The following is a 47,460-nucleotide window of genomic DNA, read 5'->3' on the forward strand; positions in this document are numbered from 1 at the left end:
TCTGTCTGGCTTTTTTCAGCCAAGCCTCCCATTGGTTTGGCGTTTCCAGCGTGATTCTGCCGATTTTGCCTTCGCGGAAATCAGTCAGGATATTTTCAGCGGCCTTTTGGTAGTTGACCCGTCCGCCACTCAAAACCGCACCGCGTTTTTTGGCAATCCACTCCAGCCAAGAAGTATCGTCCCAATGGCTGCTTGGATCTTTGTCGGCTTGATAGCGCTCTTGCAACAGAGCCAGATAATGGCGGCGGAGGTAATCCAAAAGCTCAAGTGCCACTTCTTCTTCATCCAGCGCGTTGCGTCCGACTGCACCGCCGGCCGCAAGGTTATAGCCGCCTTCTTCGACGATAATTTTTGGCCACAACATACCCGGGGTATCGTAAAGCCAGAAATCGTCTGCAAGGAAAAGGCGCTGTTCGGCTTTGGTAATACCGGGTTCATTACCGGTTTTGGCAGATTTTTTGCCGATCATGCCGTTAATCAAGGTGGATTTGCCGACGTTGGGGATACCGCAAATCAGGACACGCAGCGGCTTCTCGATACCTTGGCGATGCGGAATCATGGCGCGGCAGGCTTGGGTAATTTTGCTATGCGCGCCAGTTTCGGAAGAATCAAGCGCAATGGCGCGGGTATCTTGGCGGCTGTTGTAGTGTTCGAGCCAAACTCTGGTACGCTCGGGATCGGCAAGGTCTTGCTTGTTTAAGATTTTGAGTTTTGGCTTGCCTTTGGACAACTGGGCAAGCAAGGGGTTTTCGCTGGAAGCAGGCATACGCGCGTCCAACATCTCAATCACCATATCAACGCTTTTAATGCGTTCGGCAATGGCTTTTTTTGCCTTATTCATGTGGCCGGGAAACCATTGGATAGCCATGTCTTTTTATTCTTTCTATTCGTATCTGAGGCCGTCTGAACAATTATTTTTTCAGACGGCCTCGGCATTTGGATAATCGGTCAATCGGGATTTAGAGGTTGCCATGCTCGTAGCTGTAATAACCTGCTTCATCCATACATTGCTCAAACGTCTTGGATGTATTTCCATTTTGAACTTGCGATTTGCAGGTATTGATTTGGCGGGAAACTTCAGCTTCGCTCGCGCCGGTGCGGTGCCAACGGTAAGCAGTGACAGGTTCTGTTGCACAGGCGGTCAAGATAAGCAGGGATAATGCGGTCAGACTGATTTTTTTCATGGTTTCTTCCTTTGAGGCCGTCTGAAACGGCAAGTTAGCGTCCTGCCAAGCTTTGTGCCTGACGATGGCGGACAAGGAGTTCGTAACGGCCTTTGAGGCGTTCGGCCAGTTTTTCCACAACATAAACGGAGCGGTGCTGACCGCCGGTACAACCGATGGCAATCGTCACATAACTACGGCTCTCTTGCTGCAGGCGCGGTAACCAGCGGCTAATAAAATGGTCGATGTCATCAACCATTTCTTGAGCCAACGGCTGCTGACCCAAATAATCTTGAATAGGCTTATCCATGCCGGTAAAGGGGCGTAATTCCGGATCGTAATACGGATTGGGTAGGCTGCGCATATCAAACATAAAGTCGGCATTGTTGGGGACGCCGTATTTGAAACCAAAGGATTCAAGAATGACCAGCAAACCGACACGTTCAATATTGAGCCATTGTTGCACAGCATAACGCAGCTGCTGTGCGTTCATTTTGGACGTATCGATGCAATATGCGATGTCTCTAAGCGGGAAGAGCCATTCGCGTTCTTTTTGCAGGCTTTCCAACAAAGTCAGATTATGGCCGGACAAAGGGTGTCCGCGGCGGGTTTCTGAGAAGCGGCGAACCAACACACCCTCTTCCGCTTCAATAAAGAGGACTTCGACTTGATGCCCTTCATGACGCAAATATTGGATTTGCTCTTGCGCTTCCTGAATATTGATACCGGAACGGATATCAACGCTGACACCAAGCTGGGTTTCTTCGCCGCGTTCAATATGGTACAACACCAGCGAAGGCAACATTTCCAAAGGCAGATTATCAACGCAATAAAAGCCTGAATCTTCGAGTTGTTTGAGGGCTACGGATTTTCCTGAGCCGGATAAGCCGCTAATCAGGACGATTTTCATGGTTTTGTTCGTTTTCTTTGAGTTGTGTTTGATGGCGTTCGAGGAATTCTTTGGTGCTGTCTTTACCGCGCAATTGAAGGATGTAATTGCGCACTGCAGCTTCAACCAATACTGCTAAGTTTCGACCGATTGCAACAGGCAGGGTAACGGAACGGATGCTGACGTTGAGGATAGACTCTGTTTCGGTACGGATGCTCAATCGATCGAGTTGTTTCATGTATCCGTCGTCGGCCGGAACCAAATTAATAATCAGCTGGAGGATTTTTTTCGGACGGATGGAGGTTTCGCCAAAAATATGGCGGATATTGAGTATGCCCAAGCCGCGTACTTCGAGGAAATCACGCAGCATAGGCGGGCAACGGCCTTCCAGCATTTCTGGACCGGTACGGAAAAGTTCGACTGCATCATCGGCAATCAGGCTGTGGCCGCGCGAAATCAGCTCCAATGCCAATTCGCTCTTACCCAAGCCGGATTGTCCAGTAATGAGTACGCCCACTTCAAATACATCCAAAAATACGCCATGCTTGATGGTGGAAGTTGCCAATGTCCGTTGCAGATAAATCCGCAAAACGTCCATCAGGTGCGGGCTTTCCTGTTTGGAAGTCAGCAAGGGGATACTGTTGGTATGGCAATAATCGCGTAATTTGGGCGAAACCGGCAAACCGTTGGCGACGATGACCAAAGACATGGGAATGTCGAAAAGCTCGCCGAAATCATAGTTGAGTTCGCCCGATTCCAGACGGCGTAAATATTCGGCTTCGGCTACGCCGACAACTTGAATTTGGTTGGGATGGATAAAGTTTAAATGGCCGACCAAGGCCAAGACGGGTTTATCGGCTTCGACACCGATACGGTTGTCCGCGCCGGAATTGCCGGCAGCCCAAGCAAGTTCGAGTTTGTGCTGATTGTCGGAAAACAGGCGGCGGACAGATATGCTGGGCATGAATTACTCTTCGGTCAGGAGTGTGCGTACTTCTTCGGCAGAAGTCGCGGCCATCAATGCTTCACGGATGGCTTTTTGAGAGAATCTGCCGGCCAGTTTGGACAAGACTTCCAAATGTTCGCCGGTAGCGTTTTCAGGCACAAGCAGGATAAAAATCAGGGAAACGGGTTTGCCGTCGGGCGCATCAAAGGCGACCGGCTCTTTGGTACGGATAAACGCACCGGTGGCTTTTTTCACGCATGCGTGACGGCCGTGAGGAATCGCCACCCCCTGCCCCAAACCGGTCGAACCAAGTTTTTCACGGGCAAACAGGCAGTCGAACACGTTGGTATTCGGTAATTCTGCTTCATTCTCCAGCAGCTGTGCAGCCTCTTCAAACAGACGCTTTTTGCTGCTGACTTCCAAATCCAAAACGATATGGGACAAAGGTAAAATTTCGCCGATCAGGCTCATGTGTATCTCTTTTAAATGTCGCAAAACAATGGGATTGTACCGATTGTCGGTGCAAATCTCAATCCTGAAGGCGTAATTTACACTCGCCCTGCTAACATTTTCCATGTTGTTTTTGATATTTTTTAACGAACTGGAAATAATCCAACCATTTGATTATAATTAATTTAAAGTAAAAATTCCATCATTGGCTAAATCATGGTTTAAATAAAAAGGGGTATGTCCGGCATACCCCTTTTCCCTTCTTTTCAGACGGCCTCAACCTAGTTTTTTAAAACAATTTGGAAACCAAAAACAACCAGAAATAATGGCAGACCAATCCGCAAAACCACGCCAAGCCGATGCGGTTGTTGGCCAAAAATGTTTGGAAGCACAACTGGCGGTCGCGCGTACGGATAGCGGCATACTGCTGATACTGCCAATAAACGGTTATCGGCAATACCAGCCAATAAGGCCAAGTTGCGCCGATTTTAATACCCAGCACCACCATCAATACGGTAAACCAAAAATGGCAAAGCATAGAGGCGGTAATATCGTGATGACCAAATGTGATTGCCGAAGTTTTAATACCGATTTTCAAATCATCTTCTTTGTCCGCCATGGCATAAATCGTGTCGTAAGCCAGCGTCCATAAGGCATTAGCGGTAAACATCAGCCATGCTTCGGGAGGCACTCGGCCTTGCACGGCGGCAAAGGCCATGGGAATACCGAACGAAAATGCCAGCCCCAAATAAAACTGCGGCAATGGAAAAAAGCGTTTGGTGAAAGGATATGTGATGGCCAAAAATAAGGCCGGAAGGCTCATCAGCCAAGTAAAACGGTTGAGCGGCACCAAGCATAAAGCCGCCATCAGACACAGCATGACGGTCAAAAGCAGCGCTTCGGTTTTAGAAACCAAACCTTTGGCAAACGGGCGGTTTTTGGTGCGCTCTACTGCACCGTCAAAATTGCGGTCGGCAAAGTCATTCACGACGCAACCTGCGCTGCGCATTAGAAATGTGCCTGCGGTAAAGGCAATAAAAATATCCGCGTTGGGAACGCCTTTAGACGCAATCCACAATGCCCAATAAGTCGGCCACAGCAAAAGCAGTGTACCAATGGGTTTGTCGACGCGCATCAGCTTGGCGTATATCACCATCCGTCCGACAGCGTAACGCGGTAGAATTTGTAGGAAAAATCGCCTTATGTTCATTGATGTAATGTGTCGTTGTTTATATATCGATTCGGAAGGAAAGGTTTTTTAGAGCCTTAGCTCTTATTATAATTTATTGCCGTCTAAAATTAAACAGATCTTAACAATTTAATTTATTGTATTATAACAGAATTATGACAAACATCGGTAATTGGTTTTATTTTCAGACAGCCTTAGCGGTATAAATCTATTAATTTCAATAAGAAATATTCTGTTAATTCCAATGTTTCGCCGTTCCAATCAAAATAGGAACGGCGCGCGGTAACAGGCCGTCTGAAAGATGGATGGTCGGAATCTTCAAAACGAAGAAACTCAAAATCCGAACGTTTCAACGGCAATGTACCGTCAAACAGGCGCTCGCCCAAAGGCTGCGTTCCGCAATCCAATAATTCTGTCCATAGACGGCTGTCCGGTCGGCACGCGCTTCTGGCTTGTATCACTGTTTCGCCGTCCAGTTTGAGCAAAACATCGCGTACAAAGATTTCGTCTCCGTTTTCCGCACCCTTCGTCAAACCCAAATACACCGGCTCGACTGAAAACTCCTTGCCGGAAGCGCGCAGAGCGGCAGTTAACGAAGAAACGGTCAGCAGATGTTCAGCATCAGACGACAAAAGACTTGAAGCTTCGGCATGTGAACAAAGCGTGCCACGCGGTATATCAAGCTCCATCTGACACCTCTGTTTTGGCCAACTCCTGCCATTTGGCTTCGGGAAACTCATCTTTCAGACGGCCTTTAAGATATTCCAAGGTATCGCCGGCAACGGTTTCATCTTTACTGTCGTGAATATGGTTGAAAATCAGACTATGCAATTGGATGCCGTATTGTTTGAGCGCGGAGAAGCTGAGCAGGGTGTGGTTGATGCTACCGAGCCGTCCGCTGGTAACGAGGATGACGGGATAAGCCTGTTGCTGAATATAATCAATGGTCAACAAATCTTCCGTCAGCGGAACCATCAATCCGCCCGCGCCTTCGACCAAAACGATTTCGTATTGCGTCGCCAACTCTTGAGTGGTGGTACGGATTTTATCCAAATCCAAAGCCCTGCCGTCAAGACGGGCGGCGAGATGGGGCGAGGCTGGATAGCTGAAGATTTCGGGCATGGTCAGCCCTTGTTTGTCGGCTTCCTGCATGGGTATGCCCATGATTTTGCGGTGGACGACGATGTCTTCGGCAATGTCTTGGCAACCGGTTTGCACGGGCTTTTGCGTAATCACGCTTTTACCCTGCTGCAACAATTGTTTTGCCAACACGCCGGTGACGACGGTTTTGCCGATGTCCGTGTCTATGCCACTAACGAAGTAAACGCCTTTCATTTGCTGTGTTCCTTCAAGATTTGTACGGTTTTGTCGGCAAGTTCGGTCAAGAGGTCGTCTGGAATAATGTAAGGCGGCATGAGATACACCAGCCTGCCGAAGGGGCGCACCCAAATTCCTTGCGCCACGCAATCCGCTTGAAAACGCGCCATATCCACGCCTTTTTCCAACTCGATCACCCCGATGGCACCCAAAACGCGTACGTCCTTCACGCCGCGAATGTCCCATGCAGCTTTCAGACGGCCTTTTAAGATGCTTTCGATGCGGCGGATATTTGCCTGCCAGTCTTGAGACAAAAGCAGCTTGACCGAGGCGCAGGCAACGGCACACGCCAGCGGGTTCGCCATAAATGTCGGCCCGTGCATAAATACGCCCGCTTCGCCGCGCGAAATCGTTTCGGTGACTTTTTGCGAAGTGATCGCCGTCGCCAACGTCATATAGCCGCCGCTCAAGCCCTTGCCGATACACATAATATCCGGCACGACATTCGCGTGTTCGCAGGCAAACATCTTGCCCGTGCGTCCGAATCCGGTAGCGATTTCATCAAAAATCAACACGATATCAAATTTGTCGCACAAATCGCGCAATCCGCGAAGATACTGCGGATGATAGAAATACATGCCGCCCGCGCCCTGCACGACCGGCTCTAAAATAAAGGCGGCGATATCCGCATGATGCGCTTCAAACAAGGCGCGGACAGGCTGCAAATCCGCCTCGTCCCATTCATCATCGAAACGGCTTTTCGGATTATCGACAAAATAACGCTGCGGCAACGCGCTGCCGAAAATATGGTGCATCCCCGTTTCCGGATCGCAGACGGACATCGCGTTCCAAGTATCGCCGTGATAACCGCGCCGCACCGTCGCAATATTCTGCTTCGCGGTCAAACCCCGCGCCTGCTGGTATTGCACCGCCATCTTCAGCGCGACTTCCACCGAAACCGAACCTGAATCCGCATAAAAAATACGGTCCAACCCCTGCGGCAAAATCCCGACCAACAACTTGCCCAGCTCTACCGCAGGCTCATGCGTCAAACCGCCAAACATCACATGCGACATTTGCTTAATCTGCGCCTCAACCGCCTGATTCAAAACAGGATGATTGTAGCCGTGTATCGCACACCACCAAGACGACATCCCATCAATCAGCCGCGTACCATCCGCCAATTCGATGTGCACGCCCTCCGCACGGCGCACCGGATAAACAGGCAACGGGTCGGTCATGGACGTATAGGGATGGAGCAGGTGGGTGCGGTCGAAATCGAGCAGGGGGGAATGTTCAGACATGTTGAAAACAATGGTTTGATCAGTTTCATTATTATATAACATATTTTCTATTTCAGACGGCACGTCTTCCGTACTGCATCAACACCAATCCGCCCACCGCTGCCAAACAGCCAGCAACCAAAGAAACATGCAATGCCTCGCCCAAAAACCAAGCGGAACACAAAATACCGAATACCGGCACCAAAGTGATGTACGCCGCCGCGCTGCCTGCGCCCAAAGTCTTCACGCCTTCAAAATACCACGCATAGCTCAAGACCGTTGCGCCGACAGACAGGCCAATTAAAGCAAACCAGCCCCTGCCGTCCATTTCGGCAAGCATGCCAAACGGCAGGCCGTCTGAAATCAACGCAGGCGGCAACAACATCATTGCACCCAGCCAAGCAGTAGCCACGGTGACCGTCAGCGCATCAATCCCCTGCAACACCGCCCTGCCCATCATCGTATAAGTAACCAAGCAGCAAAGGCTGCAAAACACCAGCACTTCGCCCCACCCTATGCCGCCGCCCGACAAAAATGCCGCAATCTCGCCATGCGTGACCGCCCATACCGAGCCTGCCACTGCCAACAACATACCCGACACAATCTTGCCGTTGAGCTTCTCGCCAAATAGCAAAGCCGCAAAAAACATCGTCAATACAGGATTGAACGTGACCAACACCGTCGCCCTTGAAGCAGGAAGCCGCTGCAAACCCAGCATAGACAACACAGTAAAACCAAATACGCCGAATGCCGCCGCCAGTGCCAACCCAAGCCATTGTTTGCGCGACAAAACCGCCAAAGTACGCAACCGATACCGTGCAAACAGCCAGCCCAAAAGCAAGATTGCCGCCGTCAAAAAGCGTAGCATACCGCCCGTTAAAGGCGGCAGCGCCTGTCCCAGCATCCGCCCCATCGGCCAAGATGCGCCCCAAAACGCCGCCATGCCCAATAGTTTTAGATGGATTGCTAAATGTTTCATGGTGATGGATAACTTGAATAATCAGTTTAGAAAGCGTACAAGCGCAGTTTGAAAGGATAAATTTCCTTAACCGCCGAGACTTGATAGAGTTTACGCGGATAAAATACTACGCTGATCATTATGGAAACAAAGGCCGTCTGAAAGACTGAAATCCAGCTTTTTCAGACGGCCTTTGCTGCTCAATCAATAAGACTTACAACTCAATGCCTTTGAGTTTCGCCACGGTATTAATGTCTTTATCGCCACGACCGGAGAGGTTGACCAAAATCACTTGGTCTTTGCTCATTTTCGGCGCGTTTTTCACCGCCCAAGCAACGGCATGGCTGGATTCCAGCGCAGGAATAATACCCTCAAAACGGCAAAGCAAATCAAAGGCTTCGAGTGCTTCGTCGTCTTTGGCAACAGTGTATTCCACGCGGTTGATGTCGTTCAAATGGCTGTGTTCCGGGCCGATGCCTGGGTAGTCCAAGCCTGCGGAAACGGAATGCGTACCCAAAACTTGACCGTTTTCGTCCTGCATCAAATAGCTGCGGAAACCGTGCAATACGCCGATAGGGGCTTTGCTGGTAATCGGTGCGGCGTGGTCGGGGGTATCCACGCCCAAACCGCCTGCTTCTACGCCGACCAAACGTACGTTTTCTTCTTCGATATAGGGATGGAACAAACCGATGGCGTTCGAGCCGCCGCCCACGCAGGCAACGGCAACATCAGGTTGGCGGCCGATGGCTTCCAACATTTGTTCTTTGGCTTCATTGCCGATCACGCATTGGAAATCGCGTACCATTTCCGGATACGGCGTAGGACCTGCGGCAGTACCGATGATGTAGAACGTATCGTCCACGCGCGCCACCCATTCGCGCATGGCTTCGTTCATCGCGTCCTTCAAAGTACGGCTGCCGCTGTCGACGCTGACGACATTCGCGCCAAGCAGCTTCATACGGAACACGTTGGGCATTTGACGTTGGATATCGTCCGCCCCCATGTACACGTCGCAAGTCATGCCGAAACGTGCGGCGACGGTGGCAGAAGCCACACCGTGCTGACCCGCGCCGGTTTCGGCAATCACGCGTTTTTTGCCCATGCGGCGGGCAAGCAATGCCTGACCGATGGTGTTGTTGACTTTGTGCGCGCCGGTGTGGTTCAAATCTTCACGCTTCAGCCAGATTTGTGCGCCGCCCAAATGCTCGGATAATCGCGCGGCATGGTAAACAGGGCTGGGACGGCCGACATAGTGTTTCAAATCATGGCGGAACTCTTCCCAAAATGAAGGATCTTCTTTCGCTGCTTTATAGGCTTCTGCCAATTCTTGCAAAGCAGGAATCAGGGTTTCGGAAACGTACAGGCCGCCGTGTTCGCCGAAAAAGCCGTTCTCGTCGGGAGCGTAATAATTTTTCATGGGATTTTTCCTTATTCGTTTTATGGTTTCAGACGGCCTGATTCAGTACAAGGCCGTATGAAAGTAAAATTGTCAGCAATTATAGCCGTTTTCCATTCATCTTGTCGGCAACTAATTGAATAATAATATCAGCAGACAAAATAGGAACAACAGCGTACAGCTCGATGTTGCAATCAATGCCGTACCCAACGGCGGCGCGATATATTTTTCTTCGTTTTTGTTTCTCAGGCATATTTTTAATGCCAACATCCCCAGCCACAGTGCCAGCAACCAACAACCCAAAAAGTTAAGCACAAGCAAAGCAATAATCAACTCATTGGTATTTATAGTGCTTACGTTCAAAAATATCCAATTAAGGCCGTTAACAGACATAACGACTGCAGATATTTGTATCACATACAAAAGCGTTCCGCCCAACAATACCTTGATATGCCATTGTTTGGCCTTCAGCCACACTGAGACGACATTAAAAAGCCACCACAAAGCCATAAACGTCATTAAAGAGATTTCATAACGGTCCATCGCTCTACTCCTGAAAAACAGTCAATCCAGCCATTTCAAAAAAAGCCCGATACGCCGCTGCTTTTTTCGCCAAACTCAAAGGATAGGCACGCGAAGTCGAAGGCAGGCGCGTCAGGGTCAACTCACGTCCAGCATAGGGGAACGGCACTGTTTCGCCGATCTTCGGCATTTTCATACCGTTGCCTTGAATCTCCAACAAAACTTCGGTTGCCTTGCCGCCGGTGGTACAAAGATGGCGGCACTCGGGCATTTGCGCCAATACTGCCGCCAAATCGACAGTTTCTATTACTTTTAAAAACTTATCCGAAGCATTGCCATGTTCGCGTATGGCCTTCAACACGGTCGGACAGGATGCAATGCCCTTCTCACTTAAAAACGCTTTGATTTTATCGGCATCAAACGCCTTTTCGCCCTGCCTTTGAAAATGCGCCACATCGCCAAAAAACACCAGCCCATACACGCGCCACATATCGTTTTGGAAATTCGGATAATGAAACTGCATCGCGTGTTTTTCTTCTTTAGGCGGAAACGTCCCCATCATCATGATCGTTGCCTGCGGCGGCAACAAGGCTGCGAAGGGGTGGGATTCAACGATTGGCTCTTGCATATATGTATTCCGGTTTCTTTGAATTCAAACAAAATTTCAGACGGCCTTTACTGCTTGAATAAACGCCGCCATTTTCTCCCTGCTCTTAACCCCGCCGGAGATTTCCACGCCACCGGACACATCTACCGCCGCAGCGCCGCTGATTTTTACCGCTTCGGCAACGTTTTCCGCAGTCAATCCGCCGGCAAGTATCCACGGTTTGCCGATATTGCCATGCAACATGGTCCAGTCGAAACTTTGTCCCGTACCGCCGTATTCAGTCGGATGATAGGCATCAAACAGCAAGGCGCGTGCATTCGGAAATTTGGCACAGGCCGTCTGAATATCGGCAGCGGACTGTACGCGCACGGCCTTCAAATACGGGCGGTCAAACCGACGGCAAAAATCATCGTCTTCATCGCCGTGAAACTGAATCACATCTATCGGCACCTGACGCAAAATCTCGCGGATGGTTTGCTCGTTTTCATTCACAAACAAGGCCACCACCGATACAAACGGCGGCAGGTTTTTCACAACCGCCTGCGCCTGCTCAATACTCACTGCCCGTTTACTCTTGGCATAAAACACCAGCCCGATGGCATCCGCGCCCAATTCGGCCGCGGCCAGCGCGTCTTCAGGTCGGGTAATACCACAAATTTTGGTGCGTATGGTGTTCATGGCGATAGCCTTTTTAAACAGTTGGGTCGGATATTATATAAGTTTAAGGCCGTCTGAACATGAAATATCAGGTTCAGACGGCCTTAAACTTTAAAACAACCATCAGCCGATAATATTGGCGGCTGTCAGTTGCGCAGCATCTTCATTATAGAAACGTGCGAACTCTGTGCTGCTTTAGGCTCTGCTTGATATACAGAACATCATACCGATTATTACTAATAACTTTGTAATTATTTTCCTCTTTTCTATTTGCCTATTATTTAATCAAATTTATTTTATCCTTTATTATCAATGAGTAAAATAAACTATCCACAATTGGATTCACACAAAATTTGGATAATGCCCGTCAATAAAAAATATTAAGGCTGTCTGAAAAGTCTTTCAGACGGCCTTTTAGCCTTTTTACTCAAACGGTTTCTTCTGCCAATAAAACTTATCCTTTTTCAGACGGCCTTGAAATATATCGTCCTGTCCCAAAGCAAACACCAACGCGCCAGACAAATCCGTTCTCAATAAAGTAATACCATGCGCGCGGACACGATTTTGTACGGCAACGGTCGGATGTTTGTAGGCATTGGCATAGCCGCTAGATGCCACGGCATATTGTGGCGAAACCGTATGCAAAAAGCTGCCTGACGAAGCCGTGCTGCTGCCGTGATGTCCCAACACCAACACTTGGCTATACAGCGCATTGCCGTATTTCTCAATCAAACCGGCCTCGCCTTTCACGCCCAAATCGCCGGTTATTAACAAGGCTTTTCCGTTTGCCACGACACGCAATACGCAGCTTTGGTCGTTATCTTCCTTGCCTGCATTTTCAGACGGCCTGAGCAACTCGAAATCTACGCCGTCCCATTGCCATTTGTCTTCTTGGCAAAACTCTGCATTCGGATAAAATTCAGGTTGTCCGGCAAGCAATTTATCGGTACCGACAGCCGCCACACTTTGAAAACCGCCGTCATGGTCAATATCATGGTGCGACAAAATCAGGCTGTCCAAACGGCGCACACCCATCGCGTTCAAACTCGGCACTATACCTGTTTGCGCCACTTGCTCCGTTCCCGTATCAAACAAAAGATTGCGGTTACGCGTTTGTATCAACACCGACAAACCTTGTCCTGCATCCATCACCGTAACTCTTGCCACCCCCTCCTCCAGCTTGGCAGGACGGTAAAACACAAAGCCCAATAAAACCAGACATGCCCAAGGTTTTAAGCCCATTCCTTTAGGCAGCAATAACAGTAAAGCCGCCATCATCGCCAACACAAGCAAAGGCACGGGCGCCGCTGCGACGGCAAATTCAGGCGATACCATAGCCAGCCATAGCAAACCGCGTAAAGTATATTCCGCCAAAAATGCCGCTACCAACTGGACAAGTTCAAACGGAAAAACCGAACCCAGCAAAGCCAACGGCGTCAACACCCAAGAAAACCAAGGAATAGCCAGCGCATTAACCAACGGACTGAGCAAAGGTAACGAAGCAAACAAATAGCCCAGCAATACCACCGACAATACAGTCGCTGCCCATTGTCCCCGTACAGCCAACCGCCAGCCCGACTCTTTCAGACGGCCTGATGAAGCCCAAATCAAAGCAGCAACCAAACCGAAAGACAACCAAGTTCCCACGCCCAATACAGCCAACGGATCCAACAACAAAACAACGGCCAAAGCCTGCCACCACGCCGTCCAGCCCGAGCCGCCACTGCCGCGCCACCATGCCCACGCAAACGCAGCCAACATCAACACACTGCGTTGCGTCGGTACGGAAAAACCGGCCAAAAGCGCATAAAACAAAGCACCGGCAACACCGCCTGCCAATATCCACACACGCGGTTTTGCCGGAATCCACGGCAAATAACGGAAAATTCGCTTAATCAGCCAGGCAAACAATACCGCCACCATCGTCACATGCAGGCCCGAAATACTGACCAAGTGTGTCAGCCCCAAAGGGCGGAATGCCTGCCACAAAGGCGGCCTCAACGCCGATTGCTCGCCAATACTCAAAGCACGCATCAGCCCTATGCCGTCTGAAAACTCAGGATATTTGTCCCCTGTTCTCTGCCAACTCCGGCTTACCGCATCACGCATATTAGCCAAACCGAAACCGCCACCTTGCCGCACGAGTTTCCTGTCGCGCCCCAAAGTACCCATGCCATCGATACCATTGGCCAAAGCCCATATTTCACGGTTCAAACCGCGCACATTCACTTCACCGATCACCGGCCTTACCCGCGCCGATACAGACCACCTGCTGCCCACCGCCCAATCGCGCCGCTGATAATCCGACAACATCAAATCAAAAGCCTGCCCCTGTTCATCCCAAGCCCTTGCCGCAAACTGCACGCGCCGACCATCATCACGCGGCATATCCGCCACTTCAACCGTCAAAACTTTAGCCGCCACCTCCCCTGCAGGCCATTGACCGGCCAACACCAGCCCGGTCGGCCACACTCCAAACGCCATACCCACGCAAACAGCCAGCACCAACCAAGCCACAGCAAATTTTCGACACAACGCAAGCGCGCCAATGATTACAGACAACCAAGCCCACCATGGCGGCACAAACGGCAACGCAAACGAAAGCACTACACCCACCACCCAAGCAGGCAACACAAACCGCCACGCCATGAACATTTTCCCTTAAATTATGATTATTAGATATGTAATAATAAATGCTTTTAGTAGATTATGACAAATATTTGATTGCAGTATTTATGACCTGAATCCGTCCGATTTTGTCGTAGATGTAATTGAGTACGCCGCTTCTTTGGTCGGCACTTTGAATCAGGTTGCCGGCTTTGTCATAGGCGTAGGTATGACCCAACGCGTTGGTGCGTTTGAGCGGCAGTCCGTCCACTGCGAGCTCGTAAGCGGTTTTGGCACCAAGTCCGTCGATGTGGGCGGTCAGCCGGTTGAGGCGGTCGTATTCGAAGGTTTCGTGACTGCCGTCGGGATAGTCGGTACGGACGGGGTTGCCTGCTGCGTCGTAGTGGTGGCGGGTGGTATGGCCCAGCGCATCGGTAACGGTTTCGAGATCGCCGTATTCGGTGTAACCGAAACGGGTGGTTTCGCCGGTACAGTCGGTAAAGCAGACGAGTTGGTCGAGGGTGTCGTAGTGTAGGCGTCGGGTTTTACCTAAGGCGTCGGTAATGGTTTCGGGCAGCCATTGGGCGTTGTAGCCGTAGCTTGTGGTGTAACCGGCGGGGTCGGTGATGCTGATGAGGTTGCCGCGCTTGTCGTAATCGTAGGCGGTAATCCTGCCTGCAGGATCGTTGACGGTAATCGGCAGGTTGAGGGTTTCGTGGTAGTCGATTTGAGTGCTGCTGCCGTCCGGGGCGGTGATGGCGATGACATTGCCTTCGGTATCGTAGAGATAGCGGGTTTCGCGTCCGAGGGGGTCGCGTTCTACGGTAATGCGGCCATAGTCGTCGCGTTCGCTGTCGCTGCGTTGTCCGTCGGCGTCGATGCGGTAGACGAGTTCGCGGTTTTCGTCGAAACCGTACACTTCCGTCCGTCCCAATGCGTCGGTAACGACGGTATGGTCTTTGCGGTAGGCGAACGTCCATTCTTCACCGAGGTTGTTGCTGCTCTTGAGCACTTTGCCGTCGGTGTCGTAACGGTCGTATTCGTAGCGGGACACCAGTCCGTCGGGCTGGTTGTGTTCGACCATGATGTGGTTGCGATAGGCGAAACCGCGCAGTTTTTTGCCGTCACGTCCGTAAACGGCGGTCAAATCGCCGTAGCCGGAATCGACTTCGGCAAACAGCAGCCTTGCACCGCCGTCGGGCGAGGCAATTTGGCAGAGGTCGTCTGAAAGTCGGTTTTCAGACGACCTCTATGTTAACTACTAATGAGATTGTTAAAGAACAAATGTTTCAGACGACCTCAAAGAAGATAGTGAGGTCGTCTGAAAAACAGAAACCGCGTGCGTGCGTACCGCACACACTCCACGTCAGGACTTAAGGTTTTGTCCGGGCTATGGCTTGCTTATCCGTAAGGAAACAAACGAAGGTCATCTGAAAGTTATGTTTCAAACTACCCTATGGTTTGGTTTTGTCTTGACTCAACCAACTTACTGGGTTTGCTTTAATATTTTTCCCAGGATAAATCTAAATCGTTTTGTGGAATACATCCCATAGTCAAACATTTTACAGCACATTTGAATGCTATTTCTTTAGATAAAATATATTTAGACTCAAATAAGCCAATTTGCCCTCCCGTATTTAATTCTATTTTTAAGGTACTTCCTTCGTTAGGGTTTATTAAATTAAAAATGATGCCATTTTCTTCACCTGTTACAACATATTTCCCTCCCCCTCCACCAATCATTAAATAGTTTTCTTCTGATAAAACTAAATTTACAAGAGTATGTTGCTTAGCATCTAATTTTTCTAAAATTTCTAAAAGTCTTTCCGAGGAATTAATATGATAAACCTCTTCCTTACAATGAGATCCATTCCAGTTATCCAAAGTAATTTCCATAATAACTTCCTCTAATGAGATTGTTAAAGAACAAATGGTTCAGACGACCTCAAAGAAAGTATTGAAGTCGTCTGAAAAACAGAAACCGCGTGCGTGCGTTCCGTTCGCACTCTACATCGGAATTGTAGGTTTCATTGGCTACAGCTTGCTCATTTATAGAGACTGTATTAATTCTATATATCTGTCTGTTTTTTTATCCCAAAAAATGTACAAATAAGTAGTATCATGCTTCAACTTCGATATATCTAACTGCCCTAGAAACATTGCGGGAATATTATCAATGATAGGCCAACCAGGCTCCTGTAACCATTTGGGATGTTTATCCATGCAAATAAAATGTTCCTTAATAATCTTTTTAAAAGTGGTCACCGTCTTAGGTTTGTACTTATCATACAAGAAATTTAAATAACCCATATCAGCTGGTATCCAGTTAGGAATAGCCTCCAAAATCAAATCGAATTTTTTTTCTGTCGTTGAATTTGAAGAGTACGGTATATGTTTGTAATCTAAAATTTCCCTGAAAATATCCATCAAGTTTAACTTTGCATCAAGAGATGTCAAATCCTGACTAATTAAATATTCATAAGTGGAATTACTATTCATATAAGGTTTAGCTTTAGTATTTTCCAACAGGGAAATTAATTCTTGATTGGAAGACAACGCCATTTCCAATTCTTCAGTTGATAATTTTTCTTCCACAAAATTCTTTAAAATTTCTATTGCTTTCATAGCTAATTTCCTAGATTCCTATAAGGGTCAAGCGCTGCATGTTGTTCTCTAGTTACTTCTCTCAAATTAAAAGGACTATGCCTATCTGCATGACCTAAGCGTTGTGGCACATGATGATGCAACTCCATGGGATTTCCATTTGCATCTAAAGGAGCACGTCCTCTTTTCATTCTACTCATATTTGCAGGAGAAAATTCTCCTGTACCTTTCGAGGCTAAATACCTATTTTTCCAGTATCTTGACCTAACAACATCCCAAGATGGCATATCACCGTTAGGTAATGGTTTATCAATACGCTCGCCTCTTTTCCAACGTTTGAATAAATTCTTTAACAGCGGTTTAGGTTTATTTGGTTTATTTTTGTTGGCCGGGCACAGTCCCCAAACATCAAGCCATTCCTGCGCATTCGGAGCAAACTGATACAGATTCTCCCCACCCAACAACCCAATCGGGTCCTGATTCACAAACCTCCCCGCCTCAGGCTCGTAATACCTCATCAGGTTGTAATGCAACCCGGTCTCTTCATCATAATACTGGTTCTGCAATCTGAACGGCTGATGCGCGTTCTTGTAAACCCGCTCATCCTTTTTCAGACGACCCCAGGCGGTGTATTCGCCGTACCACAAAAGATTGCCGTGGATGTCGGTCATCTCGCGCGGGATGCCGACTTGGTCGTTGTGGAAATAGGCGAGGTATTGTTTGCCGTCTTTGGCGTTGTCAAAGACTTGCGCCAGCGGTTCGTAGCTGTCTTGGTCGGTGTAGAGATAGGTGTAGCTGCCTTTATAGGTGTATTCCTGCAACAGGCGGCTGCCGTCCCAGACGAAGTGGGTGCGTTTTGGGTCGGTACTTGTCCAGGCAAGTTTGTCTTGGCGTTCTTTGGAGAGCCTTCTGCCGAACGGGTCGTAGGCGTATGTCCAGATTTCGGTGTTGCCGACGGGCTTTTTGATTTCGGCGCGGACAAGTTGATTTTCTAAATCGTATTGGTAATATTGGTTTTCGCCGTCGGGCAACTGGCGGTAGATCAGGTTGCCCAAGGCGTCGTAGGTGTATTCGATGCCGTTGTATGATTCTAGGCGGTTTCCGCTGCTAATGTTACTGCCTTTGCCCTTCCCTTCGGCTATTTTGTCGGAAAGGATGTTGTGGGCGGGGTCGAAGGCGAATGTTTCGCTGCGGCCGGTTTGGCTGTTGCGGGCTTCTTGAATCCGTCCGATTTTGTCGTAAACGTAATTAAGGACGCCACTTCTTTGGTCGGCACTTTGAATCAGGTTGCCGGCTTTGTCATAGGCGTAGCGGCGGTTGACGGCGCCGCCGGCCAACGGGTTTTGTTTGCCGTGAAGCGTTTGTGTGCCGTTCTGGATGGTACGCTGGCTTTTTAGACGACCCATGGGGTCGTAGTCGTACAGGCTGCTGATGCTGCCCTGCGTCCTTTGGATTTCGCGGTGCAGTTTGTCGCGTTCGATGTCGCTGACGACTTCGCCGTCGAGGCTGATTTGGTGCAGGTGTCCGCTACCGTAGTACAGGTAATCGATATGGCGGCCGTCGGGCAGGATGGTACGGATGCGGTTGCCCAACGGGTCGTATCGATAGCCTACGGTGGCGCTTTGTCCGTTGTGGACGGTGGTTTCGCCGATGAGGCGGTCGAGTTCGTCGTAGGCGAGTTCGACGATGCTGTAGTGGTTGCGGGCTTTGGTCAGGTTGCCGGTAATGGGGTCGTATTCGAAACGGGTGCGGCTGATGCCTTCGTCTTTGCTTTGTCCGTTGCGGCCGGAGACTTTGCGGCTTTGTTTTTCGATCAGTTGGCCGAGGATGTTGCGTTTGAACCGGTGGATGTGCCAAGTCTCGGGACGCTCTTTCAGACGACCTTTATCGGTGCTTTGACCGTATTCGGTCTGTTGGACCAGTTGTCCGGCGGCATCATAGCCGTAGGCGGTGATTTTGCCGTCCCAGCCGGTTTCTTGGATCAGGTTGTCGGTTTGGTCGTAATCGAGACGGTAGGTTTCGCCGTTTTCGTTGGTGAGGACGGTCAGACGGCGGGCTTTGTCGTAGGCGTAGGCGAAGGTATGGCCCAACGCGTTGGTGCGTTTGAGCGGCAGTCCGTCCACTGCGAGCTCGTAAGCGGTTTTGGCACCAAGTCCGTCGATGTGGGCGGTCAGCCGGTTGAGGCGGTCGTATTCGAAGGTTTCGTGACTGCCGTCGGGATAGTCGGTACGGACGGGGTTGCCCGCTGCGTCGTAGTGGTGGCGGGTGGTATGGCCCAGCGCATCGGTAACGGTTTCGAGATCGCCGTATTCGGTGTAACCAAAACGGGTGGTTTCGCCGGTACAGTCGGTAAAGCAGACGAGCTGGTCGAGGGTGTCGTGGTTAACTGCTAATGAGATTGTTAAAGAGCAAATGCTTCAGACGACCTCAAAGAAAGTATTGAGGCCGTCTGAAAAACAGAAACCGCGTGCGTGCGTACTGCACACCCCCTACGTCAGGGCTGAAGGTTTTGTGTAGGCTGCGGCTTACCCTACATCGGAATTGGAAGTTTCATTTGCTACAGTTCGATTACACCTTGATAAAACATTCAAAAAAATCAAAGTGATTTTTATCAAATGCAATTAATAACTTGCCTTCAGGAATTTTTTTCCCTGTCATACCTCCTATACAAATCCCGAGATTCTTAAAAAGAATATATTTTTTTCCTTCGATAAATTCTGAATCGATGGCTTTAAGGTCTTCGATTGAATTTTTAAATATATCAATATCTCCTAATATGGGATTAGAATCTTTTAAGCAATATCCATAAACCAATTTATCGTTTTCATAAACTAACTCACAAGCATTCCTATATTCCACCTTATTATTCATAATATTATCTTCAACCATTCTTGCTGGTTTTCCATATTTTTCTTGTACGTCCTCAAGAGAAGTACCAAATACAAAATCACCAATTGATTCATATGGCTTAATCAAGTAGGTCATATTAACCCTTTCTAATATATTTACATTAATAAAATAGGAACATTTACCAATAATTCTACGCAGTCTTGCTGCCTGTTTCCTAGAAATTAATCCCTGCCGTTTAGTATCTGAAATCATTCTCCCACATGATTTTATATACGCCTTTTATTCTATTTCAAAGGCAGCAGTATGATATGAAAACCCTTTCGTGCGCAGAATTTTGACAAAATAAGATGAAGGTTGTCTGAAAGTTAGTTTTCAGACAACCTCTATGTTAACTGCCAATGAGATTGTTAAAGAACAAATGGTTCAGACGACCTCAAAGAAGATAGTGAGGTCGTCTGAAAAACAGAAACTGCGTGCATGCAACATACACTCTACGTCAGGACTGAAGGCTTTGTCCGAGCTACGGCTTGCTAGAATTTAACGTTTCATGTGGAAGATGACTTACTATATGATTAAATATTTGTTTAAGTCGTTTGTACGAAGAATAATCCACCCGATAGATCTCGATTTATAAAAATATATCCTATGTTCTCAGTTAAATAAAAAATTTCATTTACTTCTTTAGGTAGATCCATTCCTAAGATTTGACCTATGAAAATATATTTTTCTAGAAAATCATCACCTTCTTGTTGTAAATATTCAGGTTGTCCTCCTAAAAAACTCATTTCATCTAAATTCTCAATAGGATTAATTGGATAAAATTCATCTAGGTTAAACTTGAACTGACTTTTATCTCCGACGATAACTTTCGTGTATCCTTGAATAGCATCGTCAATTTCAGTAATGTAGTCAAGAAAATAATCTTCTTTATCATAATAAGAAAAAACGTAAATTGCTTTATCTTTATATTCCTTCCCCTGAAAATCTGTTTTAAATTGAGGTGCAATAGTTAATAAATTCTCAATCGGTATGAAAGCGATCAATGCTAACTCATGACCATCTGGCGCTATCACTTTATTTGAATAGTCTAAATCTAGCCCAACTAATATATCATTTATATTGGACTTACTATCTAAAAAGTTAAAATTAACGTATCCATTTTTTTTCATTTAAATTCTCCTAAAAATTTAAGGACATTTCTTACCTGTTTTTTTCAATTTTCTAAGAAATTTTTTAGCTTCTTTTCTTAATCGTTTTCTTTGAGCTTTAGGAGTTCCCGTTTTTCTCAATCCTCCTTGAGCAATATCAATCTCTCGATGTAAATCAGTATGCATTTGATTTCTACCCAAACCATAATGAGAACGCCTAATCTCTGCTTCATGGTAATGAGTGCCACCAATCCCTCTAGTATCTTTTGCTGGCCCTCTTGTATGATGATCCAAATCTAAAGCAATAGCTGGATTCTGGCTTAATCGATTATTTTTAGTTGTATAACCATTTTGAACTAATGCTTCATGCCTAATTAACTCATGGGCTTGTAAGCCATCTCCAACATGAGTACTACTATTAAGACTCCCATAGGTACCTATATCAAATAAATTAGCTAGCCCTAAAGGATCAACCCAAGCCTGTGTACTTGGCGCAAAAGCATACAGATTATCCCCACCCAACAGCCCAATCGGATCCTGATTCACAAACCGCCCGGCCTCAGGCTCGTAATACCGCATCAGGTTGTAATGCAGTCCGGTCTCTTCATCGAAGTATTGGTTTTGCAATCTGAACGGCTGGTGCGCATTCTTGTAAACCCGCTCGTCCTTTTTCAGACGGCCCCAGGCGGTGTATTCGCCGTACCATAAGAGATTGCCGTGGATGTCAGTCATTTCCCTCGGTATGCTGATTTGATCATTGTGGAAATAGGCGAGGTATTGTTTGCTGTCTTTGGCGTTGTCAAAGATTTGCGCCAGCGGTTCGTAGCTGTCTTGGTCGGTGTAGATATAGGTGTAGCTGCCTTTGTAGGTGTACTCCTGAAGTAATCGCGTTCCGTCCCAGACGAAGTGGGTGCGTTTCGGGTCGGTACTGGTCCAGGCAAGTTTGTCTTGGCGTTCTTTAGAAAGACGTCGTCCGAACGGGTCGTAGGCGTATGTCCAAATCTCGGTATTGCCGGCGGGCTTTTTGATTTCGGCGCGGACGAGTTGGTTTTCGAGATCGTATTGGTAATATTGGTTTTCGCCGTTGGGCAGCTGGCGGTAGATTAGGTTGCCCAATGCGTCGTAGGTGTATTCGATGCCGTTGTATTCTTTGAGGCGGTTGCCGCTGACAAGATTGTTGCCCTTTCCTTCGGCCGCTTTGTCGGAAAGGATGTTGTGGGCGGGGTCGAAGGCGAAGGTTTCGCTGCGGCCGCTTTGGCTGTTGCGGGCTTCCTGAATACGTCCGATTTTGTCGTAAACGTAATTAAGGACGCCGCTTCTTTGGTCGGCGCTTTGAATGAGGTTGCCGGCTTTGTCGTAGGCGTAGCGGCGGTTGACGGCGCCGCCGGCCAATGGGTTTTGTTTGCCGCGGAGTGTTGGTGTGCCGCTCCAGACGGTACGCTGGCTTTTCAAACGACCCATGGGGTCGTAGTCGTACAGGCTGCTGATGCTGCCCTGCGTCCTTTGGATTTCGCGGTGCAGTTTGTCGCGTTCGATGTCGGTTATGACTTCGCCGTCGAGGCTGATTTGGTGCAGGTGTCCGCTGCCGTAGTAAAGGTAATCGATAGGGCGGCCGTCGGGCAGGATGGTGCGGATGCGGTTGCCCAACGGGTCGTATTGGTAGCCTACGGTGGCGCTTTGGCCGTTGTGGACGGTGGTTTCGCCGATGAGGCGGTCGAGTTCGTCGTAGGCGAGTTCGACGCTGCTGTGCTGGTTGCGGGCTTTGGTCAGGTTGCCGGTAATCGGGTCGTATTCGAAACGGGTGCGGCTGATGCCTTCATCTTTGCTTTGTCCGTTGCGACCGGAGACTTTGCGGCTTTGTTTTTCGATCAGTTGGCCGAGGATGTTGCGTTTGAAATGATGGATGTGCCAAGTTTCGGGACGGTCTTTCAGACGGCCTTCATGATTGCTTTGGCCGTATTCGGTCTGGTGGACCAGTTGTCCGGCGACATCGTAGCCGTAGGCGGTGATTTTGCCGTCCCAGCCGGTTTCTTGGATCAGGTTGTCGGTTCGGTCGTAATCGAGACGGTAGGTTTCGCCGTTTTCGTTGGTGAGGACGGTCAGACGGCGGGCTTTGTCGTAGGCGTAGGCGTAGGTATGGCCCAGCGCGTTGGTGCGTTTGAGCGGCAGTCCGTCCACTGCGAGTTCGTAGGCGGTTTTGGCACCGAGTCCGTCGATGTGGGCGGTCAGACGGTTGAGGCGGTCGTATTCGAAGGTTTCGTGACTGCCGTCGGGGTAGTCGGTACGGACGGGGTTGCCCGCTGCGTCGTAGTGGTGGCGGGTGGTATGGCCCAGCGCATCGGTAACGGTTTCGAGATCGCCGTATTCGGTGTAACCGAAGCGGGTGGTTTCGCCGGTACAGTCGGTGAAGCTGACGAGTTGGTCGAGGGTGTCGTAGTGTAGGCGTCGGGTTTTGCCTAAGGCGTCGGTAATGGTTTCGGGCAGCCATCGGGCGTTGTAGCCGTAGCTTGTGGTGTAACCGGCGGGATCGGTGATGCTGATGAGGTTGCCGCGTCCGTCGTAATCGTAGGCGGTAATCCTGCCTGCGGGATCGTTGACGGCAATCGGCAGGTTGAGGGTTTCGTGGTAGTCGATTTGAGTGCTGCTGCCGTCCGGGGCGGTGATAGCGATGACATTGCCTTCGGTATCGTAGAGATAGCGGGTTTCGTGTCCGAGGGGGTCGCGTTCTACGGTAATGCGGCCATAGTCGTCGCGTTCGCTGTCGCTGCGTTGTCCGTCGGCGTCGATGCGGTAGACGAGTTCGCGGTTTTCGTCGAAACCGTACACTTCCGTCCGTCCCAATGCGTCGGTAACGACGGTATGGTCTTTGCGGTAGGCGAACGTCCATTCTTCACCGAGGTTGTTGCTGCTTTTAAGCACTTTGCCGTCGGCGTCGTAACGGTCGTATTCGTAGCGGGACACCAGTCCGTCGGGTTGGCTATGTTCGACCATGATGTGGTTTCGGTAGGCGAAACCGCGCAGTTTTTTGCCGTCTCGTCCGTAAACGGCGGTCAAATTGCCGCAGCCGTCGTAGTCGTAGCGCACCAATTCCTTGCCGTTGAAGGTGACGGAAGTAAGGCGGTTGACGTAGAAACGTTCGTCTTCGGAAACGAATACGTCCCGTTCTCCGGCCGGGTCGAAGTCGGGATCGTTGTCGTGCAGACGGATGGAGGAGAATACGGGCTGAAAGTGTCGGCCACTGCCGTCGTAAATGCTGTGCGGCAGTCCGTTGTCGTTGTAGCAGAGGCGGATATGGCGGCCGTTGCGGTCGAGTTGTGCGACCAGTTGGAAAATGCCGCAGCCGGAATCGACTTCGGCAAACAGTAGCCGTGCGCCGCCGTCGGGGGAGGCGATTTGGTAGAGGTCGTCTGAAATCTGAGAAAAGAAGATTTGTTCGTAAGGATCAAAATAGGCGTTATCCAGACCGTAGGGATCTTCTTCGGCGGAAGCAGGTCTTGGGGCAGCCTCTTCTTCATATAAATCGTCTTCATCTTCGTCGGCTGCGGAATAAGGCTCGTCCGCTTCGTCGCTGATATCCGGCAACGAAATTTCCCTGCCCTGTTCATCAATATAGAGGAAACCGTCGGCAGTGCGGACAAGACGCATGGAGAACGGCAGCGACCAACCCTGTCCCAGCCAGCCGTTGCCTATTTGGTCGGAATAGTAGCTGCGCTGCCAAACAAGTGGAAGCGGGGAGTCAAATGCAAAGTCAGTCTCTGTTTCATCAAATAATACTTTGATACCGAGTACGGCATTGACAGGATTACCGATAGCTGCTGCAACCTTACAGGGAATACAGTGACCATGACCAGAAGTAACTACCCCACCATCAGAACCTGCTCCGCTGCCCCCGCCAAAACCACTGACCATCTTTCGTGAAGGCAGTCTAACACTAGGCAAACCTGGGACCATTGAAGCGAGCGAAACCACATCAGATACAGCATCAGCCACATTAGCTGCAGCAGAGTCAGGAGCAACCAAAGAAAGGGCACTAGAGGCAACATCGGCCACCATCTCTATCACATCTACCGGCCCGGCTGCATTAGTCAGCGGCTCAGGCGGATTGGCAGAACCTTGAGACACCATGGCAGGTGCAGAAGGCTGAGGAACAAGAATACCTATGGTGTTACCGGAAGAGGACATGCGATTACTCCGTCGAAATCCTAATTAATCTACAAGTAGAAACCTCAAAACAAGGAACCTCAATCACTTTCTGAGGACTTTGAACACATTATTTTGCAAAAATTATAACAAACAATAAGCTATAAATAAAACTGTATTTGATAAACTTTATTATCTATAATATCATATAGTAAGCGCATATTTTTAAAGATTATTTACATTTCTTTAGTTATTATTTCAAGTGGTTTAAATTTATATTTATCAACACATCAAATTATGCTAGAGTACGAGTCTTAGCAGTTGTATCTAATTAGCAACTTGGGAATCTAAAAACTCTTCTCTTGTGATGACTACTTATGTTTAAGCAAAATGAAGTCTATTTTTTTGGCAAACTGAATCAATCCCGTGATTTTATTTTCTCCGAGAATCTTCAAACTCATGATAGATTCTTTTGGGATAACTGGTTTAACCGATGCTCCGGCCAAAACAAATTAATTTCATTCACTCGAAAAACATATTCCCCTTTGCAAATTTGGCTATTTTGCATCAAATTACCCGATGATCTTATTTATACTGGTATGGCTGCTGGTAGTTCTGATAAAATTGGCAGAAAATACCCATTTGTGTTATTTTATAAACCTAGCTCTATTCCCGAATCACTTGATTCTCTTTTTTTTCTTTTAAAGAAAAAAAATTCCTTTCGCAAGATATTAAAAGAAGGGGAATATTGTATCGAAGATTTTTACAGTAGTGATACAACAGAGAGCTCTATCCTCTCTGAATCCTTTCACAACTTTTTATCTGATTCAGACGGCATTGGTAGTTTTTGGCAAGAGATTGAAAGCGGTTACCACATAAAACATGAAGGCCTCCCCTCATGCTCACTGTTTAATAAGTTATTTGGATTATAAGTAGATGAACACATTTCCTCGATGGGACGAGCCTATCTCTATCGACAGTCCCGAAGGTGTAAATATCGAATACGATAGCCGCTTTTTAGAACTACAAAGCGTAGCTGAAGGCAAACCAGAACAACAATATGGTGACACGATTATTCCGGCAGAAGAGGCCGACTGGGCAACAGTAGAAAAGTTGTGCAATCAATTGCTAGCCGAGTCTAAAGATTTACATGTCTTGGCTTATTATGCACAAGCTCTTACTGCCAAACATGGACTCGTAGGGTTCTACGCTGGCTGCGAAGCAATTAGAGCTAATATAGACTTATATTGGGAATCCATTTACCCCAAACTTGAAGATGAAGACGGTGAATTTGATCCCTTTTACAGGATCAATGCCCTTAGCTCCTTTACTACACTTGATGGCATCATCAAAGAGATTCTTGCATCTAAATTATTGATAAATGGGTTAACTCAACAACCAATTACTGTCAAAGAAGCTGTTTCCATACTACAAGGAAATGATTCACAAAATTATCCAGGAGGTAAAGAGCGGCTAATGCTCGATATTAGAGTAAATGCCGATACAGGGAAACCTGAATTAACTGCATTAATTCAAGCATTGGACTGTCTGAAAGACATCCAACGCATTTTCTCGTCTAATTTACAGGATGAACACTCACTTGATTTTGATGTTATTCAGAAACCCCTTACCCTAATTCACAAAGCCATCAACTATAATGATGGGAGCACTCCCTCAGTACAGCAGACAGAACAGCCTGAGTTACCCTCTGAAACTAACAGCTTGGCTATTACGCAAGAACAATCTATTCAAGAGGCTGATGCATGGCGCCGTCTGAATATTAAAAATCGCGCTGATGTTGATCTGGCTTTAGAGAAAATCTGCATTTATTTTGAAACTCTTGAGCCCAGCCACCCTGCACCACTGTTTATCCGCAGAGTGCAACGACAAATGAATATGAACTTTTATGACATCATGAAAGATATTAGCCCAGAAAGTATTGTCAATTTAGAAGTTTTAATTGGCAAACCAGATGAAGATACAGCAAATTCCTAAAATTAGTAAACCTCATCCACAATTTCGTAAATATCTTTTAGATATACAACATTATTAATTATCCTAAGGTTATAACCATGTCACGAAATAAATCATCAGGTCAAAAGTTTATTGCCCGCAATCGAGCTCCTCGCGTGCAAATTGAATATGACGTAGAGTTGTATGGCTCAGAGAAAAAGATTGAACTGCCTTTCGTTATGGGTGTTATGGCAGATTTGGTTGGTAAACCTGTCGAGCCACTGCCTGACTTGGCCGAACGAAAATTCTTAGAAATTGATGTAGACAATTTCGACGAACGCATGAAAGCCCTTAAACCTCGTGTCGCCTTCAACGTAAAAAATACATTGACAGGTGAAGGGAATTTGAATGTAGAACTCGAATTGGAAAGCATGGATGACTTCTCACCGGCTGCGATAGCTAAAAAAGTAGCACCTCTAAATGAGCTTTTACAGGCACGTACAGAACTGTCTAATTTACTCTCATATATGGATGGTAAAAGTGGGGCTGAAGAACTAATTGGAAAAGTCTTAGGAGACAGCGAATTACTAAAAAGTCTTGCAGCCGCGCCCAAATCAACATCCAAAAATGAACAATAGTCTCTAATAAAACTAGAAGTGAAAGTAAATCATGGCTGAAAAACAATTAGATACCCTAGAAAATGGCAGTTCGCAACATGTGTTTGCAACCAATGAATTTGAACAGCTGCTTCAAAAAGAATTCAAACCTAAAACGGAAGAAGCTAAAAGCGCTGTAACTAATGCAGTCGCAACATTGGCTCAGCAAGCCTTACAAAATGTCGTCACCATTTCAGATGATACCTATCAAACCATTGAAGCAATTATTGCCGAAATTGACAGAAAGCTTTCTGAACAAATCAACTTGATCTTGCATCATGAGGACTTTCAAAAGCTTGAAGGTGAATGGCGCGGCCTGCATCATTTAGTGACCAATACCGAAACAGATACTTTACTGAAAATCAAAGTATTACCTATTTCCAAAAAGGAAGTTGCTCGTAATTTAAAACGCTTTAAAGGTACGGCTTGGGATCAAAGCCCACTCTTTAAACGTATTTATGAGGAAGAATACGGCCAATTTGGCGGTGAACCCTTTGGTTGCTTAGTAGGTGACTATTATTTTGATCACTCTGCCCCTGATGTAGAAATGCTCAATAGTCTTGAGAAGATTGCAGCGGCTGCACACTGTCCATTTATTGCTGGTGCATCTCCCAAATTAATGCAAATGGAGTCTTGGCAAGAATTAGCTAATCCGCGCGACTTAAGTAAAATTTTCCAAAATGCCGAATATGCTCCATGGCGAAGCCTGCGTGAATCCGAAGATTCACGTTATATCGGTTTAGCCCTGCCTCGTTTCCTGTCTCGCCTGCCTTATGGTGCCACAACAAATCCTGTAGACGAATTTGACTTCGAAGAGGAAACAGAAGGTGCAGATCACAATAAATATACTTGGGCCAATGCTGCTTATGCAATGGCAGTAAATATTAATCGCTCATTTAAATACTATGGTTGGTGTACCGCTATTCGCGGTGTGGAATCAGGCGGTATCGTTGAAAATCTTCCCTGCCACACATTCCCAACCGATGATGGTGGTGTAGACATGAAATGCCCAACAGAAATCGCCATTAGCGACCGCCGAGAGGCAGAATTGGCTGCATTGGGCTTTATGCCATTAATTCATCGCAAGAACACGGATTTAGCTGCATTTATCGGTGCGCAATCTTTGCATAAACCATCTGAATATTATGATCCAGATGCTACCGCCAATGCACGTTTATCTGCTCGCTTGCCTTATTTATTCGCATGCTGCCGTTTCGCACACTACTTAAAATGTATTGTTCGTGACAAAGTTGGCTCATTCCGCGAACGTGATGACATGGAACGCTGGTTGAACGAATGGATTATGAATTATGTAGATGGAGACCCTGCCAACTCTACGCAAGAAACGAAAGCACGCAAACCATTAGCTGCTGCAGAGGTAGTTGTAGAAGAAGTAGAAGATAATCCAGGATACTACACTTCTAAGTTCTTCCTGCGTCCTCATTATCAACTTGAGGGGCTTACCGTTTCTCTACGCTTGGTTTCCAAATTGCCTTCGACTAAACAAGAATAGTCAGGCTTAGTTTATTTAGTTGGGTATATTTAGTGCCCTGTTGTTAAATCGCTTGTATTTTTTAACTAGGAGAGTAAAAAATGGCTATTGATATGTTCATGAAAGTTGAAGGTGTAAATGGCGAATCAAAAGATTCTAACCACAAAGACTGGACTAACATCGAAAGTTTTGACTGGGGTGCAGAGCAACCTGGTTCAATGACTAGCGGTGGTGGCGGTGGTGCCGGTAAAGTCAATTTCAATGACTTGACCGTAGTTGCTGCTATCGATAAAGCAGCTCCAACCATTTTGAAAAACTGCGCTACTGGCCAACACTTGAGCAAAGTAGAAATTTCTGTATGTAAAGCTGGTGGTGAACAAATTGAATACTCACGCACTACATTAGAAGATGTCTTAGTGACCGGTGTGAAATTCATTGGCGTACAAGACAATGATGCTCTGAAAATGCGTTATTCATTCCAAGCTGCAAAAGTGAAAAACCAATATTGGGAACAAACCGATAAAGGTTCTAAAGGTGCTGAAGTTCAAATGGCCTTCAATATCAAAGAAAACAAATCTGCATAATTGATATGTAGATTTAATTAAAAAAGCCTGACTTAAAAGGCGTTTTTAAGTCAGGCTTTATATATAAATGTTTTCACTTTTCAGACGGCACTACTTAACTGAAAAATTAATCTTGTTTTTAACTTCTATTATTCATCTTTATAAATTAAATAAGGGATCATTGAAATGGATTTGAAGACTAAATTATCAGAGATGATTGAGCTTGTACGTTCAAATCCTGACAATCAAGAACATCGTTTAGCACTGATTCAATATCAGTGTCTGTGCGCAAAATGGGAACAGGCTTTAAAACAGATTGGACAATATCAAAAACTGTTTCCTCATACCCAAAAACCTTTAATGCTTTATCTTATTGAAAATATTTCTGCTGAAATGCGGCGTCAGGCAGTTTTGGAAGCCCAACAAAAACCAAAAACACTAGAACAACACGCAAGCAAACTTGATATTCTTCAAAAGCAACTCTCTTTAGTTGCCCATGTTTCAGAACAGAAAAATAAAGCCCTTGTCGATGATTATACTGTGCTATCTGAGAATATAGAAGGCTCGCCCGTACATATTACTTACCTTTTAGCAGATAAATCAGTTTCCGAGATTGATAGTGACTGGATTATGGATGGAGACGTACGTACCGCCTTCGTTTATGAATATTTCTATCAAGGTCACTACTACTGGCAAACATGGAATTCTATTGAAAATATTTCTTTCAAGACACCAAGTTCCTTACTGGACATCATTTGGAGGCCGTCTGAAATCAAATTTACTAATGGTGAATGTATTCAATGTACCAGCCCTGCTCGTTATGCTGTTATGCCTGGTGAAGAAACAGCATGGTCAGATCTACTAATGAAATGTTCACAAACTGACTGGATAGAAATAGCAGAGCAACTCTTTACAGGGGTTGGTCAAAAAACTTTGTATACCGACAACCATGATTTTGGCCTTTTAGATATTTGTAATATTAGATTTGAACAAAATCATTAAAATCTATCCATCTTTCAAACCCAACAATTAAACATGTCGCAATTCAAAAATCAACTGTTACCCTCTTTATTTGACAGACTAACAGATGAAGAGCCACGCAGAAAAAAAGAGGCACGCTCCGATCAGGTCATTAATCTTGATCAATATCGGCAAGCAGTACTGCGTGATATTCTTTATCTACTGAATACATGCAACATGCAAGCAGAAACTATGGGGATTGACCTAACTGAAAATGTACGCTCTTCTACATTAAATTATGGTATCCCTCCCCTTTCTGGTATTAATTTTTCCGATATTGAATGGCAAGATGTGGAACAGAATATCAAACAAGCCATCATCGATTTTGAACCGCGTCTTGAAAATAAGACTCTACAAGTGATCGTAAATACCTCAGACGATGATGACGATGCTTTACACAATAAACTCATTATTGAAATCAAAGGTTACCTGAAACTCAATCCTTATCCTAAAGAATTCTTGCTCCGAACCAGCATGGATGTTGAAACAGGATTGTTTGACTTATTAGATGGGGGAAATGGGGCTTGAATAATAAATTACTGTCTTACTACAACAAAGAGCTAACTTTTCTAAAGGAAATGGGTAAAGAGTTTGCAGCCCAATATCCTAAGATAGCCTCAAGATTAGCTTTAGATACAACTGATATTCCTGACCCCTATGTTGAAAGACTCTTGGAAGGGGTAAGTTTTCTTACTGCACGCACCCAACTTAAACTGGATGCGGAGTATCCTCGTTTTGTCCAAAGAATCTTAGAAGTTGTTTATCCTGACTTCATCAATCAAAAACCGGCTGCAGCTATTGTCAATCTAGAGCCTACTAATCAATATAACGCTGATGTGATCAATCTACTGGAACGAGGAAAAATATTAAGGTCTCTGCCTATTGATGAATTTAGAGTAAGTTGTCCATTTTCTGTAACTAAAACTACTGAAATTCTGCCACTTCGTATTGAAAAAGCCAAATATACTGACTCAATAGGTTATTTACCAAACGCACTCCCTGCACTCAAACAATCCTCTGGTAAGAAAGTACAATCTGCCTTGCGTTTGGATTTTTCATTGAGCGTACCAGGTACATGTTCAGAGATGTTGCCAGATGAATTATCTATATTTTTGGGTACAGAGCTTTCCAAATCATCTTCATTGCTGTTTCTATTGGCTTCTGAATGCGTGGGTGTTGTTTGCCACAGTTACGAAAATCCAAAACAATGGTATTACCCATTACCTACTACACCAGAACATCGTGGTTTTCGAGAAGATGAAGCCTTATCATTTAATTTAGATAAATCGGTGAGTGCATTCCGAATTATGCAGGAGTATTCACGCCTACCGGAAAAGTTTCTATTTATTTCTCAAAAAAATATTAAACAAGCCGTCCAACAAGCCGAAAAAAAAGGACACTTACCTAAAGTACCTGAACATTTAGAGGAAATCGTAAACGATAAGGGAGTCAATAAAAAAATTATTACTTATCGTAAACGCTATTTTAGTCTTTCATTTTTATTCAGTAATAAAATACCTGAATTAACTGAGCTGATCGGTGTAGATGATTTCTCTGTAAATGCCGTACCAGTCGTCAACTTATTCAGAAAAAAAAGCTCACGCTTTCCGGTAAATATTCAAGATCAGGAGTACCATGTCGTTATCGACCGTACCCAGCCCCTGAATTATGAAGTCTACGCTATCGAGCAAGTAAAAGGCTTTGATACCAACAACCTTCAAACCGTAGTATTTTCACCAATGTACAAAGCACCGGATATAGGACTCTTTCCTGAGTCCCAAACTCAACATGCTTATTTTTCTGCTCGTCGTGCTGATAGAGTACCATCCGAAAACTCAGCTAAAAATGGTTTTCGCTCTTCCTATTTAGGTAGTGAGGTATTTTTATCTCTTGCTAATAATCAGAATTACGCCTTTAATTCAAACATACAACACCTTTCTGTCGATACTTGGTGTACAAGCAGAGATTTGCCTCTAATCATGCCTCGAGACGGAGAATCTGACTTTCTTATTGAGGGATTTTTGCCAGTCAAATCAATTAAACTGATTTCTAAATTAACAAGGCCTCAAGAAGCAGTAAGTGAAGATAGGACACTTTGGTCATTTTTAAATCAATTGAGCTTAAATTACCTATCGCTCTTGAATACTGATAAAGAAGATGCGCCTGTTGCTTTGAAAGAGCTTTTAACAGTATTTGTTTCTTCTGAAAGCGATTTACTGAAAAAACAGATTGAATCAATTACACGAGTTGAAACCTCAATTATTAACAAAGTAGTCCGTCATTATGGAGTTGCAGCCCCTATCAGAGGAATCAACATTACTATTACACTAGACGAAGCTCAATTAGGCGGCGTCCATCCTTTCCTATTTGGATCAGTTTTAAACCATTATTTCCGACGTTTGGTGTCTATTAACTCATTTGTACAACTGAGAATTGACACGCTCCAGCAAGGTCATATTGCTACTTGGCCGTCTGAAATTGGAGAGAGAATGATTATATGAGTCCAGTCAACCCTAAAACAGATTTTGGTGACTCATTAGACAATGCTTGGGATGAAAAACTTACAGTCTTTTTAAATAAAGTTTCCTCTCAGCCGTATAAGTATGATTATTTTTCACTCTTGCGCCAGCTTGAGTCCGTTAAATTTATTACTGGTGGGCAAATATTAGGCAAAGCTATTAGCCCCAAAATGGAGAAAATAAGGATCCACCAAAATCCTTCGCTTACTTTTGCCCCACGCAATCTCCAATCGGTAACCTTATCACCACATTATGTAGAAATTTCCATTAATGGATTTGGTCTGTTTGGCCCATCTGGCCCACTACCTCTACATTTAACCGAGTATGCTTATGAACGCCAACATCAACACGGTGACCGGGCATGGGCAGGTTTTGCAAATATGTTGCAACACCGTCTGGCTATCTTATTCTATCGAGCATGGGCTAATGCCCAAAGCATTACATCTTTAGATAAAAATGCTGAAGACCGCTTCGGAAAATATATTGCCAGTTTTAACGGCCTTAACATTCCGACCACACATAACAAAGGCTTAATTCACGAATTTGCCAAACGTTATTTTTCCGGTCTATTGATAAAACAAAGCCGATCTGCAGTCAACCTGCAACAACTGCTCACTCGCTATTTCCAAGTTCCCGTTAACATTCAAACTAACGTGGGGTACTGGGTTAAGGTTGAAGAAGAGAAAACGCAAATTGGGATTATGGGTAACTACACACTTGGTGATGGTTTACTACTAGGTGACAAACTCTATGATGTGCAAAGTAAATTTCGGATTATTATTGGCCCACTTACCTTACCAGCCTACCAATCATTCTTTAAAGACGGTATTAATACAGCCCGTTTACGAGAATGGGTTCGTTTATTTGCCGCAGAAGAATATGAATGGGACATTCAACCTATTCTGATGCAAAAAGAAGTTCCACTGATGGATTTAGGAGGGAACACTCAACTCGGCTTATCAACTTGGCTGGGAAATGTTTCCCGAGACGCAGAAGACTTGATTGTCAGCAATCATTAATCGGCTTTTCAGACGGCCATCGTCGATAAAAGCTTTAGAAAACTATTTTTGGACATATTTGAAATAATTTAACTAAGGACGTCTTATGTCAAACATCAGCCGCAGCGTATTATTTGGTAAGTTAAATACTACTTTGTATAAAACTTTGGAAAATGCCTATACCTTCTGTCGTCTTCGAGAAAACAGCTATGTTGAATTAGTACACTGGCTACACTCTCTACTTCAAACTGAAAAAACAGATATCTTCTGCCTGATAAATCAGTTTAACTTAGATGAAGTCAAAGCACGAAAAGATGTATTGGCTGCAGTAGAAAAATTACCTGTTGGTGCTACTGCCGTTATTGACTTCTCCGAACATATCCAAACCCTTGTCGAACAAACTTGGACATACAGTTCACTAAAATTTGGTACAGACAAAATCCGTACAGCTCATATTTTCTATACCATGCTGCAAAATAAGACTTTACAGGGTATTCTGGCCAATATTTCATCTGAGTTCCTGAAAATCAAACCGGAGACATTGGCAAACAATATTATTGCTATTACTGCTAACTCTGAAGAGAATCTTGATGTTACCCAGAATGCCTTATCTTCCGAGCCTAATGCTACCCACAAAGAAAGTGCCTTAGCTAAATACGGCAGCAATCTTACCGAAAAGGCTAAAAATGGCGAAATAGATCCAATCACAGGCCGTGACACTGAAATCAGACAAATGATTGACATCCTAATGCGTCGCCGTCAAAACAACCCGATTCTTACAGGTGAAGCCGGTGTTGGTAAGACTGCTGTGGTTGAAGCTTTGGCATTACGTTTAGCTGCCGGAGATGTTCCGCCTGGGTTGAAAGACGTTCAATTAATTCTATTGGATATCGGTTTGCTCAAAGCTGGTGCCAGTGTTAGCGGAGAATTTGAATCACGCCTCAGAGCAGTTATGGATGAAGTAGAATCCAGCCCAACCCCAATCGTGCTATTCATCGACGAAATCCATACTTTAATTGGTGCCGGTGGAGCTGTCGGTACTGGTGATGCTGCCAACTTACTCAAACCTGCATTAGCTCGTGGCAAACTTCGTACTATTGGTGCAACCACATGGGCAGAATACAAAAAATATTTTGAAAAAGATCCTGCCCTAACTCGTCGCTTCCAAGTTGTACAAGTAGATGAACCCGATGAAGAAAAAGCCATCAACATGCTTAGGGCATTGAATGCTTCTCTAGAAAAACACCATAAAGTGATTATTCTTGATGAAGCAATCCAGGCTGCTGTAAAACTTTCTCACCGCTATATTCCAGCACGTCAGCTCCCCGATAAAGCTGTAGGCCTGATTGATACTGCCTGCGCACGTGTTGCAGTCAGCCAACATGCTGTACCTGGAAGCATTGAATATCTACGCAAGAAGTCAGAAGCATTAAAACTTGAGCAAGCAAATTTAGAACGTGAGAAAAAACTCAGTTTTGATTCTGAAGCTAGAATCACAAATATTGGTAAAGAATTAACTGAGGTTGAAGGCCGTCTGAAAAAATTAGAAGACAGATGGAAATCTGAAGCAGACTTAGTTGCCGAGCTATTGGCTGTACGTGAACAAATCATGCAGGTTGAACAAGAAACAACCGATGAAGAAAATAAACAGTTGCGTACCCGCCAAAAAGAACTGGTTACTAAATTGAAAAAACTGCAAGGCGTCCAACCTTTGGTTATGCCGTTAGTAGACAGTCGTACGGTTGCTGACGTTGTAGCAGACTGGACTGGAATTCCTGTCGGAAAAATGATGAAAGACGAGGTTGAGGCTGTATTACAGCTTGCTGATACCTTAAATAAGCGCATCATCGGCCAACGCCACGGTTTGGATGCGATTGCCCGCCGTATTCAAACTTCACGCGCCAATCTAGACAATCCCAACAAGCCTATTGGTGTTTTCATGCTTGCTGGCCCTTCCGGCGTGGGTAAAACCGAAACTGCACTGGCTCTAGCCGATACATTATATGGTGGTGAACAAAACGTGATTACCATCAACATGAGTGAATATCAAGAAGCTCATACTGTATCCACTTTGAAAGGAGCTCCTCCAGGTTATGTCGGCTATGGTGAAGGTGGCGTATTGACTGAAGCTGTACGTCGTAAACCTTACAGTGTTGTCTTACTCGATGAAGTAGAAAAAGCACATCCAGATGTTCATGAAATCTTTTTCCAAGTATTCGACAAAGGCTGGATGGAAGATGGCGAGGGCCGCTATATCGACTTTAAAAACACCATTATCATTCTTACCACCAACGTTGGTACAGATTTAATTATGGATATGTGTGATGATCCCGAAATGTTGCCTACTCCAGAAGGCCTAACTAAAGCCCTGCGTACTCCCCTGCTGAAAACTTTCCCAGCTGCTTTATTAGGCCGGATGCAAGTTATTCCTTACTATCCGCTATCCGATGATATGCTCTCAAAAATTGTTGAATTGCAATTAGACCGTATCGTAAAACGCATTAAAGATAATCATGGCATCGACCTACACTATACCCCTGAAGTGTTAAAACTAATCACTTCACGTTGTACAGAAGTTGAATCAGGTGGCCGCATGATCGATGCGATTCTTACCAATACGGTTCTACCACAAATCAGCCAAGAACTACTTACCTGCGCAACACAGGGGAAACAAGTTTTGAGCGTAAATATCGACGCAAGCAATCATGACTTCAATTACCAATATAAATATAAACTTAGAAAGAAAAATACTTTATAATTCTAAGTAAAATAAGAAATCTTAGTATTTCGATCGACAGTCATAGACCAACTAGTTCCTAAAATCTAGGCTGTCGATTAATTTAAAATTTCTATCATTAAATACAATCACTATTGATGTACCTAGGTAACCAAAATGCATGGAAAACTGATAAAATATATATCATTTGCAATGATATCTTTGATGGTAAGCGCATGCGCATCCAACCATAAACCACCAAAAGAATCTGACGAAAGTGGAGAAAAAATTGATGTACAAATCATAGTTTCTCCCGATGTCAATCCAAATTTAGTTGATCAACCTTCCCCCATAAGATTGGATTTATATCAACTGTCATCTGATGGTGAATTTAAAAAAGCAAACTATTTTGATCTTACTAATAATGCTAAAGAAACTTTAGGAGACAAATTAATTCAACAAAACCAATTCATGTTACACCCTGATACGGTTTCTGTATTACCTATCAAGATGGATTCTCATCTGAAATACCTAGGTGTTGTTGCCAGTTATCGTGATTTGGATAATAGTCAATGGAGATTAATTTTATTAAAACAAAAACAACGATGGTATCAGTTTGGGAAACACTATTTCTACGTGAATATTGGGAAAAATGAATTATATCAATTATCGAAATCAGAGATGCAAGAAATGCTAAAAGAATATAAAGAGCGCCATCCTGATGATCCGACTATCAAAGAAAATGGGAAAACTCGTAAGAATAATAGTGATCTGAGCAAAGGCATTTTCCGCGAGGAATAAATACTTATATATAAATAATTTGAGGTTGAATGCATGGCAATTGAAGCAAAAGTAGTTTGGTCGGAGGGAATCTTTATTACCCCACAGCATTTCCAGCAATTTGAACGTTATCTTGAGTCTGGATTACGTCAACTAGCTGTTTCTAAAGAAGGTTATTTTTGGGGATTTTCATCTTTAGTACTGGATTCAGACGGCCTCAAACATGGTGTTCTTGGTATTCGTGAAGCAGAAGGTATTTTTCCTGATGGTTCTATATTTGTGTTTTCCCAAAAACAACTTGAAAATTTAAGCTTAAAAGTACCTGCAAACATAAAAGATACCAAAGTTTGCTTAGCCATTACTCTGCCATCCTCTGTCAATAATGAGATTGACTTTCTAAATCAAAATTCTGCTCACTCTTACCGATATAAAGCATTTGAGAAAACCCTTGCAGATACAACAAACTCCGAATTAGACGGTCGCCAAATTACACTAGCAGATCTTAATCCTACATTGATTTTAGAAAATGATTTAACTAGCAATCAAACTGCCCTTCCTATTGCAGTTATCCGATCCAGTTCAGCAGACTTTGAAATCATTCTAGACGAATCATATATTCCACCTTCCCTAGGAAGCCAAAAGCAACAACACCTAAAAGCTTACATTTCAGAAATATATGGCTTATTAATGCAAAAAAGCAATAGTCTAGCTAACGCTGTAAACGACCCGAATACCGGAGGTTCTGTTGAAGTAATGGACTTTATGATGCTTCAGACCATCAATCGGTATCTGGCTTATTTGCATCATGAAAATGAAGGCGCTCGTCAAACTCATCCAGAACAATTATTTGTCAACTTATCAAAATTATGTGCTGATTTAATGACTTTCCTTCCTTCACGCAAGGTAGGAGATGTTCCTATTTATGAACACAATGATCTAGCATCATGTTTTGGTAAATTATTTTTTAACTTGCGCAAATCACTGTCTATTGTACTTGAACAAAGAGCAATTAGAATTCCATTAGATTTGCGTGATGAAGCAACCCGAGTCGCCCAAACTCCTGATCAAAGCTTACTGGATAAAGCTTCATTTGTCCTAGCCATCAAAGCTGATATGCCTAACGAAGCCTTACGCCAAAAAATTCCAAGTGTAGTAAAAATAGGTACTGTAGAAAAAGTTAAGGAATTGGTTGCTTACCATTTACCTGGAATTAAAGTTCATGCGTTATCCGTGGCACCAAGAGAATTACCATACCATAGTGGTTATGTTTATTTTGAATTAGATAAAAAACATGAATTATGGGATATGTTTGATACTTCCTCAGGTATGGCTTTCCATTTGGCTGGTAATTTCCCTAATTTAGATGTTGAATTTTGGGCGATTAAGTCTTTAAGTTAATTTGATTTAATTTGGAATTTCATTATGAATAACCAGAATAATACTGCAAACAACGCAGTAAATGTTTATAACCCTTTAATTGAAGCTGCTAAACCTGTTCTTATCTTGGCTAACTCTATGCAGCAAACTACTAGTCAATTATCTACTGACAGCCTAATTAATAAATTCTCTCTCTTAATTAATAATTTTGAAGAGAATGCTGAAAAAAATGGAGCTAAATATGATGCCATTCAGGCTGCAAAATACTGTCTTTGTACATTTGTAGATGAATTAGCAGTCCGTGCAGGCTGGGCTGATGAAACTTGGTCAAAGAATAGCTTATTAGTATCTTTTTACGATGAAACTTGGGGTGGAGAACGTTTTTTTGAAATCATTCAAAATTTGAAACAAGATTCTGATAAGAATATTGATTTATTGGAGTTTATGTATTTATGCCTACAATTTGGTTACAAAGGTAAGTACCAGGTTCTAAACAATGGGGAGCTTGAGATCGATAAAATTAAAAGGGACCTACTTGCCTTAATTCACAGTAAACGACCTGACCAAACTGCTAATCTTTTTAAACATAACCCGATTATTACAAATAATATTCAAAGGAAACGCAGGCTTGCTATTCCTTTATGGGTAGTAGGCGTATTAGGAGCTGTTGCATTAGGTGTAGGCTATTTTACAATGCAATGGTCATTAGGAGATAAATTCAATACAGCCAGTACAAAAGTAAACAGCCTCAAACTCCCTTCAGTAATCACCAAACAACAGGATACACAAAAAACAGTCCGACTACGGCCTTTATTGGAAAATGAGATTGCTAGAAAATTAGTATCTGTGGAAGATTTTCAAGACAGAAGCACTGTTACTATTTTAGGTGATGGCTTATTTGAATCCGGCTCTGCACAAATTCAAGACCAATATTATCCTGTTTTGGCTGCGGTTAGCCAAGCCTTAGATAGTGTGGAAGGACAAATTATTGTTACGGGATACACTGACAATCAGCCAATTCAGAGCTTAAATTTTCCATCCAACTGGCATTTATCACAGGCTCGGGCAGATGCAGTAAAAGAAATTTTATTGAATTACGTTAAAAATGGTGGAACACGCATCCGTTCTGAAGGGCGAGGCTCAACCGATCCTGTAGCACCAAACGATACTTTGGAGAACAGGGCTAAAAACCGAAGGGTTGAAATTACATTATTTACTACAGAAACTGGACCCAAACTAGGTAGCACAGTCGAAATAAAAAACAATACCTCCAATCCTTAACAAAACGGTAGTGCAAACACACAATAATCTATTTTAGATTGATACGGAAAAAATAGACATGAAAAAAATTATTTATTTTCTAGGTTCTCGCTCTTTATGGGTGATGTTGGGTATTACTGGCCTAATTATATTAGTATGGTTTATTGGCCCATTAATCTCCATAGGTGAAGTTCGCCCCTTAGTAAGCAAAACTATTCGTTTTGCAGTGTGTGCCACTATTATTGGTATTTGGTTGGCTAAAGCTGTATTTCGCCAATATCGTGAATCCCGACGAAACGCTGCTTTATTGAAAGAAATTCGAGCAGCCCAAGAACCTATTTTAAAAAGTGCAAATGATGTTAGCTCTATGAGCCGCCAGTTTGCTGAAATGGACAAAGTATTAAAGAATGCTAAATTTTCTAAATCTAAAAACAGTTTGTTGGCTAGACTAGAAGAAGGTCAATACCTCTATCAAATGCCATGGTATGTTGTCCTAGGGGCAGCAGGATCTGGTAAAACGACTGCACTCAAACGTTCTGGCCTTAACTTCCCCTTAGAGAGCACTTTGGGGACATCTGTAAGTGGCCTAGCAGGTACACGAGATTGTGATTGGTTCCTATCGGATGAAATAGTATTTCTCGATACAGCTGGTAGATTATCTTTACATGACAATCATAGCAGTAAAGATTCTAGTGACTGGGAAGAATTTGTAACGCTGCTACAACGTTACCGACCTAAACAGCCAATAAACGGAGTATTGGTTACTGTAGGCGTAGATGATTTATTGGGCGGAAAAACCAATATAACAGAAATCTCAGTAGAACTGCGTAAAAGAATCCATGAAATGCATACTAAATTAGGTATACATTTTCCAGTTTATCTTATGATAACCAAATTAGATTTATTGCATGGTTTTAATGAATTCTTTAACCATCTAACTGAAGAACAAAGAAATCAATATTTAGGGATTCCTCTATCTAATACAGAAGGAATGGAAACCCCTATCGCTACTGCTTCTAATGCCTTAGCAGATATTGTAGATAAATTACGCTCCTCTATGTTGGGTACTGTTCACCAATTAGAATCCACTGAAGACAAGGCTGCGGCTTTTGCATTCCCTGAGGAGTTCGAGCGTCTTAATCAGGCCGTACTTTCCCTATTTAAAGAACTGTCTAAATCTTCAAAATTTGAGCAACCTATCGCATGGAGAGGTGTTTATTTTTCAAGCTCAACTCAAACAGGACAACATCTCAACCCTATACTGGAAGGTTTGCAAAGTGATTTCCAATTATCTAAAAAATACTTGGATTCAAACCAGGCCTCTACTCAGAATAACGAACATAGCTTTTTCTTAAATAGACTATTTGCTGACGTTATTTTAAGCGAGGCAAATTTGGCTGGTGAGAATAAATCTTGGTTTGTCAAAAAACAAATCTTGTATTGGCTAGGTATTGGAGCTATTGCAACTGTAGTAATCGCATGTTTGACAATGATGTTGAATAGTTACTCCAATAACCAATCATATCTTGAACAGGTTGATAAAAAAGCAACTGACTTAGCTTCAGATGTAAAAAAATATACAGACGGCCCTGATTTACTTAAGGCTGTAACATTTGCTGAACAAGTTAGAGATACAACTACCAGTAAAGAAATTCCAGATTTATTATCCCCTCCGCTCAGCTATCGTATTGGCCTTTATCAAGGCAGCCAAATGAAAGATGTTGGGGAGTCAGCCTATTATAGAATTCTTCAAGACAACGTAATGCCATTAATCAGCTATAAGTTGGATGAACTTCTACGCACAGCTAATGGCTCCAACAATATTAATAGCTATGATGCATTAAAAGCTTATCTTATGATGTTCCACAAAGAACATTTTGATGCTGCTTTTATGCAAAACTGGTTAATGTCCAATTTGTCTAAAACAGAATCATCAGGTATGAGTGACCAACAAAAAAAATCTGTTGAAAAAGCTCTGAATCAGATTCTTTCAAAACAAAGCATTACACCAAGCGTTCCCTATGATGAAGAATTAGTAGAACGTCGTAGACAGGAAATTGCGCAAAGAGACATTGCAACCATGGTATTAGAAGATACCATAAATACAGTTACTCTCTCTGGAAAGGGAGGAGTTACACCTGTATCCTTTTCAAGTATGGGTGGAGTGCAAAGTCACTTGTTATTCCGACGTAAGACTGGTGGAACTCTGAAAGAACCTATTAACTTTATTTATACCAAAGAAGCCTACATTACTAAAGTTTTGCCTGCTATGGTTAAATCTGCAGAGCAGTTTTTTAATGAAGACAACTGGGTATTAGGTGACTATGCTTCTTTAAGTCAAAGCAAGGCATCTGTCCTTTCTGATGCCCAAAGAATCTATTTCAGTAATTACATCAAAGTTTGGAATAGTTATTTATCTGATTTGTCATTAGTAACACCAAAGTCATCACGAGAGAGTACTCAAATTGCTAAGCTGCTATCTGAAAAGAACTCACCTTTAGTCAATATTATTAAAGGAATTAGTGATAATACGACTTTAACTATTGACAAACGAATAACAGAAAAAGCTGGAAGCAAAATTACTGATTGGTTAAATAGAGCGGGACTCTCGAAACTCTTAGAGAGTGAAGAGGGGAATAATGTAAAGAATGAATTAGCTGCTTTAAAACAAGCAACTCCAGTCGATGATGCTTTTGCAGATTTCCATATATTAACTGAAACCACTAATGATCAACCTCCAGCTATTAATAACGTTACAGAAGCTATAAATGATTTATATGTTTATTTAGTTGCCGTTAATGTTGCTGTAGAAAAAGGAGTGGACTTACCACCTGATGATCCTTTCGTAAAATACAAGGCTGAAGTAAATAGACTGCCACCTCCCTTTCGCCAAATGTTAGATAACTTTTCTGAAATTATTCTGAAAAACACTAACAAAATTGTTGATGAAAAAATTTTATCTACTTTAGAAAAACAAATGGCCACATTGACTAATAGTTGTCAAGAAATACATCAACAAGGATACCCTTTCGATAAAGGATCGGAGGACAATGTCGCATTAGAGAGTTTCACCAGTATATTTGGTCCCAATGGTATCTACAGTAAATTTACCAACTTGACTGGTGAAGCTGCCGTATTGGCACGCTCAGAAAAACTGGAAACTTTAACTGCTAAAAATGATGCGTTTAAAGATCGTTTTGCAAAGCTAAATGATATAGCAGACATTCGACAAGGGTATTTTGATAAAGGATCAGAAACTCCTACATTCGACTTTTCAATTAAAGTTTTAATTCTTGATACCAGTTTAGAAAGTGTAAATATTTCATATGCAGGTAAGAGCTATGTATACAGCCATGGTCCTGTAAATCCTGTAACCTTTACTTGGCCATCCAAGAGTGAAAATGCTTTAGCTAAAATAGATATCTCATCTCCCCAAATCAACAGCGCAGGTATTAGTTCAACTGGGCCGTGGTCAATCTTCCGCCTTATTGAAAAAGGTAAAATTATTCGCCAAACAGGAAATACCACTGTTGTCGAATACAATATTAAAGGAAAAAATCTTATACTTGAATTTACTACTTCTACTGCCTTTAATCCATTTAATTTAAGTAAATTACGGAATTTTCAGTGTATTTAAAAGTTTCAATAGAGATGTAAATAATATTATCTAAAATATCACTTCCACATATTTTATCCCTATTTAAAATATAGGATAAAAATACTTCTAACCGGAATATTGGTTTAAGATTGACAAGGAGTTTCCCGAAATGAATAGAACTATCGTTGCTCATACGCCTTTGGGATCACAACTATTATTCAAAAAAATGCTTGGAACAGAATCCGTTTCAAATCTGTTTGAGTTCAATATTACATTGGTCTCCCCAAACCCAAATTTACAAGGCAAAGATATTATTGGTCAGTTTGTAACATTGGAAATTGATACTGAAGCAAGCAGTCCTCGTTACCTAAATGGTCTGGTTACCGATTTCGGTTATATTGGAGAAGATGAGGACGAGGAAGGTTATCATGCCTATACTTGTACCACTCGCCCATTCATGTGGTACCTCACTCAAAATACAGACAGCAGGGTTTTCGTTGATAAGTCCGTATTAGATATCGCTAATGAAGTCTTAGCACCATTCGGATTCCCATACCAGATAAAATGTCAAAAAGGGTATCGAACAAGAGGCTTTTGTGTTCAATATCAAGAAAATAGCTTTGATTTCTTAAACCGCCTATTTGAACAAGAAGGTATCTACTATTATTTTGCCCACAGTAACGGTTCACATGAGCTGGTTATTACTGATGATGTCGGTGTTTTAGAAGCTATTTCATCCCCTAACATCCCCTACCACTCTCGAAATACTGCACCAGGGGCACCAAATATCGCCTATATTGATATTTGGGAAGAACGAGATGCTTTAAAATCTAGTCAATTTGTTACTCGAGAATACAATTATAAAAATGCTAAAGTACCGATGATGTCTTCAGACTCAGTTCATGACTTTAATTCGGTATCTATGGAACACTATGACTTCTACACAGGTTTTAGTGATGTGGCAGAAGCACAAAATTACAGTCAGGTTCGTAGTGAAGATTTGAAAAGCCAAACCAAGATTATTACTGGCTCAGGCACTGCACTGACACTTGCTCCAGGTTATACGTTTATCCTGAGCAAACACCCTCATGCATCTTCTAATACCGAATATACTATTTTAAAAGCTGATTATGATTTCGAAGAGGCAGGCTATACGTCTGGAGACCGTATTGGCAAATTTAGAATTTCATTCCGCGTATTACCTAAATCTTATCCATACCGCCCTCCTCTTAAAACTCCCAAGCCAAAAGTTTTAGGGACACAAGCAGCTACGGTAACAGGACCTGCAGGTGAAGAGGTCTACACCAATGAATATGGCGATATTAAAGTCCAGTTCCACTGGGATCGCTATGGAAAAATGGATGAAAACAGTTCCAACTGGGTACGAGTAACTCAGGGCTCTGCTGGTGCTGGCTATGGCTCTATTAATACACCACGCATTGGCGAAGAAGTACTGGTTGATTTTATTAATGGCGATGCTGATCGACCCATTGTATTAGGCCGTCTGTATAACAGCGCAATGTCGCCACCATGGGGATTTCCTGCTGCAGCTAAGCAATCCGGTATCAAGAGTAAAAGTTTTAACTCTCCATTAGCCAACTTTAACGAACTGATGTTCAATGATACTGCTGGGTCTGAAATGGTCAACTTCCAGGCACAGAAAGACTTGACCTCACTTGTTAAGAATAATGAAACCCGTAACGTCAACAACGACCGAACCACTACAATTGGTAATAATGAAACTGTAACAGTAGTAGGTGATCGAGCTAAAACCGTTCAAAAAAACGAAACTGCCTCAATTACCCAAAACCGTACCAAATCAGTCGGCCAAAACGAAACTTCCAGTATTACCCAAAACCAAAGCATTAGTGTTGGCCAAAACCAAAGTACTTCTGTGGGTAAAGATCAGAGTGTTTCTGTCGCTAAAAATCGAACCCATTCTGTTGGCCTCGATGAAAACATTGGCATCGGAAAAAATCAGGCTTTAACCGTAGGCTTGGATCAAAACGTTTCTATCGGCAAAAATCAAGCATTGACCGTTGGTGCCAATCGTAACAAAACCATTGTATCCAACGAGGTAAGCAGCATTGGTGGCAATAAGCAGGAAACCGTCAGCCTAAATGGTATGAGCAACGTTGGTATCGGACAAATGACCAACATTGGCGCTGGCTATATGCTAAACGTCGGAGGTGGTTGGATGACCAACGTTGTTGGTGCCGAAATGCATAGCGTTGGCCTAGTTATGGGACTTAATGCAGGTTTAAATATTGGCCTTAATGCCGGCAATAAAATTACCTTATCTGCTGGGAGCAAAATTACCCTTCAAGTAGGCAACTCAATGATTGTAATAGATAAAAATAAAATCTCTATCGTTAGTAAAAAAGTTAAGATCGTTGGCACTAATGTAGTAGATATGGATGGTAAAAAAGTCGATATCAACTAGAAGAAAAGGTATATAAATGTTCGAATTGGAGAACTTTACCTGCTTTCATACGCAGCAATTTAAAAACATCGACCAGTTAGATCGAACATATGATGTCGTAGTTGCTAAAGTCAGTTATGAGTTTGAAATCGATCCTGTAACTGGAAAAACCGTACTTAAGTTTGCCCAAACGCAGACGCCTCTTACATTTGCAGATACTTTTTACGGTGAACCATCTCAAACTTCAACTCAGTTTGAAAGCGACTTCTGCCTTTATAAACCTAAAACTGATTTAGTGGTCAATGCAATCGCCTATGCACATGATGACACTCCCGCTCGGCAACTTGCTGTAGCGGTGAGTGTTGGCGATTACCAAAAAAGTCTGGCTCTTACTGGCGAGCGCTACTGGGTAAGAGAGATAGCCGGATGGTCTCTAAGCGAACCAGATCCTATTCTCTCCTTGCCCATCCGCTATGAATTTGCCTTTGGCGGTAGTGCAGTTGAAGACGATCATGAGGGGCATCAGCAAAATCCTGTCGGTATTGGTTATTATCCCAAATCCCAACTCAAACAAAATGGGTTCAAAAGGATATTAAAGGCTCACCAGATTTATGACCCAAGCCATCCGGTACGAGATCCTGCTGAAAATGTTGCTCCTGAAGGATTTGGCTTTATGCCCCGTTATTTTGCGCAACGGGCACAACATTCAGGTACTGCCGATGCAGAATGGATAGCTAACCGTGCACCTTTATTACCAAAAGATTTTTCTATGGCTTATTGGAACGGTGCTCATCCTTCCCTTCAATTGCCACATCTAAAGCCTAACCATATCTATACACTAGGATTTACCGGCATGGTACATTCCTTTCAAGCGCCCAATCAGTACTTTACTGTCGAACTACCGGTAGAGACTGTATTTGTACATGCCCATACCGCATCTAATATGTCTTTGTGTAAAGACATGGTGTTGGATACCGTACTCGTTGATGTAGAACAACGCCGCATCGACTGTACATACCGGACTTCTTTTGCAGAAGAGCTGGAAATTTCTGCATGTCAACTCAGGTTTATTGCTCGACATGAACGGGCAGAACAAATCGCAGCCGCAGTTGCATGCCATACTTCACAAGACAAATTTATCCCGATACCGCCTTCTCTTGCGGCACTCGCGTAAACAACTAAAAGACCGTCTGATTATCAACCGATTGTAGCCAATTTTTCAGACGACCCCATCCCCCCAACAGGAGCACCCAATGGCCGTCAATAAAATCGCCCGTAAAAGCAGCAAATTCCGCGTTGTCTTTACCGTCCCCGATTTCTGCTGGCCGCCTCCACCCGCTCCCCCTTCCGTTCCACCCATCCCCTTCCCACTCTTTGCTG

At 44.1% G+C, this 47,460-nt stretch carries 39 protein-coding genes; 17 read left to right on the forward strand and 22 right to left on the reverse strand.

Translation table 11 applies throughout. The features are described 5' to 3' along the window. The 19 genes from ylqF to ACTHUE_RS00565 all read right to left on the reverse strand — a co-directional run. On the reverse strand, nt 1-868 hold an 868-nt coding region (gene ylqF / locus ACTHUE_RS00475; RefSeq protein ID WP_440422987.1), incomplete at its 3' end, for a ribosome biogenesis GTPase YlqF. Between the two features lie 91 nt (nt 869-959). Then, nucleotides 960-1,184 (reverse strand): protocatechuate 3,4-dioxygenase, encoded by a 225-nt coding sequence (locus ACTHUE_RS00480; protein ID WP_039862229.1) that lies wholly within the window; start codon nt 1,182-1,184, stop codon nt 960-962. Nucleotides 1,185-1,218: 34 nt separating this feature from the next. Beyond that, nucleotides 1,219-2,073, reverse strand: coding sequence for an RNase adapter RapZ (gene rapZ, locus ACTHUE_RS00485; protein ID WP_004520067.1), 855 nt, complete (start codon nt 2,071-2,073; stop codon nt 1,219-1,221). Further along, nucleotides 2,054-3,016, reverse strand: coding sequence for an HPr(Ser) kinase/phosphatase (gene hprK, locus ACTHUE_RS00490; RefSeq protein ID WP_004520066.1), 963 nt, complete (start codon nt 3,014-3,016; stop codon nt 2,054-2,056). Before hprK ends, rapZ begins: the two co-directional genes overlap by 20 nt. Before the next feature lie 3 nt (nt 3,017-3,019). Then, nucleotides 3,020-3,469: a PTS IIA-like nitrogen regulatory protein PtsN gene (gene ptsN, locus ACTHUE_RS00495; RefSeq protein ID WP_039862228.1), complete on the reverse strand. Its 450-nt coding sequence runs from the start codon at nt 3,467-3,469 to the stop codon at nt 3,020-3,022. Between the two features lie 268 nt (nt 3,470-3,737). Beyond that, on the reverse strand, nt 3,738-4,658 hold the full coding sequence (gene ubiA / locus ACTHUE_RS00500; RefSeq protein ID WP_049336445.1) for a 4-hydroxybenzoate octaprenyltransferase: 921 nt from the start codon (nt 4,656-4,658) through the stop codon (nt 3,738-3,740). Between the two features lie 173 nt (nt 4,659-4,831). Further along, on the reverse strand, nt 4,832-5,326 hold the full coding sequence (locus ACTHUE_RS00505) for a chorismate--pyruvate lyase family protein (protein ID WP_004520063.1): 495 nt from the start codon (nt 5,324-5,326) through the stop codon (nt 4,832-4,834). Further along, entirely contained in the window at nt 5,316-5,972 is a 657-nt protein-coding gene (gene bioD / locus ACTHUE_RS00510) for a dethiobiotin synthase (protein ID WP_004520062.1), read from the reverse strand. Before bioD ends, ACTHUE_RS00505 begins: the two co-directional genes overlap by 11 nt. Then, nucleotides 5,969-7,258 (reverse strand): adenosylmethionine--8-amino-7-oxononanoate transaminase, encoded by a 1,290-nt coding sequence (bioA, locus tag ACTHUE_RS00515; RefSeq protein WP_070588287.1) that lies wholly within the window; start codon nt 7,256-7,258, stop codon nt 5,969-5,971. The genes bioD and bioA overlap by 4 nt, the downstream gene beginning before the upstream one ends. A 52-nt stretch (nt 7,259-7,310) precedes the next feature. Further along, nucleotides 7,311-8,216, reverse strand: a complete 906-nt coding sequence (locus tag ACTHUE_RS00520; protein ID WP_004520059.1) for a DMT family transporter — start codon at nt 8,214-8,216, stop codon at nt 7,311-7,313. Nucleotides 8,217-8,409: 193 nt separating this feature from the next. Then, on the reverse strand, nt 8,410-9,612 hold the full coding sequence (trpB, locus tag ACTHUE_RS00525; RefSeq protein ID WP_004520058.1) for a tryptophan synthase subunit beta: 1,203 nt from the start codon (nt 9,610-9,612) through the stop codon (nt 8,410-8,412). Nucleotides 9,613-9,723: 111 nt separating this feature from the next. After that, nucleotides 9,724-10,134 (reverse strand): hypothetical protein, encoded by a 411-nt coding sequence (locus ACTHUE_RS00530; protein WP_004520057.1) that lies wholly within the window; start codon nt 10,132-10,134, stop codon nt 9,724-9,726. Between the two features lie 4 nt (nt 10,135-10,138). Further along, nucleotides 10,139-10,741: a hypothetical protein gene (locus tag ACTHUE_RS00535; protein WP_004520056.1), complete on the reverse strand. Its 603-nt coding sequence runs from the start codon at nt 10,739-10,741 to the stop codon at nt 10,139-10,141. Nucleotides 10,742-10,777: 36 nt separating this feature from the next. Next, the gene (locus tag ACTHUE_RS00540) at nt 10,778-11,398 is read right to left on the reverse strand and encodes a phosphoribosylanthranilate isomerase (protein WP_004520055.1); all 621 of its coding nucleotides are present in this window, start codon (nt 11,396-11,398) and stop codon (nt 10,778-10,780) included. A 402-nt stretch (nt 11,399-11,800) separates the two neighbouring features. Beyond that, nucleotides 11,801-14,026 carry a DNA internalization-related competence protein ComEC/Rec2 gene (locus ACTHUE_RS00545; protein ID WP_049336435.1) on the reverse strand — a complete coding sequence of 742 codons (2,226 nt, stop codon included), beginning with the start codon at nt 14,024-14,026 and terminating at the stop codon, nt 11,801-11,803. 58 nt (nt 14,027-14,084) lie between these two features. Further along, nucleotides 14,085-15,131 (reverse strand): RHS repeat protein, encoded by a 1,047-nt coding sequence (locus ACTHUE_RS00550; RefSeq protein ID WP_440361187.1) that lies wholly within the window; start codon nt 15,129-15,131, stop codon nt 14,085-14,087. Between the two features lie 353 nt (nt 15,132-15,484). Continuing rightward, entirely contained in the window at nt 15,485-15,880 is a 396-nt protein-coding gene (locus tag ACTHUE_RS00555) for a hypothetical protein (RefSeq protein ID WP_049344844.1), read from the reverse strand. 153 nt (nt 15,881-16,033) lie between these two features. After that, entirely contained in the window at nt 16,034-16,609 is a 576-nt protein-coding gene (locus ACTHUE_RS00560; RefSeq protein WP_049344845.1) for a hypothetical protein, read from the reverse strand. A 2-nt stretch (nt 16,610-16,611) separates the two neighbouring features. Further along, nucleotides 16,612-18,711 carry an RHS repeat-associated core domain-containing protein gene (locus ACTHUE_RS00565; protein ID WP_440361188.1) on the reverse strand — a complete coding sequence of 700 codons (2,100 nt, stop codon included), beginning with the start codon at nt 18,709-18,711 and terminating at the stop codon, nt 16,612-16,614. 147 nt (nt 18,712-18,858) lie between these two features. Between ACTHUE_RS00565 and ACTHUE_RS00570 the strand changes: the two genes are divergently transcribed. After that, a complete protein-coding gene (locus tag ACTHUE_RS00570) occupies nt 18,859-18,981 on the forward strand; it encodes a hypothetical protein (protein WP_432760552.1) in 123 nt (40 codons plus the stop codon). Nucleotides 18,982-19,156: 175 nt separating this feature from the next. On the opposite strand, the gene ACTHUE_RS00575 is transcribed toward ACTHUE_RS00570, so the two are convergent. The 3 genes from ACTHUE_RS00575 to ACTHUE_RS00585 all read right to left on the reverse strand — a co-directional run bounded on the left by ACTHUE_RS00575 (nt 19,157) and on the right by ACTHUE_RS00585 (nt 24,768). After that, nucleotides 19,157-19,573 carry a CTP synthase gene (locus ACTHUE_RS00575; protein WP_440361190.1) on the reverse strand — a complete coding sequence of 139 codons (417 nt, stop codon included), beginning with the start codon at nt 19,571-19,573 and terminating at the stop codon, nt 19,157-19,159. 449 nt (nt 19,574-20,022) lie between these two features. Next, entirely contained in the window at nt 20,023-20,607 is a 585-nt protein-coding gene (locus ACTHUE_RS00580) for a hypothetical protein (protein WP_004521126.1), read from the reverse strand. Nucleotides 20,608-20,625: 18 nt separating this feature from the next. Continuing rightward, the gene (locus ACTHUE_RS00585; protein ID WP_440361191.1) at nt 20,626-24,768 is read right to left on the reverse strand and encodes a DUF6531 domain-containing protein; all 4,143 of its coding nucleotides are present in this window, start codon (nt 24,766-24,768) and stop codon (nt 20,626-20,628) included. A gap of 335 nt (nt 24,769-25,103) precedes the next feature. Between ACTHUE_RS00585 and ACTHUE_RS00590 the strand changes: the two genes are divergently transcribed. From ACTHUE_RS00590 to ACTHUE_RS00665, 16 genes are all read left to right on the forward strand, one after another. After that, nucleotides 25,104-25,658 (forward strand): TagF domain-containing protein, encoded by a 555-nt coding sequence (locus ACTHUE_RS00590; RefSeq protein ID WP_049337065.1) that lies wholly within the window; start codon nt 25,104-25,106, stop codon nt 25,656-25,658. A gap of 4 nt (nt 25,659-25,662) precedes the next feature. Then, the gene (gene tssA / locus ACTHUE_RS00595; RefSeq protein WP_049337063.1) at nt 25,663-26,721 is read left to right on the forward strand and encodes a type VI secretion system protein TssA; all 1,059 of its coding nucleotides are present in this window, start codon (nt 25,663-25,665) and stop codon (nt 26,719-26,721) included. Nucleotides 26,722-26,798: 77 nt separating this feature from the next. Beyond that, a complete protein-coding gene (gene tssB / locus ACTHUE_RS00600) occupies nt 26,799-27,317 on the forward strand; it encodes a type VI secretion system contractile sheath small subunit (RefSeq protein WP_004520044.1) in 519 nt (172 codons plus the stop codon). A 31-nt stretch (nt 27,318-27,348) separates the two neighbouring features. Further along, the gene (gene tssC / locus ACTHUE_RS00605; protein ID WP_004520043.1) at nt 27,349-28,848 is read left to right on the forward strand and encodes a type VI secretion system contractile sheath large subunit; all 1,500 of its coding nucleotides are present in this window, start codon (nt 27,349-27,351) and stop codon (nt 28,846-28,848) included. Nucleotides 28,849-28,928: 80 nt separating this feature from the next. Continuing rightward, complete coding sequence (locus tag ACTHUE_RS00610) at nt 28,929-29,411, forward strand: Hcp family type VI secretion system effector (protein ID WP_003761730.1); 483 nt, start codon at nt 28,929-28,931, stop codon at nt 29,409-29,411. Nucleotides 29,412-29,576: 165 nt separating this feature from the next. Beyond that, complete coding sequence (locus ACTHUE_RS00615) at nt 29,577-30,392, forward strand: type VI secretion system accessory protein TagJ (RefSeq protein WP_004520042.1); 816 nt, start codon at nt 29,577-29,579, stop codon at nt 30,390-30,392. Between the two features lie 33 nt (nt 30,393-30,425). Continuing rightward, nucleotides 30,426-30,938, forward strand: a complete 513-nt coding sequence (gene tssE, locus ACTHUE_RS00620) for a type VI secretion system baseplate subunit TssE (RefSeq protein ID WP_004520041.1) — start codon at nt 30,426-30,428, stop codon at nt 30,936-30,938. After that, nucleotides 30,935-32,911, forward strand: coding sequence for a type VI secretion system baseplate subunit TssF (locus ACTHUE_RS00625; RefSeq protein WP_049337059.1), 1,977 nt, complete (start codon nt 30,935-30,937; stop codon nt 32,909-32,911). The genes tssE and ACTHUE_RS00625 overlap by 4 nt, the downstream gene beginning before the upstream one ends. Continuing rightward, the gene (gene tssG, locus ACTHUE_RS00630) at nt 32,908-33,948 is read left to right on the forward strand and encodes a type VI secretion system baseplate subunit TssG (RefSeq protein WP_004520038.1); all 1,041 of its coding nucleotides are present in this window, start codon (nt 32,908-32,910) and stop codon (nt 33,946-33,948) included. The genes ACTHUE_RS00625 and tssG overlap by 4 nt, the downstream gene beginning before the upstream one ends. Before the next feature lie 85 nt (nt 33,949-34,033). After that, nucleotides 34,034-36,685, forward strand: coding sequence for a type VI secretion system ATPase TssH (gene tssH / locus ACTHUE_RS00635; protein ID WP_004520037.1), 2,652 nt, complete (start codon nt 34,034-34,036; stop codon nt 36,683-36,685). Nucleotides 36,686-36,820: 135 nt separating this feature from the next. Then, nucleotides 36,821-37,444: a type VI secretion system lipoprotein TssJ gene (tssJ, locus tag ACTHUE_RS00640; protein WP_004520036.1), complete on the forward strand. Its 624-nt coding sequence runs from the start codon at nt 36,821-36,823 to the stop codon at nt 37,442-37,444. A 33-nt stretch (nt 37,445-37,477) separates the two neighbouring features. Continuing rightward, complete coding sequence (gene tssK / locus ACTHUE_RS00645; protein WP_049337057.1) at nt 37,478-38,821, forward strand: type VI secretion system baseplate subunit TssK; 1,344 nt, start codon at nt 37,478-37,480, stop codon at nt 38,819-38,821. 24 nt (nt 38,822-38,845) lie between these two features. Beyond that, nucleotides 38,846-40,081, forward strand: coding sequence for a type VI secretion system protein TssL, long form (tssL, locus tag ACTHUE_RS00650; protein ID WP_004520033.1), 1,236 nt, complete (start codon nt 38,846-38,848; stop codon nt 40,079-40,081). Between the two features lie 58 nt (nt 40,082-40,139). Beyond that, nucleotides 40,140-43,697 (forward strand): type VI secretion system membrane subunit TssM, encoded by a 3,558-nt coding sequence (gene tssM, locus ACTHUE_RS00655; RefSeq protein WP_049343522.1) that lies wholly within the window; start codon nt 40,140-40,142, stop codon nt 43,695-43,697. Between the two features lie 130 nt (nt 43,698-43,827). Then, nucleotides 43,828-46,101 carry a type VI secretion system Vgr family protein gene (locus ACTHUE_RS00660; protein ID WP_004520031.1) on the forward strand — a complete coding sequence of 758 codons (2,274 nt, stop codon included), beginning with the start codon at nt 43,828-43,830 and terminating at the stop codon, nt 46,099-46,101. A 16-nt stretch (nt 46,102-46,117) separates the two neighbouring features. Further along, the gene (locus ACTHUE_RS00665) at nt 46,118-47,254 is read left to right on the forward strand and encodes a DUF2169 family type VI secretion system accessory protein (RefSeq protein WP_004520030.1); all 1,137 of its coding nucleotides are present in this window, start codon (nt 46,118-46,120) and stop codon (nt 47,252-47,254) included. Nucleotides 47,255-47,460: the final 206 nt, after the last annotated feature.

The organism is Neisseria sp. P0021.S005 (genome assembly GCF_051956955.1).

Excerpts from the sequence above, each read along its gene's own strand:
- ACTHUE_RS00540 (WP_004520055.1), bottom strand. The coding sequence starts at position 11,398 with ATGAACACCATACGCACCAAAATTTGTGGTATTACCCGACCTGAAGAC.
- tssB (WP_004520044.1), top strand. The coding sequence starts at position 26,799 with ATGTCACGAAATAAATCATCAGGTCAAAAGTTTATTGCCCGCAATCGA.
- ACTHUE_RS00480 (WP_039862229.1), bottom strand. The coding sequence starts at position 1,184 with ATGAAAAAAATCAGTCTGACCGCATTATCCCTGCTTATCTTGACCGCC.
- ACTHUE_RS00575 (WP_440361190.1), bottom strand. The coding sequence starts at position 19,573 with ATGACCTACTTGATTAAGCCATATGAATCAATTGGTGATTTTGTATTT.
- tssJ (WP_004520036.1), top strand. The coding sequence starts at position 36,821 with ATGCATGGAAAACTGATAAAATATATATCATTTGCAATGATATCTTTG.
- ACTHUE_RS00610 (WP_003761730.1), top strand. The coding sequence starts at position 28,929 with ATGGCTATTGATATGTTCATGAAAGTTGAAGGTGTAAATGGCGAATCA.
- tssE (WP_004520041.1), top strand. The coding sequence starts at position 30,426 with ATGTCGCAATTCAAAAATCAACTGTTACCCTCTTTATTTGACAGACTA.
- ACTHUE_RS00535 (WP_004520056.1), bottom strand. The coding sequence starts at position 10,741 with ATGCAAGAGCCAATCGTTGAATCCCACCCCTTCGCAGCCTTGTTGCCG.
- tssM (WP_049343522.1), top strand. The coding sequence starts at position 40,140 with ATGAAAAAAATTATTTATTTTCTAGGTTCTCGCTCTTTATGGGTGATG.
- ACTHUE_RS00505 (WP_004520063.1), bottom strand. The coding sequence starts at position 5,326 with ATGGAGCTTGATATACCGCGTGGCACGCTTTGTTCACATGCCGAAGCT.
- ACTHUE_RS00615 (WP_004520042.1), top strand. The coding sequence starts at position 29,577 with ATGGATTTGAAGACTAAATTATCAGAGATGATTGAGCTTGTACGTTCA.
- ACTHUE_RS00545 (WP_049336435.1), bottom strand. The coding sequence starts at position 14,026 with ATGGCGTGGCGGTTTGTGTTGCCTGCTTGGGTGGTGGGTGTAGTGCTT.
- tssG (WP_004520038.1), top strand. The coding sequence starts at position 32,908 with ATGAGTCCAGTCAACCCTAAAACAGATTTTGGTGACTCATTAGACAAT.
- hprK (WP_004520066.1), bottom strand. The coding sequence starts at position 3,016 with ATGCCCAGCATATCTGTCCGCCGCCTGTTTTCCGACAATCAGCACAAA.
- tssK (WP_049337057.1), top strand. The coding sequence starts at position 37,478 with ATGGCAATTGAAGCAAAAGTAGTTTGGTCGGAGGGAATCTTTATTACC.
- ACTHUE_RS00585 (WP_440361191.1), bottom strand. The coding sequence starts at position 24,768 with ATGTCCTCTTCCGGTAACACCATAGGTATTCTTGTTCCTCAGCCTTCT.
- ACTHUE_RS00560 (WP_049344845.1), bottom strand. The coding sequence starts at position 16,609 with ATGAAAGCAATAGAAATTTTAAAGAATTTTGTGGAAGAAAAATTATCA.
- ACTHUE_RS00570 (WP_432760552.1), top strand. The coding sequence starts at position 18,859 with ATGGCCCAGCGCATCGGTAACGGTTTCGAGATCGCCGTATTCGGTGTA.
- tssH (WP_004520037.1), top strand. The coding sequence starts at position 34,034 with ATGTCAAACATCAGCCGCAGCGTATTATTTGGTAAGTTAAATACTACT.
- ptsN (WP_039862228.1), bottom strand. The coding sequence starts at position 3,469 with ATGAGCCTGATCGGCGAAATTTTACCTTTGTCCCATATCGTTTTGGAT.
- ACTHUE_RS00580 (WP_004521126.1), bottom strand. The coding sequence starts at position 20,607 with ATGAAAAAAAATGGATACGTTAATTTTAACTTTTTAGATAGTAAGTCC.
- ACTHUE_RS00590 (WP_049337065.1), top strand. The coding sequence starts at position 25,104 with ATGTTTAAGCAAAATGAAGTCTATTTTTTTGGCAAACTGAATCAATCC.
- bioD (WP_004520062.1), bottom strand. The coding sequence starts at position 5,972 with ATGAAAGGCGTTTACTTCGTTAGTGGCATAGACACGGACATCGGCAAA.
- tssA (WP_049337063.1), top strand. The coding sequence starts at position 25,663 with ATGAACACATTTCCTCGATGGGACGAGCCTATCTCTATCGACAGTCCC.
- ACTHUE_RS00665 (WP_004520030.1), top strand. The coding sequence starts at position 46,118 with ATGTTCGAATTGGAGAACTTTACCTGCTTTCATACGCAGCAATTTAAA.
- ACTHUE_RS00660 (WP_004520031.1), top strand. The coding sequence starts at position 43,828 with ATGAATAGAACTATCGTTGCTCATACGCCTTTGGGATCACAACTATTA.
- ACTHUE_RS00530 (WP_004520057.1), bottom strand. The coding sequence starts at position 10,134 with ATGGACCGTTATGAAATCTCTTTAATGACGTTTATGGCTTTGTGGTGG.
- rapZ (WP_004520067.1), bottom strand. The coding sequence starts at position 2,073 with ATGAAAATCGTCCTGATTAGCGGCTTATCCGGCTCAGGAAAATCCGTA.
- trpB (WP_004520058.1), bottom strand. The coding sequence starts at position 9,612 with ATGAAAAATTATTACGCTCCCGACGAGAACGGCTTTTTCGGCGAACAC.
- bioA (WP_070588287.1), bottom strand. The coding sequence starts at position 7,258 with ATGTCTGAACATTCCCCCCTGCTCGATTTCGACCGCACCCACCTGCTC.
- ACTHUE_RS00555 (WP_049344844.1), bottom strand. The coding sequence starts at position 15,880 with ATGGAAATTACTTTGGATAACTGGAATGGATCTCATTGTAAGGAAGAG.
- tssC (WP_004520043.1), top strand. The coding sequence starts at position 27,349 with ATGGCTGAAAAACAATTAGATACCCTAGAAAATGGCAGTTCGCAACAT.
- ubiA (WP_049336445.1), bottom strand. The coding sequence starts at position 4,658 with ATGAACATAAGGCGATTTTTCCTACAAATTCTACCGCGTTACGCTGTC.
- tssL (WP_004520033.1), top strand. The coding sequence starts at position 38,846 with ATGAATAACCAGAATAATACTGCAAACAACGCAGTAAATGTTTATAAC.
- ACTHUE_RS00520 (WP_004520059.1), bottom strand. The coding sequence starts at position 8,216 with ATGAAACATTTAGCAATCCATCTAAAACTATTGGGCATGGCGGCGTTT.